The sequence below is a fragment of the Filimonas effusa genome, from assembly GCF_004118675.1.
Classification (GTDB): Bacteria; Bacteroidota; Bacteroidia; order Chitinophagales; family Chitinophagaceae; genus Filimonas; species Filimonas effusa.
In genome coordinates this window covers 346,028-403,698 of record NZ_SDHZ01000003.1, presented here as the reverse complement: position 1 = coordinate 403,698, position 57,671 = coordinate 346,028, and the positions used below count along the sequence as shown (strand labels likewise).

Annotated in this window: 45 protein-coding genes (2 of these 45 running past the window's edge); 19 read left to right on the top strand and 26 right to left on the bottom strand. The window is 45.6% G+C overall.

From position 1 onward, the window contains the following. Positions 1-694, bottom strand: the 5' portion of a protein-coding gene (locus tag ESB13_RS19570; RefSeq protein WP_181955314.1) for a TIGR00266 family protein. The gene continues 98 nt to the left of window position 1, outside the view; the window shows 694 of its 792 coding nt (coding positions 1-694); its start codon is at positions 692-694; its stop codon lies beyond the left edge, outside the window. 30 nt (positions 695-724) lie between these two features. Then, positions 725-1,117, bottom strand: coding sequence for a helix-turn-helix domain-containing protein (locus tag ESB13_RS19565; protein ID WP_129005374.1), 393 nt, complete (start codon positions 1,115-1,117; stop codon positions 725-727). A gap of 119 nt (positions 1,118-1,236) precedes the next feature. Here ESB13_RS19565 and ESB13_RS19560 point away from each other — a divergent pair, with 119 nt between their 5' ends. Further along, positions 1,237-1,530, top strand: a complete 294-nt coding sequence (locus tag ESB13_RS19560) for a hypothetical protein (protein WP_129005373.1) — start codon at positions 1,237-1,239, stop codon at positions 1,528-1,530. A gap of 35 nt (positions 1,531-1,565) precedes the next feature. Here ESB13_RS19560 and ESB13_RS19555 read toward each other — a convergent pair whose 3' ends face one another. From ESB13_RS19555 to ESB13_RS19525, 7 genes are all read right to left on the bottom strand, one after another. Further along, positions 1,566-3,569, bottom strand: coding sequence for a TonB-dependent receptor plug domain-containing protein (locus ESB13_RS19555; protein ID WP_129005372.1), 2,004 nt, complete (start codon positions 3,567-3,569; stop codon positions 1,566-1,568). 11 nt (positions 3,570-3,580) lie between these two features. Beyond that, positions 3,581-4,432 (bottom strand): hypothetical protein, encoded by an 852-nt coding sequence (locus ESB13_RS19550; protein WP_129005371.1) that lies wholly within the window; start codon positions 4,430-4,432, stop codon positions 3,581-3,583. A gap of 216 nt (positions 4,433-4,648) precedes the next feature. Further along, positions 4,649-4,999, bottom strand: a complete 351-nt coding sequence (locus ESB13_RS19545) for a hypothetical protein (protein WP_129005370.1) — start codon at positions 4,997-4,999, stop codon at positions 4,649-4,651. Between the two features lie 280 nt (positions 5,000-5,279). Next, positions 5,280-8,855, bottom strand: coding sequence for an efflux RND transporter permease subunit (locus ESB13_RS19540; protein ID WP_129005369.1), 3,576 nt, complete (start codon positions 8,853-8,855; stop codon positions 5,280-5,282). A 55-nt stretch (positions 8,856-8,910) separates the two neighbouring features. Continuing rightward, positions 8,911-10,056: an efflux RND transporter periplasmic adaptor subunit gene (locus ESB13_RS19535; protein ID WP_129005368.1), complete on the bottom strand. Its 1,146-nt coding sequence runs from the start codon at positions 10,054-10,056 to the stop codon at positions 8,911-8,913. Between the two features lie 22 nt (positions 10,057-10,078). Further along, positions 10,079-11,431: a TolC family protein gene (locus tag ESB13_RS19530; RefSeq protein WP_129005367.1), complete on the bottom strand. Its 1,353-nt coding sequence runs from the start codon at positions 11,429-11,431 to the stop codon at positions 10,079-10,081. A 4-nt stretch (positions 11,432-11,435) separates the two neighbouring features. Beyond that, positions 11,436-12,050 carry a TetR/AcrR family transcriptional regulator gene (locus tag ESB13_RS19525; protein WP_164974282.1) on the bottom strand — a complete coding sequence of 205 codons (615 nt, stop codon included), beginning with the start codon at positions 12,048-12,050 and terminating at the stop codon, positions 11,436-11,438. A 178-nt stretch (positions 12,051-12,228) separates the two neighbouring features. On the opposite strand from ESB13_RS19525, the gene ESB13_RS19520 reads away from it, so the two are divergent. From ESB13_RS19520 to ESB13_RS19500, 5 genes are all read left to right on the top strand, one after another. Next, positions 12,229-12,882 (top strand): DUF502 domain-containing protein, encoded by a 654-nt coding sequence (locus tag ESB13_RS19520; RefSeq protein ID WP_129005365.1) that lies wholly within the window; start codon positions 12,229-12,231, stop codon positions 12,880-12,882. Between the two features lie 104 nt (positions 12,883-12,986). Further along, positions 12,987-14,057: a 3-phosphoserine/phosphohydroxythreonine transaminase gene (gene serC / locus ESB13_RS19515; protein ID WP_129005364.1), complete on the top strand. Its 1,071-nt coding sequence runs from the start codon at positions 12,987-12,989 to the stop codon at positions 14,055-14,057. Positions 14,058-14,095: 38 nt separating this feature from the next. Then, positions 14,096-15,328, top strand: a complete 1,233-nt coding sequence (locus ESB13_RS19510; RefSeq protein WP_129005363.1) for a DUF1015 domain-containing protein — start codon at positions 14,096-14,098, stop codon at positions 15,326-15,328. A gap of 11 nt (positions 15,329-15,339) precedes the next feature. Continuing rightward, positions 15,340-16,359, top strand: coding sequence for a tetratricopeptide repeat protein (locus ESB13_RS19505; protein ID WP_129005362.1), 1,020 nt, complete (start codon positions 15,340-15,342; stop codon positions 16,357-16,359). Positions 16,360-16,470: 111 nt separating this feature from the next. Next, positions 16,471-18,264, top strand: coding sequence for an AMP-dependent synthetase/ligase (locus ESB13_RS19500; protein WP_129005361.1), 1,794 nt, complete (start codon positions 16,471-16,473; stop codon positions 18,262-18,264). Positions 18,265-18,373: 109 nt separating this feature from the next. Here ESB13_RS19500 and ESB13_RS19495 read toward each other — a convergent pair whose 3' ends face one another. The 3 genes from ESB13_RS19495 to ESB13_RS19485 form a co-directional block, all read right to left on the bottom strand. Continuing rightward, entirely contained in the window at positions 18,374-19,825 is a 1,452-nt protein-coding gene (locus tag ESB13_RS19495) for an NAD-dependent succinate-semialdehyde dehydrogenase (RefSeq protein WP_129005360.1), read from the bottom strand. A gap of 329 nt (positions 19,826-20,154) precedes the next feature. Next, positions 20,155-20,871, bottom strand: a complete 717-nt coding sequence (locus ESB13_RS19490) for a 3-ketoacyl-ACP reductase (protein ID WP_129005359.1) — start codon at positions 20,869-20,871, stop codon at positions 20,155-20,157. 23 nt (positions 20,872-20,894) lie between these two features. Continuing rightward, the gene (locus ESB13_RS19485; RefSeq protein ID WP_129005358.1) at positions 20,895-21,365 is read right to left on the bottom strand and encodes a GNAT family N-acetyltransferase; all 471 of its coding nucleotides are present in this window, start codon (positions 21,363-21,365) and stop codon (positions 20,895-20,897) included. 102 nt (positions 21,366-21,467) lie between these two features. Here ESB13_RS19485 and ESB13_RS19480 point away from each other — a divergent pair, with 102 nt between their 5' ends. Genes ESB13_RS19480 through ESB13_RS19465 form a run of 4 tightly spaced genes read left to right on the top strand, consistent with a single transcriptional unit; the run spans position 21,468 to position 25,948 of the window. After that, the gene (locus ESB13_RS19480; protein ID WP_129005357.1) at positions 21,468-22,787 is read left to right on the top strand and encodes an ATP-binding protein; all 1,320 of its coding nucleotides are present in this window, start codon (positions 21,468-21,470) and stop codon (positions 22,785-22,787) included. Between the two features lies 1 nt (position 22,788). After that, entirely contained in the window at positions 22,789-24,042 is a 1,254-nt protein-coding gene (locus ESB13_RS19475; RefSeq protein ID WP_129005356.1) for a tetratricopeptide repeat protein, read from the top strand. Between the two features lie 60 nt (positions 24,043-24,102). Next, positions 24,103-25,380 (top strand): LVIVD repeat-containing protein, encoded by a 1,278-nt coding sequence (locus ESB13_RS19470; protein ID WP_129005355.1) that lies wholly within the window; start codon positions 24,103-24,105, stop codon positions 25,378-25,380. 1 nt (position 25,381) lies between these two features. After that, positions 25,382-25,948 carry a hypothetical protein gene (locus tag ESB13_RS19465; RefSeq protein WP_129005354.1) on the top strand — a complete coding sequence of 189 codons (567 nt, stop codon included), beginning with the start codon at positions 25,382-25,384 and terminating at the stop codon, positions 25,946-25,948. Here ESB13_RS19465 and ESB13_RS19460 read toward each other — a convergent pair. From ESB13_RS19460 to ESB13_RS19445, 4 genes are all read right to left on the bottom strand, one after another. Then, a complete protein-coding gene (locus tag ESB13_RS19460) occupies positions 25,945-27,882 on the bottom strand; it encodes an ATP-binding protein (protein WP_129005353.1) in 1,938 nt (645 codons plus the stop codon). The two genes, ESB13_RS19465 and ESB13_RS19460, sit on opposite strands and share 4 nt — an antisense overlap. Before the next feature lie 3 nt (positions 27,883-27,885). After that, on the bottom strand, positions 27,886-28,479 hold the full coding sequence (locus ESB13_RS19455) for a TlpA family protein disulfide reductase (protein ID WP_129005352.1): 594 nt from the start codon (positions 28,477-28,479) through the stop codon (positions 27,886-27,888). A gap of 179 nt (positions 28,480-28,658) precedes the next feature. Further along, positions 28,659-28,988 (bottom strand): hypothetical protein, encoded by a 330-nt coding sequence (locus ESB13_RS19450; protein ID WP_129005351.1) that lies wholly within the window; start codon positions 28,986-28,988, stop codon positions 28,659-28,661. 51 nt (positions 28,989-29,039) lie between these two features. Further along, a complete protein-coding gene (locus ESB13_RS19445; protein WP_129005350.1) occupies positions 29,040-31,166 on the bottom strand; it encodes a type IA DNA topoisomerase in 2,127 nt (708 codons plus the stop codon). A 92-nt stretch (positions 31,167-31,258) separates the two neighbouring features. Here ESB13_RS19445 and ESB13_RS19440 point away from each other — a divergent pair, with 92 nt between their 5' ends. Then, the gene (locus ESB13_RS19440) at positions 31,259-32,137 is read left to right on the top strand and encodes an SH3 domain-containing protein (RefSeq protein WP_129005349.1); all 879 of its coding nucleotides are present in this window, start codon (positions 31,259-31,261) and stop codon (positions 32,135-32,137) included. Positions 32,138-32,141: 4 nt separating this feature from the next. On the opposite strand, the gene ESB13_RS19435 is transcribed toward ESB13_RS19440, so the two are convergent. The 4 genes from ESB13_RS19435 to ESB13_RS19420 all read right to left on the bottom strand — a co-directional run bounded on the left by ESB13_RS19435 (position 32,142) and on the right by ESB13_RS19420 (position 34,882). Further along, positions 32,142-32,537, bottom strand: a complete 396-nt coding sequence (locus ESB13_RS19435) for a DUF1634 domain-containing protein (protein WP_129005348.1) — start codon at positions 32,535-32,537, stop codon at positions 32,142-32,144. A 17-nt stretch (positions 32,538-32,554) separates the two neighbouring features. Then, positions 32,555-33,388: a sulfite exporter TauE/SafE family protein gene (locus tag ESB13_RS19430; RefSeq protein ID WP_129005347.1), complete on the bottom strand. Its 834-nt coding sequence runs from the start codon at positions 33,386-33,388 to the stop codon at positions 32,555-32,557. A gap of 7 nt (positions 33,389-33,395) precedes the next feature. Next, positions 33,396-34,040 carry a FadR/GntR family transcriptional regulator gene (locus ESB13_RS19425; protein ID WP_129005346.1) on the bottom strand — a complete coding sequence of 215 codons (645 nt, stop codon included), beginning with the start codon at positions 34,038-34,040 and terminating at the stop codon, positions 33,396-33,398. Between the two features lie 161 nt (positions 34,041-34,201). Continuing rightward, positions 34,202-34,882: a TIGR02117 family protein gene (locus ESB13_RS19420; RefSeq protein WP_129005345.1), complete on the bottom strand. Its 681-nt coding sequence runs from the start codon at positions 34,880-34,882 to the stop codon at positions 34,202-34,204. A gap of 77 nt (positions 34,883-34,959) precedes the next feature. On the opposite strand from ESB13_RS19420, the gene ESB13_RS19415 reads away from it, so the two are divergent. The 7 genes from ESB13_RS19415 to ESB13_RS19385 all read left to right on the top strand — a co-directional run bounded on the left by ESB13_RS19415 (position 34,960) and on the right by ESB13_RS19385 (position 40,746). After that, the gene (locus ESB13_RS19415; protein WP_129005344.1) at positions 34,960-35,835 is read left to right on the top strand and encodes a helix-turn-helix domain-containing protein; all 876 of its coding nucleotides are present in this window, start codon (positions 34,960-34,962) and stop codon (positions 35,833-35,835) included. A 57-nt stretch (positions 35,836-35,892) separates the two neighbouring features. After that, complete coding sequence (locus ESB13_RS19410) at positions 35,893-36,603, top strand: FAD-binding oxidoreductase (RefSeq protein ID WP_129005343.1); 711 nt, start codon at positions 35,893-35,895, stop codon at positions 36,601-36,603. Positions 36,604-36,687: 84 nt separating this feature from the next. Then, positions 36,688-37,533, top strand: coding sequence for a methylated-DNA--[protein]-cysteine S-methyltransferase (locus ESB13_RS19405; RefSeq protein ID WP_246022633.1), 846 nt, complete (start codon positions 36,688-36,690; stop codon positions 37,531-37,533). Between the two features lie 49 nt (positions 37,534-37,582). Continuing rightward, positions 37,583-38,191, top strand: coding sequence for an alpha-ketoglutarate-dependent dioxygenase AlkB family protein (locus ESB13_RS19400; protein ID WP_129005342.1), 609 nt, complete (start codon positions 37,583-37,585; stop codon positions 38,189-38,191). 174 nt (positions 38,192-38,365) lie between these two features. Next, on the top strand, positions 38,366-38,947 hold the full coding sequence (locus ESB13_RS19395) for a YceI family protein (protein ID WP_129005341.1): 582 nt from the start codon (positions 38,366-38,368) through the stop codon (positions 38,945-38,947). 289 nt (positions 38,948-39,236) lie between these two features. Then, positions 39,237-40,106 (top strand): DUF808 domain-containing protein, encoded by an 870-nt coding sequence (locus ESB13_RS19390; protein ID WP_129005340.1) that lies wholly within the window; start codon positions 39,237-39,239, stop codon positions 40,104-40,106. Between the two features lie 121 nt (positions 40,107-40,227). After that, entirely contained in the window at positions 40,228-40,746 is a 519-nt protein-coding gene (locus tag ESB13_RS19385) for a PPC domain-containing DNA-binding protein (RefSeq protein ID WP_220399723.1), read from the top strand. A 22-nt stretch (positions 40,747-40,768) separates the two neighbouring features. On the opposite strand, the gene ESB13_RS19380 is transcribed toward ESB13_RS19385, so the two are convergent. Next, positions 40,769-43,273 (bottom strand): glycosyl hydrolase 115 family protein, encoded by a 2,505-nt coding sequence (locus tag ESB13_RS19380; RefSeq protein WP_129005339.1) that lies wholly within the window; start codon positions 43,271-43,273, stop codon positions 40,769-40,771. Positions 43,274-43,561: 288 nt separating this feature from the next. On the opposite strand from ESB13_RS19380, the gene galB reads away from it, so the two are divergent. Next, positions 43,562-46,252, top strand: a complete 2,691-nt coding sequence (gene galB, locus ESB13_RS19375; protein ID WP_129005338.1) for a beta-galactosidase GalB — start codon at positions 43,562-43,564, stop codon at positions 46,250-46,252. Positions 46,253-46,988: 736 nt separating this feature from the next. On the opposite strand, the gene ESB13_RS19370 is transcribed toward galB, so the two are convergent. The 5 genes from ESB13_RS19370 to ESB13_RS19350 form a co-directional block, all read right to left on the bottom strand. After that, entirely contained in the window at positions 46,989-48,989 is a 2,001-nt protein-coding gene (locus tag ESB13_RS19370; protein ID WP_129005337.1) for a RagB/SusD family nutrient uptake outer membrane protein, read from the bottom strand. 11 nt (positions 48,990-49,000) lie between these two features. Continuing rightward, positions 49,001-52,141, bottom strand: a complete 3,141-nt coding sequence (locus ESB13_RS19365) for a SusC/RagA family TonB-linked outer membrane protein (protein WP_129005336.1) — start codon at positions 52,139-52,141, stop codon at positions 49,001-49,003. Between the two features lie 926 nt (positions 52,142-53,067). After that, positions 53,068-54,180, bottom strand: a complete 1,113-nt coding sequence (locus tag ESB13_RS19360; protein ID WP_129005335.1) for a TlpA family protein disulfide reductase — start codon at positions 54,178-54,180, stop codon at positions 53,068-53,070. A 23-nt stretch (positions 54,181-54,203) separates the two neighbouring features. Beyond that, complete coding sequence (locus tag ESB13_RS19355; RefSeq protein WP_129005334.1) at positions 54,204-55,730, bottom strand: RagB/SusD family nutrient uptake outer membrane protein; 1,527 nt, start codon at positions 55,728-55,730, stop codon at positions 54,204-54,206. Between the two features lie 11 nt (positions 55,731-55,741). Continuing rightward, positions 55,742-57,671: the 3' portion of a SusC/RagA family TonB-linked outer membrane protein gene (locus tag ESB13_RS19350; RefSeq protein WP_129005333.1), read on the bottom strand. 1,637 nt of this gene lie beyond the right edge of the window; the window shows 1,930 of its 3,567 coding nt (coding positions 1,638-3,567); the start codon falls outside the window, past its right edge; its stop codon occupies positions 55,742-55,744.

Sequence of the window (57,671 nt, the reverse complement as noted above, 5' to 3'; positions counted from 1 at the left end):
GACGACTGATAGGCAATGTCTGGATCCATACCTTACCCTCACCTCTCAGCGTTGCAAAGAATACACCCTCACCACCGAAAAAGGTATTACGGATCCCGCCGATAAATTCAATATTGTAGTCAACGCCATGCGTAAAACCAACAAGACAGCCAGTATCAATTTTCAGCAACTCACCTGGCTGCAACTGCTTCTCAATAACGTGTCCGCCGGCATGCATGAACGCCATACCATCTCCTTCAAGCTTCTGCATAATAAAACCCTCACCACCGAATAAGCCGGTGCCCAGCCTGCGCTGAAATTCTATACCTATGCTTACGCCCTTGGCTGCACACAAAAAAGCATCTTTCTGACAAATAACACGGCCGCCAAGTCGCAGAAGATCCAATGCTATGATCTTCCCCGGATAAGGAGAAGCAAAACTTACTTGCTTTTTACCATGCCCCACATTCGTAAATGCAGTCATGAATAAATTTTCACCAGTAAGCAAACGTTTCCCCGCACTAAATAATTTGCCCAAAAAACCGCCTGTTTGCTGGCTGCCATCTCCAAAAATGGTTTGCATCTGAATGCCATCGTCCATCATCATAAACGCGCCGGGTTCCGCTACCGCTGTTTCATTAGGGTCAAGCTCCACTTCTACATACTGCATTTCTTCGCCGAAAATGCGATAATCTATTTCATGATTGCTGATCATGTGGTTGTCTGTTTTTAATATACAGGAAAATTACAGCTTAGTATCTAAATACGTTCGCAAATCTGTCCGCATACCTTTAATTTCATCCAGCATCTCCTTTAAAATGCTATCGGCAGCCGGATGATCGCCACTACCTGCGCCCTGCCTTTTGGCAGCCGATTGGTAAGGACCCGGAGATTGTGCAACAATCGATTGGTGATTGCTAAGACTTACACGAAGAAGATCGTCAATATTTACTTCAAAGAATACAGCTATATCTATTAAGGTTTGTATCTGAGGCTCTGTTTTGCCGTTCTCATAATTAGACCACGTGCCTCCGGAAATACCCAATACAGCAAGCATCTCATCTTGCCTTAACTTGCGCTGCTTCCGTAGAAAATATAGATTTTCTGGTAGGTAATTCAAGGTTAATAAGATTTTCAATTAAAATTACTAATTTTTTCAATCTCAAAACGTTTAACTCCTTAATTTTACAACTTACTTAGAATTCTCTTTCTCTACTTGCTATCTCCCCAACATTTAAAATCTTAAATCATAGCGCAATGGATGATAGCACCAGTTGTATGTGGCCTGCACCGCCGCAGCAACAAAACCACCCCAATCTGGCTTTTCAGGAATTTACCGAAGCCTTTGATCTCTCCTTATCACGCGAGCAGCTTTGGATGCTTACAAAAGCGTTTATAGGCAGCGAAGAATGCGATGGCCTTTCGGCACACGATCGCAGCCGTTATATCTTCTTCTACGAAAAACTCGATGCGCTCATCGAAGCAGTATATCTTATGCAGCGGCAACCTGCTCCGGTTATTCCTATTCTGCCAACGCCGCCGGCTGCCTGAACATAAGTGCCGCTTATGTTCAGGCGCTGCGCGCTTTACAAACTATAAATAATATTGAAAAAGAAATTCCGCCCCATCCGGGGAATGCGGTTCCAATCAGCAAAACTGGTGTAACTTCTATCCAGTATATTTTCTGCACCACCCTTTAACTGTAACTGCTGCCGGCCAAAAGAAAATGTTTTTCCAAGCGAAGCATTTAGGATATGCCAGGCAGCTGCCGGCGTTTCACCATACGCCTTACTATAGTCGGAATAAGAGGCTGACCCTTGTACGCTTATCTCTGCCGATAAACTGCTCTTCACATAAGCTGCTCCCAGGTTATATTGAAATGGCTGCATCAGCGGAAGCTTTCCACCCGATTGATCACGGCCATATTTATACGAGATGCCCGATTTTAATTTCAATCCTGTAATAACCTGGTAGCCGGCATCAACTCCGGCACTTATAATATCCGCCGATGAAAGCGATTCATATGTTTTAACACCTGCCGCTCCAATGGTCATCGCCGAATAACCGGCATTAGCCCTGCCTATGATATAGTCAAGTATATGAAAGTAGTTGCCAAATATTTTTAAAGAAACACGCGGCGAACTGTAACTGCTCGATATACCCGCTTCCATCGACTTTTCATTTTCAAGAAAAGGATTACCAATATAATCAAAGCGGTCAAAACTGTTGAACAGGTAAAAGCCATAGGCTTCCGAAACAGAAGGAGCACGCTGCCCGTAACCAGCCCGCACCAGGTGCTTCCAGTTAGTGGTTTCACGGCTTAAAGCCACCGATAACGACGGCAGCACCCTGCTCTTGCTATCATGCAGCGAAGGATAAAATATCTTCAGACTGTTAAGCCCCAACGTACTGCTTACAGCATTGCGCTGATAACCCAGGCCAGCCGAAACAGTAGTATACCAGCCAGCAAGCCATCTTATTTTATCTTCTATGAAAACACTGCCGTACATAGTATTGATATCCGGCCAGGTAAGCATGAACATATCCCTCGTGTTGGCATCATTCGAAAACATGGTCATCTCCGCATATGAATTATTGAAGTGTGCAGAAAGATTTGCCATAAAATTATGAATGCCCGATCTGCCATTCATCCTCGAATAAAAACCTGCAGTCTTTGCCCGTCCGGGCATATCCATCCTTACAGGAACATCGGGGCGTTTGCTGTCATCCATGATATGCTTGACAGTGTTATAATAAACCTTGGTTTCCCAGTTCGAGACAACACCATTCAAAGGATGTACAAAATAAGACACAGAAGCAATTACAGCCCGTGCAAGCGATACATCCATCGGCAAAGCTGCATAGCCAACATCCGATGCCCTGTCAAAAATGAAGGCTGCTTCAACATGCTGCCGCTCATTAAGCTTATAACCTATCGACGAAGAAATATTGTACTTGGTGAACTGTGTATAGTTTATTTCTTTGCCGCCACCCGCTTTATAATTATCCGCATCCCGGTATATAAAACTAATATCGCCAAAGAACTTGTTCGTCGAACGGCTGAACGATCCTCCCAGGATTCTTTGCATATTCGAAGTCTCAAGACCGCTGAACACGGTGCCGGCAAAAGGAGCGCCTGAAAAGCCCGGTTTCTTTCTTTGCAGATCAATACTGCCGGCAATAGTAGAACCCTGACTTGCACCGGATTGCCCATGACTTACTTTGGCCTGCGCAAGATGGGTAATATCTACATACGAGGTAATAGGATCCATCCTGTCGGTACAGGCGCCGTAAATACGCATACCGTCAACGGTGATCACACTACGTTCTGTAGCCATGCCGTTAAGCATCGGCTCCCAGGCATAACCCCCTCTTTTGATCATGTTAATGCCTGCAGCTGCATCAAGATAAGTATCAAGGGATGCCAGCATTTTCATGGTGCGCGAAGAATCGTACGCCGTGCGGCCAATAACAATCACTTCTTCCAGCTGACGCGTCCCAACGCTGTCAGCTTCATGTTTATGATCCTGACTGTAGAGACAAGAGGCTGTCATCAGGATGGTGGCAGCCGGTAATAACAAGTATTTCATCTTTCGCGGACTTAGAATTCTATTTCAAAATAGATACTGCTGCTTTCATTGGCCTCTGTTACTTTTTCCCCTTTCAGAACATTGCCCGAAGCATCTTCCAGCTGCAGGTTTATTTTCCAGTAACCGGTCATGGTTAAGCTTAATAGGCCTTCATATAAACCACCGGCAGCTGCTTGCACAAGATCACGGTTGTTGGGAGAGGAGTGATTATTCATTCCGGGCATACGCGGATCTATCTTTACTTTGAAATTATTAACAACAGTATAGCCGCTCATACCTTCTGCCTTATACAGCACAGCAGACATCACATTCTGCGCTACCTGTGGTTTGGCCGGTGCAACAAGCGCCAGTATGTAGTTAACATTATCCGTTCCCCGGAAAACATTGATGGTACGTTTGGTGGCTTCTCTTACCATAATACGGCCCAACGCTGTATAAGGCTGGCCATCGATGGTGTAGGAAATAGCAAGCTCCCAATGCTCGGCATCGTTACTGGCCATCTGGAATATTATAGAACCTCCGTAAAGCGAGTGGGTATTCGACGTTTTGGCTACCGCCGAATAAGGACAGGAATGACGCATGCTCGCCATCTGCATGGTAGGGACCCAGGTTACTGAAGCATTGTTTACAAAAGACCCGTCTTTGTTTTTAATACGCAAAAATATCTCATTGTAGCCACTATAAAATGATCCGTTGGCGGTGTATAGCTCCAGTTCATGTGTATCGTTGCTGAGGGTGATCACTTGTTGCAGATCCGCTGTTTCGTTGGTGTCGGGGGTACTGCTATCCTTGCTGCAGGAGAGAGCGAACAGGCTAACAAACAGGGCGAGCAAGGGATAGGTTATTTTATTCTTTAATTGCATTGTAATAGTATTGAAAGAATGGCATTCCGGCCGGCAATGCCAGGTATAACAAGCTGTTGCATGGTTGCACAAATAGCTTGCATGATGTGTGAATAATGTTGATGAGATACACCGGGTCTTATTCAATCATACAGAACAGGCAGCCTGCGCATAGCATAACTGCTCATATTCATGAGACCGTGTATTCCTAATTCCGTAAAGATGGATAAAGAGTAATTATGCGTATCGGGGCGGATGAAAAATACCCTTAAGTAAAAGAAAACGATGCTTGGCCGTATTGGTAGTACTGTATTGTTGCACTTCGTCAACAAGATGAAAAGTGATTGCATCGGTAACAACAGGTAAATAAGGAACGAAGTATTCCATGCCGGCTTGCTGCGACTCGCTGTCCTGCTGCTTTTCCTGTTCCTCTGCCAGCTTCTTTTTTAAATGACAGTTGCCCTTGCATTTATTATTGGGGATATTCCTTTTAACGCAAAGGTTTTTAGCAATGTAATCGCGTTTGAGTTCAAAGCCCGCCATAACAAACAGTTTGCTGAACTGCTGAAGCAGCATTCCCGCGATCATTAATATGAGTAATGTTTGTTTCAAATCAGGTATTGAATTACTGCGCGAAGGTAAAGCATTATCTTATATCTGATGCAGTAGCAGTCAAAATATGGATTCTCTGTAAAATGCCATTTTGGCTTTGAAACGGCTTCGTATTTCGCGTAGAAAATACTGCCTGCCGGAATACAAAAGCAAGGGGAATTAGTAGGCTTCCTGTAATTGAAATGCTTTAGTGAATTATATAAATAAAATAGGGCGCCTTTAAAGCGCCCTATTCTTTTCTGCAACCATAGAAAGGCTAGAACCAGCTGCCAATAAAGGCTTCATTAACTTTCTTGCCTGCAAGCTTACGGCGGCGACGCTCTTTGTCAAAGCGATGCTTTATTAAAGTTACAGTCATTAACAGAAGAAAAATAACGGTCAGCGGAGGTATGCCAAGGAACGATATCCAGGTGCCTCCGTACATCCTGCGCATAGGCCTTCTCAATCTTTCCGCAATGAGATACATACTCGGCACTATGATCAGGGTCATAAAAAACGCAAAAATTAATCCGAAAATAATTGTCCAGCACAGCGGTTTCCAGAACACTACGTTATCTCCTCCGAAGAAAATATGCGGATTGAGATCGGAGAATAAGGTAATGAAGTTAATGTTGAAACCTACTGCTATCGGAATAAAGCCCAGGATGGCGGCTACTGCCGTCAGCAATACCGGTATAATACGTGTCTTGCCGGCCTGTATCACGGCCTCCCTGGTACGCAGCCCGCGCGAGCGCAACTCTTCCGTGAACTCTATCACCAGGATACCGTTCTTAATTACAATACCCGCTAATCCCAGGATACCCACACCTGTCATGACCACCGATACCTCCATTCCAAAGAGCGCGAACCCTAAGAGTACCCCTATGACACTGAAGATGATTTCAGTAAGGATAATGACCGCCTTACTCACAGAGTTGAACTGCAGTACCAGTATCAGCAATATAAGTAACAGCGCTACGATCAGTGCTCCAAAAAGGAAATTACCTGTTTCTGCCTGTTGCTCCCCTTCGCCGGTTTGCTTAATGGTAACCCCGTCTTCTTTTTCTTTAAAGTTTTCTATATGTGTTTTGATCACCTGGTTTACGCCCGTAGGGGTATAACCACTCAGCACATTCGAACGAACAGTGATCACACGCTTCTGGTTCTTCCTTTTCACACTGCCCAGCGTATTGGTAAGGTCTATTTTTACCAGGGCACTGATAGGAACACTTTTCGATTGTCCTGTAGCCATATCCCGGAAATAAATCTTCATATTCAACAGGTCGGGCAGGTTCTTACGCTGTAACTCCTGGTTGCGCAACTGTATCTTGTATTCTTCTTTACCTTCCTTTATTTTGGATAACTCACGTCCAAACAGGGCTGTTCTTATCTGTTGCCCTATCTGTGAAGAAGATACGCCTTCTATAAGTGCACGTTCCCTGTCCACCGTAAGTGTGATCTCCGGATTCTGAAGGTCTACATCCATCTTCAGCTCTTCTACGCCAGGCACCTGTATCGAATCAAGGTAGTTCTTAAGGGCTACAGATGTTTTGATGAGATTATCGAAATCCTCGCTCGCTACCTCTATGTTTACCGGTGGATCGGTAGGTGGACCGTTCTCCTCCTGGTCAACAGAGATCTCCGCACCAGGTATCCCTTTCATCACACTCCTGATGGAATCGAGAATGGGTTTGGTTCTAACACCTTCACGCTTCTCATATTCCACAAACGAAACCTGTATACGCCCCAGTTCCGAACGGGTGCTCCGGTCGCCGCTGCTCGGGTCGCTCGCGCCCACTGCTACGTTCGTGATCACACTTTCAACAACAGGATTCGCTTTGCCGTTTTCCATTCCCAGCACCTTGTAAACCCGTTTCTCCAGCATGTTCGTTATGGAGTCGGTATACGCTACATTCGTTCCTACCGGCAATTTAAGATATACATATATCTGGTTGGGGTCGCCTGATGGGAAGAACACTACCGGCACCTTGCGCGCTCCAAAGAACACGAAGGAAAATATCAGCAACCCGAAAGTCGCCAGCACCAGCCAGGCCGGACGCCACCCTTTTACCGCCCAGCGTAACAGGTTTTCATAATGGTTCATGATCCACGGCAACACCCTGTTCTGGAAGCTGTGAATGGCATCCAGTATCACATAACGGTTGATGATCGATAATATTACGATAAAGATCAGCAGGTTGCCCCAGAATGTAACGCCCGCAACATCAAGCAGGATACCAAGTATCAAGGCAGCCCACAGTCCTTTTTTCTTGAAGATCGCAGACTTGGGCTCCTTATGCTCTCCCTCGACATGGTTCATGAAATCTACTGCAAATACAGGGTTCATGATAAATGCTACTACCAATGATGCGGTCAATGTAAAGATGAGCATCGTAGGAAGATATATCATGAACTTACCGATGATGCCAGGCCAGAACAACAGCGGGAAGAAGGGCGCCAGTGTAGTCAGCGTTCCCGCAAGTACAGGCACAAATACCTCGCCGGCTGCAGCCATCGCCGAAGGTCGTATACCCACCTTGCCCTTGTTCTCCGTGAATATACGGTGTGTGTTTTCAATCACCACAATGGCGTCGTCTACAATAATGCCCAGGCCAAACAACAACGCGAACAACACGATGAAGTTGAGGGTAACATGCCCGCCTACGATCAGGTCTGCACCCGGCAGGAACATAAATGCGACGAACATACTTAATGGAACAGACAACGCCACAAAGAATGCGTTCACCACACCCATAAAGAACATCAGAATGATTAATACGAGTATGAAACCAATAACGATCGAGTTAACAAGCTCATTGAAAGAGCTCTTGGTCTTGATACTTAAATCACCTGTAATTACTACTTTCAGATCTTTGGGAAAAGAAGTTGCCTTCATTTCCTCTACCGCTGTTTTTACATCTTCAGAGGTCTCTATCAGGTTTTCACCCGAACGTTTGATGATGTTTAAAGTAACAACGTTTTTGCCATCAAGACGGGCATAGCTCTCCCGTTCTTTTATGGTGTCTTTGATAACGGCAATATCCTTCAGGTAAACAGGGTTGCCGGCAGTGTTTCTTAAAACTACTTTTTCAATATCAAAAGAAGTCTTGAACTGCCCTTTCAGCTGCAGGTTACGTTTCATGGTGCCTACGTCAAGTAAACCACCCGAAATGTCTGCGTTCTCACGCGCCACAGCGCTGGCAATATCATCAAACGTGATATTGGCGCTTTGCATACGGTAATTGTCGACATTGATCTGGAACTCCCGCTCAGGAGCGCCCACCAGGTCAACACGGTTGATCTGCGGAATGTCCTCCAGCCTGTCTTTCATATCATCGGCATACTTCTTTAACCTTTGCTGGTCATAGTCTCCGCTGATATTCACATACATTACCGGCTGGTCCGATATACTAACTTCCAATGCAGTAGGCTCCTGCGTTAGATCCGTAGGAAGATCCTGCTTGGCTTTGTCAATCGCATCCTTGACTTTCTGAATGGCGACATCCGTTTTTACATCTGTATCAAATTCTACCATGATGGCAGAATAATCCTGCTGGGAAGTGCTGGTGAACTTCTTGATCTTGGCCCCGGTAATGCCTTTGATTTGTTTCTCTATAGGACGCGTTACCAGGTTTTCCATATCCTTGGGAGAATTACCAACGTAAATCGTCGATACATAAATGGTAGGGATCACAATGTCCGGAAACTGCTCTTTAGGCAGCGTAACGAACTGGAAAACGCCTATCAGGCTCACGATGATCATGAGCAGATAGATAGAGGTCTTATTCTTAATGCTCCAGGAAGTAGGCTTGAACTCCTTAAACTTACCTGTGAAATTTTCTAATGCGCTCATTTGAGAATTAGTTGATTGTTGAGTGCTGCAAGGAAAAATGATCTCCGTTAACGCGTTAGTGGGTGGTTAACAGCTGTCCTTCGTACAAGCTCTGGTAACCATCAGTTACCACCTGGTCGCCAGGCTGCAGGCCGCTTTTTATTTCTATTTTATCGCCGTAAAGCTCGCCGGGCACTACAGTGCGCTTACGCGCACGCCATTGCTTGTTAGGCTCTTGTATCGCCAGCATAATAAACTTGCCTTTATCATCCGATTGCATGGTATTAACAGGAGCCGTAATAGCGTTGTTGACAGCATAATCCTGTAACTGTACCAATGCAACCTGGTTGGGTTTTAACTGCTGATCGCCCGGCAGTTTTGCCTCTATATAAAAAGAACGGGTGGTGGCGCCGATCGTTTTGCCTACTACGCTTACCTTAACGTTCAGCTTTTTATTGAGGTCGGGAAACGATACCAATACTGTGCTGCCTTCCTTAACACGGCCAATGTAATTTTCAGGAACATTGGCGCTAACCTTAAGGGTTCCCGTATTTACGATCTGGATACCTTTTACCGTTGCACCCGCCGCATTGAACGTTTCTCCAACTCTTATGCTTACTGTTTCAGCAACGCCATTCGAAGGGGCATATACATTATATTGCCCTACCGATACATTCACGGCGTCAATCTGCTTTTGAAGGTTCGATACAGCTGTCTTGGCTGAAATAAGTTCTACTTCAGCACCGATGCCCTGGTCCCAAAGGTTTTGTCTCCGGCGTAACATGTCCTTGGCGTTTTCAAGCTGAACCTCCAGAGGCCCCAGTTGAGTGCGTGCAGCTTCGTTATCAAGTTTTAATAATAACTGCCCCTTTTTTACATAATCTCCTTGCTTTACATAAATAGCTTTCACCTGTCCACCCTGGTTTTGAGGGGTAACCCAGGCTATATCATCAGAGGTAACTGTTCCCTGGAGATCTATATAATGGGTAAATGCTTCAGGCTTCACTACTTCCAATGCTACCAGTTTCGGCTTTTCAGGAAGCGCCGCAGGATCTATTTTAATGATCTCTGCTTCCAGCTTGCTAACCTTATCGTTCACTGAGATCTGCTCCTTTTTCAATTTCTCCAGCTCGGCTTTCTTCTCGTCCAGCGTCGTTTTCTTGCCGCAGGATATAGCTGCCAGCATACAGGCGAATAATGTTATGTGTACTAACTTCTGCATATACTTGAATTGTGTGGTCTGGTTATTTTAATTGCCCTGTGGCTTTGAGGTAATTTACACGGGCAATGACTGCGTCGTATAACGCGGAAATATAATTGCTCTGTGCAGTTCGTAAATCGGTTTGAGCGGTGGTGACGTCTGTTGTCGATGCTAAACCCGACTCAAATTTCTTCTTCGTTTGCTGATACGCCTTTTCTGCCAGCCCGGTATTGGCTTTTTGAAAATCAATGGTCAGTATAGCCGTCTTGAAATCGTTTCTTGCTTGTATCACCTCCTGGTCTATTGACAACTGCAGTGTTGCCATCTGGTTTTGCGTTTGCTGCAATGTCAGCTTGGCTTTTTGAATATTGGATGCCCTGCTGAAACCATCGAAGATGGGTACCGATAAGCTTAATCCTACATAAGATGTGGTAAACCATTCTCCCTTTCCAAAAAGATCGAAGCTGGTGCGCATTGCCATTTTGCTATACGTTGCATTAAGGTTGAGGCTGGGAATATAACTCATCTTATGCCGCTTGATATCGTATTCGTTAAGCCGCTCTGTGAGTTGCATCGCCTGGAACTCTTTCCTGTTGGTATATTTGTAAATGCCCGATTCCAGTGCGCCTGCTTTTATTTCATCTTCTGTGATCGGGTCGGTAAGTACAAGTGAGTCTTGAGCAGGCACGCCAATCAGCACTTTAAGCGCAAGATATCCGTTGGCAACACTGTTGAGGACTTTGCTTTTTTCCGTTTGAATGTTCGCCAGCTGAACATTTGCCCTGTTCGCATCCAGCTCCTCGGCAAAACCGTTTTCATGCATGATCCTGGTGTCATTCGCAAACTTTTGCAGCAACTCTATATTAGCGTCGATCTGCGCTATCTGTGTTTTACTCACTACCAGCTGGTAATAGATCTTGTATACATTGGCACGGATATTCTCTTCCGTAAGAGCGGCCTGGGTAGTAAGCAGGTCAATAGAGGTCTTCCTCGCCTGTAAACCAACAAACACCTGGCCGTCGAATAATACCTGGCGCAAATTCACAGCGCCGCTGGCATTGTGTTTGGTGCCAAACTGTACCGGGGCAAAGGTGCCGGGCGCACCACCAAAGAACTCGGCGGGAACAACGGTCACAGGTATCTTCAGATAATCGGTGTAAGATCCTTCGGCGCTGAGATTGGGAAGCGCCTGCGAGGTAATGCCACGGTTCGACTGCTTCTGTATCTGTACATCAAGCAGCGCATTTACCACCTGAACATTGTGCTGTTGCGCATAATCCGCCGCCTGCTGTAACGAGAAGCTATGGATCTGGGGCGTCCGAGCTTCCTGTGCACGAAGGCCCGGTAAGTAAAAAAGACAAAATAACCAGGCAGCCCCGGCTTTCAAATGCATCATATAACTATGCTTTTTTTTGTTCACGTTGTTGATTGTATTTCTGGATCAGCTTTATCCCCTTCGGAGAAGCAATGCCATACGCATATAACAACAGCAGGTGTTGCTCTACCTGTAACACATTGAATTTGTTATTGGGAAAAACGTCTACGTTCATCGAAATCATAGCTGTACCTATACGATACCGGCTGATGGTGTCTACATTGATCTCCGGCCGGTATAGCTCCTCCTTGATCCCCCACTCAAGATTGTCCTTTACAGCCTGTAAAAGAAAACCGTTCTTGAACTCCAGGAACTTGGCGAAAACCGCCGGATGATACCGCTCCAGGTCATATAATACATAAGGATTCATGGTTTTGAACAGATCCTCCATAAGGTCCATCGCCAGAAATAGTTCATGAACGGCATTGTCCGACTTGCTCCTGTCAACGATACAATCGTTTTTACTGTTGTTCAGCATTTCTTCAAACACCGCTGTAACCAGCTCGTCTTTGTCCGCAAACGACTGGTAAATAGTCTTTTTCGAAATGCCTAACTGGCTGGCTATCTCGTCCATGGTCACACTCCTGATGCCAAAACGCAAAAACAGTTCTGCCGCTTTTTCCTGTATTCTCTCCTTCATATTATCCGCATGTTTTTGGGAATAGGATAAAACTACGGAAACTTTTCTGTGAATTAGAGTTTCCGTGAAGCCTGAAATCCGCATTTTTGGATAGACGGTCATATACTGGGATAAGACTACCAGGCAGGCATTTTCCCCTATGTTGTAAATCTTGATTATTTTGCCCCAAATTAGACGGATGCCGAAGTGGAAAAGATTGATCGTGTTTCCTGGACGTAACCTGTTCCAGTATTTCTTTCAGGGCCTGGTAGTATTGGCGCCTATTGGCATTACTGTCTATGCCGTACTTTGGCTGTTTACCACGGTCGACAATATCCTGCCCAATATAATCGACAGAATTTTCCCCCATGCGCTCGAAAATAACGGCGCGGGTGAACTCGAAAGGGTACCAGGGTTGGGATTTGTAGTGGTTATCCTCATTGTGATCTTCGTAGGCTGGACCTCCTCCTCGTTTTTCTTCGGCCGCCTCGTACACGTCTTCGACAAAGTCCTGGAAAATACACCCGGCGTCAAGTTTATTTACTCCTCCGTAAAAGATTTTCTCGAAGCCTTTGCAGGAAATAAAAAGAAATTCGACAAACCAGTGCTCGTAAATGTCGACGGTGACGACGTCTGGCGTATTGGTTTCGTGACACACGAAGATGTCACCCATTTCGACCTCCCCGGCCATGCAGCCGTGTATGTGCCTCATTCCTACGCTATTTCCGGCGTTACCTACCTGGTTCCCAAACATAAGATCAGGCTTATTAAGAACACGCCGCCGGCCGAAGCCATGAAATTTGTCGTCTCGGGTGGCGTTACCGAGGTGGAAACTACTACCCCTGTTAACTAACAAGCCTTTGCTTCAAAACCCGTTAATTTGCAGTCCTAACGTCCCTGGGAGTAACCCGGAGCTTTTAAATAAGGTTTCCCCGGCCGGACCAAAACTATATACGGATGAAAATGTACAATTTTAATTCGGGCCCTTCGATCTTGCCGGAAGAAGTATATGCCCAGGCAGCCGATGCCATTCATAACTTTAATAATACAGGATTGTCGATCCTGGAGATCGGCCACCGTACTTCCTGGTTCGAAGAAGTGCTTCACGAAGCCCAGGCGAATGTAAAATCGCTGATGCAGATCGACGACAGCTACGAAGTGCTTTACCTCCATGGCGGCGCTACTACCCAATTCATGCAGGTGCCAATGAACCTGCTCGATACCAACGCACAGGCAGCCTACTGCGATAATGGTATCTGGGGTAAAAAAGCTATCGAAGAAGCCGGCTACTTCGGAAAGGTGGCCGTGGCTGCTTCCTCAAAAGATAAAGGACATACCTATATTAATAAAACCCTCAACGTCCCCGACGACGCTGTTTACCTGCATTATACCACCAACAATACCGTAGAAGGCACACAATGGCATCATATCCCCGACGTGTCTATGCCACTCATTGCCGACATGAGCAGTGATATCTTCTGTCGCCCTATGGACTTCAGTAAGTTCTCACTTATCTACGCAGGAGCGCAAAAGAATATGGGCGCAGCAGGTGTCACCCTAACCGTGGTGAAAAAAGACCTGCTCGGCAAAATAAACCGCCCTATTCCGCCCATTATGGACTACCGCAAACACATAGAAGCAGGCGCACTTTTAAATACGCCTCCTGTTTTCGCAGTATATGTAAGTATGCTCACCCTCCGCTGGATCATCGCCAACGGCGGCCTGGCGGCAATGGAACAAAGAGCAAAGGAAAGAGCAGACCTGCTATACAATACGCTCGACTCGTTACCGCTTTTTAAACCCACCGTCGCCAAAGAAGACCGCAGTCTTATGAATGCCGTATTCATCCTCGAAAACGGGGAACTCGAAAAACAATTCCTCGATGAATGTAAAAAGAACGGCATGATAGGTGTAAAAGGTCATCGCAGTGTAGGTGGCTTGCGTATTTCCATGTATAACGCATTACCGCTTAGCAGCGTACAGGCCGTTTGCGATCTCCTGAAAGACTTCGCTAACAGAAAAGGATAATTTTTATCAATCAATACTTGAGGTTATAATTACAACCAATGGCTATCATTAAAGCTTTTAAAGCACTTCGTCCGCAAGCCCAGTTTGCTAAGCAAATTGCAAGCAAACCCTATGATGTTCTCAACAGCCAGGAGGCTAAAGTTGAAACACAGGGAAACCCTAATTCTTTTCTCCATATCACTAAAAGTGAAATAGACCTGCCCGAATCTGTGGACATCCACGACCAGCAGGTATATGAGAAAGCCAAACAAAACCTCGAAGCCTTTATCAAAAGAGACCTGCTCTTCAGGGAAGAAAAAGACTGTTATTATATCTACCAGCTGGTAATGAACGGCAGAAGCCAGACCGGGCTGGTATGCGTAAGCAGTGTTGATGATTACGAAAACGATATCATCAAAAAGCACGAGTTCACCAGGCCCGAAAAAGAACAGGATCGTATCAACCATATTAAAACCTCCGGCGCACAAACAGGAAACGTATTCCTGGCATACCGCAACCACGCCGCAGTGGATGAACTGATTGAAAAATGGAAAGCTGCGAAAAACCCTGTCTACGATTTCACGGCCGACGATAACATCCAGCATACGATCTGGATCGTGAACGACGACACAGCTATCGCTAACATCACCAGCCTGTTCGCCGAAGAAATACCCTTCACCTATATTGCCGATGGCCATCACCGCGCAGCCTCTGCCGCCAAAGTGCGCAAAGCTTTAGGAAATAATTCACAGGAAGGTGCTAACTATTTCCTCACCACATTATTCCCGTCTAATCAGCTGTACATCATGGACTATAATAGGCTGGTAAAAGACCTTAATGGCCATGATGCCGCCGGTTTCCTGAAGCTGCTCGAAGAAAAATTCACCGTTCAGAAGGCGTCCGGTGCCGTTCAACCCGCTGCCTTACATGAATTTGGCATGTATTTGGACGGTGCGTGGTACAAATTAACCGCAAAACCAGGCACTTACTCCGATGATCCCATTGGTATCCTCGACGTAACCGTTCTGCAGAACAACGTGCTCGATAGCCTGCTGGGCATCCAGGATCCACGTACCGATAAACGTATCGACTTCGTAGGTGGTATCCGTGGTCTCGCAGAACTCGAAAAAAGGGTGAACAGCGGCGAAATGAAACTGGCATTTAGTCTTTACCCTGTAAGCATTGAACAGTTATTTGCCATTGCCGACAGCGGTAACGTAATGCCTCCCAAAAGCACTTGGTTCGAACCTAAGCTCAGGGATGGTTTATTAACGCACCTGATTTACGAATAACAATAATCTATATGATAATACGCACACTGCTGTTGTTGATGCTTTCCTATACCACCATAACCGCTATGGCCCAGGGTGGTAGTGATAATAAAAACCTTTACGAATCAGGCAAGGCCTTCATGTATAAAGGTGATTATGAGAATGCAGTGCTGGTGCTCAACCGCGCTTCAAAACAGGACCCCGGTAACATGGCCATCCAGGAAGATCTCGCTTATACCTATTACCTGAAAAAGGATTATGCCAATGCGATAGAAGCTTCTAAAAAACTGATCGGTCATAAAAATGCCGATGCCAGCAGCTACAAAATGCTGGGCATGTGTTACAAAGCCATAGCAGAATATAAAGAATGCGAAAAACTGTATAAGAAAGCACTGAAACAGTTCCCTAAAAGTGGCGTACTATATAACGAATTCGGTGAGCTGTATGCTATGCAGAGCAACCTCGACGAGGCTATCAGGTATTGGGAGAAAGGAATAGAGGTCGATCCCAACATCAGCACCAACTATTACAATGCTTCCCGCTATTACGATAACAAGAATAACCTGCTCTGGTCTGTGATCTATGGCGAGTTATTCCTGAACCTCGAAAGCCTGAGCGACAGAACGGTGATCATGAAGAATATTGTGACCGATAACTATAAGGCATTGCTGGCAAATCCAGGTATGTTGAAGGGTTATGAAACGCAGGGCAGCCCCTTTACAAAAGCGGTTGCCGGTGTACTGGCCAAACACCTCGATCTGCTGAGCGAAGGTATTACGCCTGAATCACTCACTACTGTTCGCACAAGGTTTGTGCTCGATTGGTTTAATCAATATGCGGCGCAATACCCCTTCAGGTTATTCGACCACCAGCGCCAGCTCTTGCAGGAAGGCCTGTTCGATGCATATAATCAATGGCTTTTCACTGCAGCAGCCAGCCCCGATGCTTATCAGACATGGGTAAGCGCACACTCCCAGGAAAATGAGAATTTCCTGAAACTGCAGCGTAGCCGTGTGTTTAAGGTGCCTGAAAATCAACACTACGAACATTAAGCGCATCCCTTGTTAGTAAAATCTCAAATAATACTGAAAGTTCCTTTCCCCGTGGAGGGAACTTTTTTATTTCATGGAATAAGATTATCTTAAGGTAGCTTAAAGTACCATATGAAAGAATGTAAACGACTATTCGACGCAGTTGCTTATCAGCTTGCGCATCATCCGAAAGATGATATGCTGGCAGCTAAAAAAGATGGGCAGTGGAAAAAATACAGCACCGTAGAAGTAGAGACGATAGTGAATCGTTTTAGTGCCGGATTGCTGAAACTGGGAGTGAGTGGAAATGACTTCACCGTTGAAAATGCCGATAAGATCGCTATCATCAGCAACAACAGGCCCGAATGGGTTTTTACTGATCTGGCAGTACAACAAACAGGCGCCATCCTCGTGCCGTTGTATCCAACAACCAATCCCAATGAACTTGAATTTATCCTAAACGATGCAGGCGTAAAATATCTTTTCGTTAGCAGCAAAGAGCTGATGGATAAAGTAAGCGCTATCCTCGGTAAGATCACCTCTCTCCAAAAGGTGTTTTCGTTCGACGAGGTCAACGGCGTAGAAAACTGGTCGTCAGTTCTGGTTCCGGAAAACGATCCCTTACTTGAAAAGGTGGAATCCATCAAGGCTTCCGTTCCCGAACATCACGTAGCAACCATCATCTATACCTCCGGCACTACAGGTACGCCCAAAGGTGTAATGCTTACCCACCGTAACATTATGCAGGATGCTTACCTCTCAAAGCTCAGCTTCCCTTTTGAAGATGCGCCCCATTTCAAAGTGCTTAGCTTCCTGCCGCTTAACCATATCTTCGAAAAAACCTGTACTTATATTTATCTCTTCAGCATCATCAGTATCTACTATGCCGAAAGCATGGATACCATTGGCGACAACCTGAAGGAAATAAAACCAAACGGCTTCACTACCGTACCACGCTTACTGGAAAAGGTTTTCGAAAAGATCATGAGCACCGGAAGCCAGTTAACAGGTATTAAACGTGCATTGTTCTTCTGGTCTGTTAGTCTTGCCGAAAAATATGATAACAATATCAGTGGTGGCTGGTGGTACAACCTCCAGATGTCCATCGCCGATAAGATCGTCTTCAAAAAATGGCGCGCCGCCCTCGGTGGCAATGTCTCTTTTATCGTTACCGGAGGCGCCGCCTGCCAGGAAAGATTACTGCGCATCTTTAATGGCGCCGGCATCCCCGTTTATGAAGGATATGGTCCCACCGAAAATAGCCCGGTTATCTCCGTTAACCGCAAAGCAAAAGGCCTCACCAAGTTTGGAACAGTAGGCCTTCCCCTCGATGGTCTCGAAATAAAACTCGCAGAAGACGGTGAAATATGTGTAAAAGGCGACACGGTAATGAAAGGCTATTACAAACGCCCCGATCTTACTGCCGAAACTGTGATAGATGGCTGGCTCCACACCGGCGATATCGGCGTTTGGGAAGACGGTAAATTCCTGCGTATCACCGACCGCAAAAAAGAACTCTTCAAAACCAGCGGCGGCAAATACGTAGCGCCTCAGCCCATCGAAAATAAATGCAAAAGCAACTCGTTCATAGAACAGATCATGGTAGTAGGCCCCGAGCGAAAATTCGTAGGCGCGCTTATCGTTCCTTCTTTTAACATGCTTAAAAAATGGATGCAGCATAAAGGCATCCCATTCACCAGTAACGAAGACGCTGTGAAGCTTCCCCAGGTGATCGATAAATACAACCGCATCATCGAAGGGTTAAACACGCAGTTCAACCACGTTGAACAAGTCAAGAAGTTTGAACTGTTACCCAAAGAATGGAGCATCGAAACAGGAGAAATGACGCCCAAACTAAGCCTCAAACGCAAAGTGATCATGGAAAAATACAAAGACCAGATCGAGAAGATCTACGAGAATACCTGATGATGTATTCACGGTGCATGATCGTTTGCGCATGTAGCTCCTGCATGCGCAAACGATCATTGTAATTTAATCCGGCTTCACTGCTGTTTTAAGTGATAATGAGTGGGTGCTACATATTGCCCAGGCAAACATACTTGGTAATAAGATATTCCTCTATCCCATAAAAGCTTCCTTCCTTACCGTAACCACTTTGCTTGATCCCTCCGAAAGGAACCTCTGCAAACGAAATGATCCCTTCATTAACGCCAATGATGCCGTACTCCAGCTTTTCCGCAACCCGCCATATCTTTTGTACGTCCTTTGAGAAGAAATAAGCCGCTAATCCATATTCTGTACTATTAGCTAATGTTATTGCTTCCTCCTCGGTATCAAAAAGATAAATAGCAGTCACCGGTCCGAATATTTCTTCATGGCTGAGTGTCATATCTGCCGTGCAATTACTGATGATCGTAGGCTCAAAGAACAAAGGCCCGGCGGAATGTAAATGGCCGCCCATAACCAGTTCTGCACCTTTGTTTAAGGCATCGGCAAGCAGCTCCTGTACCTTATCGATAGCCTTCTTATTAATAAGTGGTCCTATCTGAATACCGGGCGCTGTACCGTCTCCTGTTTTAAAGGCTGCTACAGCCTTGCTGTATGCCTCTAAAAAAGCAGGATAAACCGAACGCTGTACCAGCACCCTGTTTACACATACACAGGTTTGCCCCGCATTACGATACTTGCTGGCTAATGTTCCTTTAACGGCGATCTCGATATCCGCGTCGTCAAAAACAATGGAAGGTGCATTACCACCCAGCTCCAATGCCAGCTTTTTCAACGTAGAAGAGGATTGCTGCATCAGCAGTCGTCCTACCCCTGTTGAGCCGGTAAAAGATAATTTATGAATAGCCGGATGTGTACATAATATTTTGCCTACCTCTGCCGACTGCGTGCTGGGAATAATGTTCAGAACCCCATCCGGTAACCCTGCTTCCCGGGCCAGCTCCGCCAATGCCAATGCACTTAAAGGGGTATCTTCTGCAGGCTTCAGCACTACAGTGCAGCCTGCAGCAATGGCAGGTGCAATCTTACGCGTTATCATAGCCACGGGAAAGTTCCATGGCGTAATAGCTGCCACAACCCCTACAGGCTGTTTCAACGTCATAAAGCGGCGGTCTGCAACCGGGGCTGGTATTATTTCCCCATACACCCTGCGGCATTCCTCTGCAAACCATTCAATGAATGAAGCGCCATATTGTATCTCCCCTTTTGCCTCTTCCAGTGGTTTACCTTGTTCACTGGTAAGCAATAAAGCAAGATCATCGGTATGCGCAATAATAAGATCATACCATTTCCTGAGCAGCTTCGCACGCTCCTTTGCCGGCAAACCACTCCACGCGGGAAAAGCAGCTTCAGCCGCTGCTATCGCTTCCCCGGTTTCTTTTACACCCGCATCAGCTACCGTGGCAATCTCCGCTCCCGTAGCCGGATTCGTAACTGCAAAACGATTCTCACTGCATTGCTGCCAGTTGTTATTGATAAAATATCCCGTCTGTAATAAGGATCTATACACTAGTTGCATACAACACTGCTTTAATTTGAAATACTAAACTCCGAACTGATCTGAAAAAAACAATAAGCAGGAAGAAAGGTTGGCCTAAATAAAAAAGCATGCTGACAGGGCAACATGCTTTTTTCATTTGTAATACGACAAGTTGTGTGAACAACCTGGTAAATGGGCAACAATCGTTAGACGCAAAATATTTTTGCGGACACAAATATAACGGGGAATAGTTTACCTGAACAAATATTTGTTAAACAATTTTTAACAAACTGTGACAAACGGTATGTGTACTAAATACACGCATATCCCTTTGGTTATCATTGGTATAACATCAACCCGCTAAAAAGCTATGGGTTGGTAGACCATAATCCCGCTTCTTTTACAAAGGTGCGCCTGTTTAATTTCAGCTGCATTACTATCAATTCCGCAAAGTCTTCCGGCTGCATGACCTTCTCGGGATTGCCGTCGGTCAGGTTCAGATTCACCGCCATGTCGGTAGCAATAGTGCTGGGCGTTAATGTAGTGACCCTTATATTCGATTTCCGTACTTCAAGCATCAAAGACTCAGATAAACCAATAAGTCCGAATTTAGAGGCGCTATAAGCGCTGGTAACAGGGGCGCCTTTCTGGCCGGCTGTAGAAGATATGTTTACGATATCTCCCGTTTGCCTGCTCAACATTCCTGGTAACACAGCCCTTATCACATAATAAGCGCCAAACAAATTCACTTTTACTACTTCTTCCCACTGCTCAGGGCTAAGTTCCAGGAATTTACCAAACCTGCCGATGCCGGCGTTGTTGATCAGTATATCAATACTACCAAGTGCTTCTTCAAGTTGGCCAATTGCAGCTTCAGTTGCTATACGGTCTGCTACATCCGCTGTGGCATAAACAATTTTTACACCCGTACCGCACAGCTCTGCAGCTACCTCCTTAAGGTCTTTTTCGGTACGCGCCAGCAGGGCAAGATTTACACCTTCTGCCGCCAGTGCATGCGCTACTGCTTTTCCTATTCCTTTCCCGGCACCGGTGATCAGTGCATTTTTACCTTTTAATGATTCCATGACTGTTATGTTTAACTATCAGTTTATAATTGCTTTGTTAATACCAGCTGGTCTTTACAACGTTCCCCGTTCTCATAGATCGGTTCTGCATAGTTGAGCAGGTAATAATCTTCCTTCACATCCGTTATCTGAAACCCCTGCTGCTGATACAGGTATATCTGCGCAACACTTGAATTGGCGGTGCCAATGGTAACACTACGGTAGCCTTTGGCACGGGCGGTACTAACTGCATGCATCAAAAGCAGCTTCCCTATGCCCTGGCCCTGTAACGGGGCCTCTACTGCTATATTTTTTACTTCTGCCGCTTTACCTCCCAGCGGATACAATACATATTCTCCAATGATGCGGTCTTCCGACTGGGCCACGTAAATGGCCGAACCCGGCAGGTAGCCGTCTATCATTTCTTTCGATGGGTCTGCCAGTAATAAAAGCTCATAAGGTACCGGCTCATTCTTTGCCAGGGGACGGATAACAATATCTTGTAATAAATCCATGAACACAGGTTTTGCTTCGCACTAATTCGTTTGCAAATATATTACCTCTTCTTTCAACCCTTATTTTTTCCGTTCTTTACAACTAAATGTAATATCTGGGATATGACGCAAAGCACCGTGGATAGCCTGAGGGAGGCATTGAAATTTTCGCCCGATAATGTGCCACTGAGGCTGCATCTGGCCGAAACCTTGTTCCTGCTCAACAGGTTGGAAGAAGCCGAAAAGGAATATATGGATGCACTGGCTATCGAGACTAATGAAAAGGGACTGCTGGGACTCGCCAAAGTGTATTTTAAAAAAGAAGCATTCGCCACTTGTAACGTGATCCTCGAAGACCTTATCCGCAAAAGCGATACCAACTTTGAGGTACTGGTATTATACGCCAAATCATCTCTGAAAGAAAACGACTGGAACACAGCCCGCGATACTTATCAGAAGATCCTGGAACTGGATCCCGGTTTTTCTGATGAGGAGCTCGACAGCCAGCTGCGCATGCGTAACCAGCCCGATAACAACTGGGAGGATGATGACGATGATGATATAGAAGATTCTCTGTTCATCCAGCATCCCGGCATCAATTTCTCACAGGTAGGAGGGATGCAGCAGGTGAAAAAAGAGATTGAAGTAAAGATCATTCAACCCATGAAACACGCCGACCTCTATAAAGCCTATGGCAAAAAAGCGGGAGGCGGCATTTTGTTGTATGGTCCTCCCGGATGTGGCAAAACGATGATCGCAAGAGCTACCGCCGGCGAAATGAATGCCCGTTTCATTAACGTGGGATTGAACGATATTCTGGATATGTGGATCGGTAACAGCGAGAAAAACCTGCATCGCATTTTTGAATACGCAAGAAAGAATGCTCCCTGTGTTCTGTTTGTGGATGAAATCGACGCATTGGGCGCCAGCAGGGCGGATATGAAACAGTCTGCCGGCCGTCACCTCATTAACCAGTTCCTCCAGGAGCTCGACGGCGTAGCAGCATCCAATGAAGGCGTCCTTGTTCTTGGAGCTACCAATACGCCCTGGCATCTCGATCCTGCTTTCCGCAGACCAGGCCGGTTCGATCGTATTATTTTCGTTCCGCCGCCAGACCAGGAAGCCAGAACGGCCATCCTGCAACTGAAACTGCAGGGTAAGCCCACCGAAAATATTGACTTCGATACTATCAGCAAAAATACGCCGGACTTTTCAGGAGCCGATATAGAAGCAATGATCGATATCGCCATCGAAGAAAAACTGGAAGCCGCTTTCAAAGACGGCATACCAGTACCCATTAAAACAAAAGACCTGCTTAATGCTGCTAAAAAGCATAAAGCAAGTACCCGGGAATGGTTCTCCATAGCAAAGAACTTTGCACTCTATGCCAATGAATCGGGCTTATACGATGACATCCTTCAATTCCTGAAAATAAAAAAATAGCATGTCCGATCATCTGATCCAGCGCGCGGGCCTTCTGCTTCAGCAAAGAAAATTCCGTGAAGCTGAAAACATCTTAAGCGGCCTTTTTGCAGAAGATCCTGCCAACGTTCATGTGCTTGCTTTACTCTGCGAAGTAAAACTGCAGCAAAACATGCCCAAAGAAGCATTGGATCTGGTGAACAGCGCTATCGGGTTTGATCCGTCGTCAGATTACCTGTTCTATAAACGCGCCTGTGTTTATATTCAGCTAGATAAATATAACAATGCGGAAAAGGACCTGCAGCAGGCCATCAACCTGCAACCCTACGAATCCGCTTATTTCGCACTCTTTGCCCTGCTGAAGCTCGATAGAAAGGAGTTTGAAGAGGCGCGTATCCTCGCCGAAAAAGCCCTGGAGCTCGATCCTGCGAATATTTCTGCATTAAATGCACGCAGTACCGCTTTACTCAAATTAAACCGGAAAGAAGAATCTTTTAGTACGATCCAGGGCGCCCTGCGCGAAGATCCCGATAACGCTTATACACACGCCAATTATGGCTGGGGATTGCTGGAAAAAAGTTCTCATAAAGAAGCATTGAACCACTTTTCAATAGCCCTGCAAAAAGACCCGAACCTGAAACTCGCACAGGCCGGTATGGCCGAAGCCTTAAAAGCCAGGTACTTCCTGTACCGACTATTCCTGCGTTATGCTTTCTGGATGGGTAATATGAAGTCTAAACTTCAATGGATCTTTATCATAGGGATCTTCCTTGGCCGTTACCTGCTCGAAGCACTGGCCGAAATGTTCCCGCCATTGAATGGTTTAATTACGCCGTTGATTATTATCATCGCATTGTTTGCATTCTCTACCTGGGTAATGACGCCTCTGGCCAACCTGTTCCTGCGTTTCAATAAATATGGCAAACATCTGCTGAGCCCTGACGAAATGCGTTCTTCAAATTTTGTAGCGCTCAGTGTATTGACTGCACTTGCAGGCGCCATATTGCTGCCTGTAATGAATACGGAAGCTCCTCTGGCGATGATCGTATTCGGCCTTACTATGATGATCCCGCTCAGCGTCATGTTCCGGTCTGTAAAAAGCCGGAAAACCCTGGTTGCGTATACGGCTGTTCTGGCATTCCTTGGAGTGCTTGCGGTAACTATAGCGTTTGTTTCCAACCAGTTGCTTAATAATGTAAGTATGCTTTACCTGTTGGGTGTGTTTATTTTTCAATGGGTGGCCAATTATATTCTGTCCAGGGAAGCCAGCAAATAAATAAAAAAGGTGTGCAACGCTTTCGCGTCGCTGGTGGTCAACGATGGAAACAATGCTTATATGAAAAAGAAATCTGTCGTGTATGTGCTGCTGGCAATGACGATTGGTATTTTCTCCTTTAGTTGCACCAAAGACAAGATCACTGAAAGTTATAGCTTTTACAGGCCTGTTTACCAGGTTCCCGATGAGGTAAAAGCGAGCATTAAAAGCAGTACGCCCCGGTCTATAAAATCTACCGGAAAGCTTGCCGTCAGAGGCAATTTTATTTATCTCTCCGAGTTGAATAAAGGAGTACATATCATTGACTTCTCAAACCCATCGGCCCCCGCAAACATTGGCTTTGTAGCCATTCCGGGTTGTGTGGATCTTGCTGTGAGAGATCATTATTTGTATGCAGACTGTTATACCTCTCTGGTGGTAGTTGATATCGCAGATCCGCGTAACACAAAGCTTACGCAATTCATGGACAACGTATTTCCGGACAGGTATGCCGGATTGGCTTCCGGCTCAGGCAAGATCCTTGTTGACTGGGAAAAAGTAGATACCGTAGTTACCCGCCGCTTCGATACAGAGTTTGATAAAACGCTTAATGGTTCTGTTGTCCTCAACGACGCTTTCTTCAGCCTCACCAGCTCCAATTCTTCCAAATCTACTTCAGGTGGTAATAGTACAGGCGGTTCCATGGCCCGTTTTGCATTGAATGACGACAGGTTATATACCGTTGGCTATAGCGACATGAATGTGCTGAATGTGTCAAATGCAGCTGCCCCTTCTTTTGTTAAAAAGCAAAACATAGGAGGCCTGATAGAAACTATTTTCCCTTATAAAAATAATTTATTTATAGGCTCTCAGTTGGGTATGTATATCTATAGCCTTAGTAATAAAGACAATCCTGCACTGCTCTCACAATTGCTGCATGTGCAGGCATGGGATCCTGTTATCGCAGATGGAGACTTTGCATATGTTACCCTGCGCGGAGCGGTGAGGGCAACAGCTACAAACCCGTCCGGCAGCTGGCTCGAACTGGTGAATGTAAAAGACCTTACCAAACCCGTTCTAATAAAGCAATACAGTGGAATATTCAGCAATGCTCAGGGGCTGTCTAAAGATGAAAATGTGCTACTCGTTTGCGATGGTGTTTCTGGTCTCAAGGTTTTTGATGCAACAGACCCTGTAGATATGAAGCTAACAACTACCATAACAGGTTTTAATGCGCTGGATGTTATTGCGTTAAACGGCCTGGCCCTTGTAATGGCAGAAGATGGATTACACTTTATGGACTATACCAGTCCCGCCAACATAAAACAACTTTCCATTCTCACCTGGGCAAAGAATTAATATGTATAAAAAACTTCCTGCTTTCCTGCTCTTATTGATAGTTGTAACCGCATCTGCTCAAAAAAAAGACAGTACAGTTGGTTTATATATCAGCCCGGCGGTTACGTTGCTTAATGGCGACCATAATGTAAGCCAGGCAATTTCACTTGGCACGGGCCTGCGTTTACATCAGTGGCAGATAGGAGCAGGCGTAGCTATCGATTATTACAAGATAAGATCTCTGCCAATATATCTTGATCTGAAATACAAATGGAAAGGACAACTTGCACCCTTTCTCTTTTTCCAGGGAGGTTATAACGTAGCCTGGGCATTAGATCATCAGCATACGAACGCCGGTACAACGGGAAGAACAGTATACAACAATGGTACATATTTTAACGGCGGCGCCGGCATGTACGTATTCAGAAAAGGAAGAGAAGCCCTCTTCTTTTCTCTCGGCTATTCCGTTAAAAAGCTTACTGAATTATATCAGGTAGGTTCATGGATAAATAGCCGTGTCATCTATAACGATACAAAGCTGGATTATGCGTTGCGGCGTATTGCGCTAACGGTTGCTTACGAGTTCTAGTTATCTTCGGCAGTGTGCGACGCCCATTTTTCAAGCGTTGCCACCAATGCCTCCAGTCGGATGGGCTTACTTAAATAGTCGTTCATTCCAGCCTGGAGGCATTCTTCTTTGTCGCCTTCGATAGTATTTGCAGTAAGCGCTATGATCACAGGCTCTTTACCCAACTGACGGATGGTGCGTGTTGCATCAAGCCCACCCATTTCCGGCATTTGTATATCCATCAGAATAAGGTCGTAGGCGCCTTTGCTGATAGCATCTACCGCAGCAAGCCCTGTTTCTACAACCTCTGCTTCGTAACCCAGTCGGCTCAGTGCTTCTGTTATCACCAGTTGGTTCATCAGGTTGTCTTCGGCAACCAGTATGCGTAACGGATGACTTAACGCAAAACCTGCCGGAAGCACTTCTGTTTTGGAGAAATCATCAAGTGGAGAAGGGTGCTGTAATATACCGCTTGAAATATGCCTGGTTTGCGCATAAGGCGCCGCCTGGCACCGGATGGTGAAAAGGAACACCGATCCTGCTCCGGGTGTGCTTTGTACCCATATGCGCCCGCCCATGAGTTTTACCAGCTTTTCGGAGATCGCTAACCCAAGGCCGGTACCACCATATTTACGGGTAGTGGAAGAATCCAGTTGCGTAAATGCTTTGAATAACCGTTCCTGTTGTTCGCTGGGTATGCCAATGCCTGTATCGCACACCTGGAATAAGAGCTGAAGCTTTTCATCGGGCGAAGGCTGGTAAACATCTGCTGTTACCTTAATAGAGCCCGTTTGCGTGAATTTGAGCGCGTTGCCTACAAGGTTGGTGATCACCTGGCGTAATCTTAATCCATCACCGGTAATAGACGAGGGCACGTTCTTACCTATCTCATAATGTAGCAGTAGTTTCTTTTCTATCGCCCGGCTGCGGAAGATCTCCAGCACATCTTCAATACATAGCTGAAGGTCAAAGTCTTCTTTCTCCAGCTCCATATTCCCCGATTCAATCTTACTGAAATCGAGGATATCATTCAACAGGCTTAGCAGGCTTTCGCCGCAGCTTACTATGGTATTGGTGTAATCGCGTTGCTTTTGTGTAAGCGGTGTCTCTGCAAGTAATGCCGACATGCCCAGTACGCCATTCAGCGGTGTTCTTATTTCATGGCTCATAGTGGCGAGGAATATACTTTTCGCTTCATTGGCCATATTGGCATGTTCAGCCTGCATAAGCGCCCGCTCTGCGTTCAGATACGCTTTTTCAAGCGCCTGGTTCGATCTTAGCAACTCCTCATTGGCATGGCGTAATACTTCTTCATTTCGCTTGCGCTCCTGCAGCACCAATGTTTCCTTTTGCAAACGCTGCATGGCTATCAGCTGGTGTATCTGCCGTTGATTATACTCCTTCAACTGGTAAGCCCATAGTCCGCATATAAAGAAGATCCCGGCAGCCAGCAGTATATGAATGATAAAAGTGGGAACCTCAAAATAGCTTAGCTGGCTGAAGTAAATAGTTTCATAACCCGTATTCTGCAGGTAACTGAATATGGAATGATGCAGTAATACGATCAGCATGATCGGTATCTGCAGCTTCCAGTTCTGGTAAGTGATAAGAATGGCGCTGCCTATAAACGCAAAGAAGTGCATTTCAAACATGCCATGCATCTGGTAAATGAACTGGGCCATAAAAATTGCCAGTACGCTGCTCAATACATATTGATATAAGGTCGATTCCGGTAATGCTATTTTCGCAGAATAATAAGCCAGCAATGATAATCCTCCTACACCCATTGCTATAGTCCATGTATCATAAAAATTGGACAAAGCCAGGCCAATCATAAAAAAGCCGATCAGGAAAAAATGTATGATCCTGTCAGAACGTTCTTTTACGTTAAGATTAAAGGCGATGATATGCGCCTGCTCTTCCTCGGTAATATGGCTTATTGGCTCTCTATCCATAGACTATTGTGTGCAGGTGGGTAACTGGCAACCATATGCCTGTAGCGCATACTTGTCGAATTGTACATGCGGGCGCTGGTTAAGCAGCGCCTCCAGTGCTATCTCTGCATAATTGCTTTGGGTATCGGTACAATAACGGCTTTTGTTGTAGTTGCCTCTGTAATACAAATGATAGCTTGTGTCAATGATAACAGCTTGCGGCGTAGAATAAACCCCGCAGGTTCTTGCCAGTGATGTATCAAAAATAACGGGTAACGACAGGTCAAAACGGGACCGGATCTCTTCAGCTGTTATTGGCTTCTTGCTCATAGGTACAATAACAAACCGTGCAACATGTTCATACTTTTTCACCAGCTTCTTGAAATAGGTAGTATTAAACCGGGAGCAGGGACAATCAGGATTGAAGAAATGCAGGAATAAAGGCTGTTTGTTCTGCACCATTGGTTGTGCAGCTTTTATAACTGTTCCGGTAGCAACAGCCTGGTACGATTCGGGTACGGGTGTGGGCAGGCTGTATTTCCATTCATTATACCAGAACAGGGTAACGATACCTAAGAATAATAATGCAAGCCAGGCCAATACAATCTTCTTTCTCATGCACAATAAATTTCTCTTGCAAATAGTGTTTATTTAAGCCAAGAGGAACTTCCGTTAAACGCTTCGTTCATTCTTTGCATTATGCTGTGAACGAAAAGTTTAATGTACGTTTGGCAAATGGTTTTGTACAGGAAAAATTACTGAATTAACCTGGCTTTTTTATATATTTTTTTACTTTTTTATTCTTCGTCATCCTCGTCTTCTTCCCAGTTGAGCACTTCTGTCCAGTACTCCCACGCAGATTCCAGAACCTCGTGAATACGCTCCGACGATGGGCTCGCAGGCGATTCCATCGCTGTTGCGAGAGGTGTAAAGATCAGCTGGTACGATTCACTGTCACCATCTTCATTTTCATAAATAAAAATTTTATGAATAAACTCTTCACTGTCAATGGCCTCCTCGTCTTCCAGCGGAATAATTTTAATCAATGCGCCGGGATTACCCAGGTGCAGCAGGAATTCACCAACTTCCTCATCCAATGGATCATGGCAATACAAAAATTCACTCATAACATCGTTTTTACTTGTATCTCAAATGTAGGAATAAACCTAACATTTCACTCAGGCTTCGGGTTCTATCGCAAAATGTTCATTCAGGACCAATTTGGCGTCAATTGTTCCTTCCGGAAACTGCAATCCTTTGATCTTCCCGGTTTTACCCTTGGTAACAAGATCTGATATCTGTTTGTCCGACAGGATCTTTCCACCAACCTCAAACGGGATCTTAAACCCGCATACTGTAAACTGGGTGCAGCCGTAAGCTGTTTTCCCTTTCTTGAGCAGTGCTGTTTTGCATTTGGGACATTGCAGTTCTTCCACCACTACCGCTTTTTTAGGAGCCTTAGGTTTGGGGTCTTTCTTAGGCTTTTCTGCTTCAGGCATGGGCGCAGGGGCATCCGCTGCAATAGAAATAACGCGGTGCTGACTGGTTTTTACCTCATGGGTCAGATCCACTACCATTTGTATCAGCTCCTGTTTAAAGGTATCTATGGAATAGGCGCCCTTTTCTATCTGCCGGAGTTTCCGCTCCCATAAACCGGTTAACTCGGCGCTTTTCAACAACTCCGTTTGTATGGTATCTATGAGATCTATGCCTGTTTGTGTGGCAAAAAGGTTTTTCTTGCGTTTCTCTATATACTTCCTGCGGAACAGCGTCTCTATAATATTCGCGCGGGTAGACGGGCGCCCAATGCCGTTGTCTTTAAGCAATTCGCGCATCTCTTCGTCTTCCACCTGCTTGCCGGCCGTTTCCATGGCACGCAACAGCGATGCCTCTGTATAGGGTTTGGGTGGACTTGTCTTGCCATGATGTATTCTGGGCGTATGAGGTCCACTTTCACCCACCTCAAAAACCGGGATCAGTTTTTCGTCTTCTTCACCTTCTTTCTTGATGCTCGAATCATTGACATATACTTCTTTCCATCCCGGTTCCAGTATCTGTTTACCAGTAGCTTTAAACGGAACCTGTCCTGCCTTACCTAACACCGTTGTATTCGAGATCTTACATTCCGGGTAAAAAGCAGCAATAAAACGCCGGGCTATTAAGTCGTACACCCTCTTTTCTTCCTGTCCTATTCCTGAAGGATAGATGCCTGTAGGAATAATAGCGTGGTGATCGGTGACCTTGCTGTCGTCAAAAACAGTTTTAAGTTTTGGAATAGGATGCTCAAGTAATGGAGCCGTTAAGGCAGCATAAGGTGTCATATCCTGTAATATACCTGCTATTTTCGGGTACATATCTTCAGGCAGATAAGTGGTGTCAACCCTGGGATAGGTCACCAGCTTTTTCTCATACAGGCTCTGAATGTATTTAAGCGTGTCATCGGCACTGTAGGCATACTTTTTATTAGCTGCTACCTGTAATGCTGTAAGGTCAAACAGCCTGGGGTTGCCTTCCCGGCCTTCTTTTTTCTCGAATGACGTAATGGTAAATTCATGTTCCTTCAAATAGGCAAGTCCCTTTTCTGCCTTTTCCAGCGCGCGCAGGCGGTCGATGGTGGCAGTGAACTCCGTATCACGGTAAATAGTCTTCAACTCCCAGTATTCTTCCGATACAAAGGCGTTGATCTCTTTTTGCCGTTGAACGATCATAGCCAGGGTTGGCGTTTGTACCCGGCCTATAGACAGCAGCACCTTTTTGCCTGCTGCGAATTTCCTGGTAAAAAGCCGCGTGGCATTCATGCCCAGCAGCCAGTCGCCGATAGCCCTTCCACTGGCAGCAGCATAAAGGTTGTTGTATTGATCGCTGTCTTTCAGCTTTTCAAAACCTTCTCTTATGGCCTGTTCCGTAAGCGATGATATCCATAATCTTTTAACAGGTACTGCGCATCTTGCTTTTTGTAATACCCACCGCTGAATGAGCTCGCCTTCCTGGCCGGCGTCACCACAGTTGATCACCTCTTCACATTGCTGAACCAGTTGCTCTATAACTTTGAATTGTTTTTGTACGCCGTCGTTTTCTATCAGTTTAATGCCAAACGTGGCGGGTATAATAGGAAGGTCTTCCAGCCGCCAGAATTTCCATTGCTCATGATAGTCATGGGGTTCTTTCAGCGTGCAGAAATGCCCGAAAGTCCAGGTTACCTGGTAATCATTACCCTCATAGTAACCATCTCTGCGTTGCCTGGCGCCAAGCACTTCAGCAATATCCCGCGCCACACTTGGCTTTTCCGCAATGCAAACTTTCATACTTACAAATATAGGGCGGCAAAAATCGGGAAAACAAACTACCCTGCATGCAGTATACAGGATGATAAAGCATAATTTTTTAACTTGCCTCCATGAAAATAACACTCCATATCAGGCAGCTCTGCCTTTTGCTTACCTGTTTGTTTACACTGCAAACCTTGTCCGCACAGGACTATGATGCTCCGGGCTCTAATCTCTATGCTACAGAAAACAAAGCCGGCGATACATTAACCATTCTTGCCGATACCACCTTCCTGCGCGATCAACCCGCTGCATCGGGAAAAATATTGCAGCAGTTACCCAATGGCACCCAGGTAGTTTTTGTGAAGGAAGCCCACAGGCAACGTATGAAAGGCTTTTCTGCAAATTGGATCCGGGTTCGTGTTGCCGGCGATAGTAACCAGGAAGGTTTTATCTGGAAAGGACTCACTACGCTTGGCTGTTGTAACAACGGCAATACCCGTTTCCTCTATGGGCTTGACAGGGTGGTCAACGTAAAAAAAGATGACGTGGAAAGATGGGATTGTATGGTGAGATTGAAAGTCGTTAACAACGAAAACAAAAAGCTGGCAGATGTTTCCTGGCCATTGAAGAGCAGTGAAGCTACATCGTTTTCATCAGGTAAATTGCTGACAGGAAGCATGGGGTTGGAAGGGCTTACACATATCGTTCGTATTTATTTTTCAGGCGAAGCCTGTGGCATACCCGATGATTATTTTTACTTTGGCTGGACAGGTGCTGAGCTGTTACCATTACCCGGAAAAATGCATATTGCTGATGCCGGTGTGTATTATCATTCTGAAACATTGCTGTTCCCAAGCGAATCGGGCGGGAAACCAGGCCATATCATAAAACTCATTGAAGAGGAAGAAGCATTGGATGAAATGGATAAAGATGGTGAACCTAAAATGAAAAAGACCAGCTCCGGCGAACAGTATAAATGGGATGGCAGGAAAGCGGTAAAGCTTTGATCCCTTATATCTTCAATCCGCCGAACATGCTGCCGAGTATGATGCACAATACAATAGCAGTAATAAATACATAAAGTCTGTCTTTTTCAAGGATAAAGGAGATCAGGGAAAGAAAGATACGCAGAATGGGCGTGGCCAGTAATATGATGACGCCAGCCTGTATCACCTCCTTCGCGCTTCCGGTCTCGAGTCCTTTTATAATACCTGGTAAGCTGGTATAGCCGGCATCTTCGCCATGAAATACAGTATAGTCGGGCATTACTTCCATGCCATGGTTAACGAGATATAGAATGCCGCCAGCAATGGCTACGGCACAGGAACTAAGCACTCCCCAGCGGAGAAACCTGCCGATGAATATTTCTATGCCCCTGTCGTTTATTTTGGTATCACTAAGTTTCATGTTTCAGTAAATTATAATTAGAACTTATGTTGTAAGCCGTTATAGATCATTTGTAAGGCTACCAGTGTAATGGCGATGCTGAAAATAAGTCTAAGCTTTTTCGGGTTCAGCCGCATCAGCAGTTTGGTGCCTGTAAAGGCCCCTGCTAATACACCTATTATCACAGGCATGGCAATAGCGGGGTCAATATACCCTCTCTGTAAATACACTACTGCACTGGCGGCAGCCGTAACTCCTACCATGAAATTACTGGTAGTGGTACTAACTCTGAAGGGAATACGCATAGCAGTATCCATCGCCAGTACTTTTAAAGCGCCTGAACCAATCCCTAACAATCCCGACAAAATACCTGCCAGCGTCATAATGGAAAACCCGCCGCCTACATTACGAAGATTATAATGAACAACGCCGGATGGGGTAGGATAGGATCCATTGAGTTTGAGCTTTGCTGCTAAAGGACTGCCTTCTGTTTCTGCATGTTCATTCTTTTTACGCAATGTCATGGCGGCAGAGAATATAAGCGTAAGACCAAAGATGATGGCTACCAGGTTCACGGGTGTATACACAGCGATCATAGCGCCGGTGACTGCGCCAATAGTGGTGGCTATTTCCAGGAACATTCCCACGCGTATATTGGTGATGCCTTCTCTTACATAAGCGCTTGCTGAACCTGACGATGTAGCAATAGATGACACCAGTGCAGCTCCGATCGCATAACGCATGTCGATATGAAATACCAATGTCAGTAACGGGATGATCACAACACCGCCACCCAGTCCGGTTAAGGCTCCTGTTAAACCTGCCAGGTAGGCACCCAACAGCAATATCAATGTAAATGAAAGAATAAGCATCTGTCTTCTAATTATTGTTCTGTAATATTTCTTTTGTTATACTCGCCGCACGCTGTTGCTGTTTCCGGCTGATGGCCATGTAAAGCGCTTCGTGAAGCGGGTGACTGGCAGCAAACCACTTCACGCTGCCTGCATCCCGCTGCCTGAAAAAGTCCCTGATCACCACTGTGAAGCTTTTATACAACTCAGCCATCACTTTGTTCGATGCCGCATCGGCTATCGCAAGATGAAATTGTATATCTGCATCAACACATTCCTTTACCTGGCTTTGGCTGATTGCTTTTTCACGCTTATCCAGCCACTGCCGTATGCGTTGCAGGTCATCTTCGGTTCTGTGTAAAGCTGCACGCCTTACAATCTCTGTCTCCAGCAGCGTTCTTACTTCGTTAATTTCAACAGCATCGGAGCGACGCAATTGTTCACTCAGCGTCTCCCGCTGCGTTTTCTTATGCACATAAGTGCCATCTCCCTGTTGTACCCGCAGTACACCAGAAATAGCCAGCGTTTTAACAGCTTCACGTACTGTGGAACGGCCAACCTGGTAACGTTCCATCAGTTCCGGCTCGGGAGGTATTTTCTCCCCAACCTTAAAAGCACCCTGGCTGATATCCCGCTGCAAAGCAGCAATAACCCTGTCAGAAAGCTTGGCCATATAATGATGAGGATTTAAACATCTGATGTTTCAAAGGTAGGGAATTATTTAAACATCTGATGTTTGTGACTTGCAACCGTATAACCCGGCTGCTGAAAGCAGCCGTTTCCCGATCCGTCAATACAGGTAACAATGCCAGCAAGGGCCTGCTAAGAACATACCTAATGTTTCCTGTACTGGTAAAATATGCCGCTGTCAAAAGGTGTCCAGAGGCAGGCCTTTTGGCCGCTGGCTTTTAACGCGTTGTTAGTCCAGGTGTTGCAGGTATGAAAAAGGGTATAACTACCCCTGGCTTCGTAAAATGCGTCATTGGCGCCGTAGCGGGCTTCTGTTGGTATTACTATCGGAGCGCCATTGCTATTCTTTTGCAGGCCGTTATCTATGTAGGCAATGAGCCTTTGATATTGAGAGGGGCTGATGGTGGTCTTCACACATTCCGCACCTTCTGTAAGTTTTTTGTAGAAAGTAGCATGTACAGCCGAAGTGCTTAATCCAAAGGCTGCACGAAAGGCGGTGCGGGCTTTCAGATCCGCCCAGGTAGGCGTTTCCAGGTAAAACCCTTTATCGCCCCATCCGAATGCTATATAAGAAAGGCTGCTGTCGTTGCTGCGTGTGTTGCTATACAGTATAGTGCTGCTCCAGTCCCTGTATTCCGTTTTAACCGGCATAACTATATCGGTATGCACACCATTACTCAAAAGGTAGATCTCTACGGCAGGTTGGCCTGCTGTTTCCGCTTTTACGGGAATACGGGATAATACCCATGCACTTCCCAGATATAACAACACAAAAGCCACAATGCTTAACAGTGTAATACCGGTATATTTTAGTAGTAACTTCACAGCAACGCAATTTTGTGTTTATACCTTTTGTACTGAAAAGGTAACCTTTATATAACTTTCAGGCAGAACTGTTTGCTATGCGTAAAAAAGCATCTATTCCTGTTAAACCGCTGGGTGGTGAATTCCGGACAGGTATTGTCATTGGTAATGTTGTGTCAGGCGATGTGGCGATGCTCGATGAAGCAGATCATTCTCACAGGCATGACTATCATATTTTCGTATTTATAAAAGCCGGGAGTGGCGTCATGGAAATTGACTTCAGGAAATACAAGCTGAAGGGGCCTGTTATGCTTTATATGCATCCGAGCCAGGTACATCGTCTTCTGAATACATCGGGTTTAGAAGCTTTCATGCTGGGAGTGAAAGATGATAATATTTACGCGCACTATTTCCAGTTGCTGGAGCAAAAGATAACTCCGGCAAAGCCGTTGTGGCTGAAGCCTGATAAAGTTGTCACTTTTAACCAGGCTGCGAGCTTGTGCAATAGCGTATTTGAAAAGAAGTCAGATAATTTATATCTCCCTCTTTTAAGAGATTGCAGTAATGCTTTTATAGGATTGTTCGTTTCGTTATATCTTGAACGACAGGAGGCCGCTGAACCTTCTTCGCGTTTTAGTACCATTACAAGTGGTTTCAAACTATTGCTGGAGAATAGCTTCAGTACCATGAAGCGTCCATCCGAATACGCCGAAGCACTGCATGTGTCTTCTTCTTACCTGAACGAATGTGTAAGGGCCGCCACGGGCTACCCGGTTTCTTATCATATTCACCAGAGAGTAGTACTGGAGGCGAAACGTTTACTTTATCACTCCGGCAAAACAGTTAAGGAAATTGCTGCTGACCTGGGATACGAAGACTATGCCTATTTTTCCCGTCTCTTTACAAAAACAGCGGGTATGTCGGCTCTTGCTTTCAGGAACAAAAACCGCGATTTATCCAATAAACACATATAAAGCTCCATTGTTTCTGGTGGCAGCAACTTGTTACTTGCGGCATTAAATTGAAATAAAATGCCAAGAGCTGCAAAATGGTTTGGTGATGTTGTTGAAAGCCTGATGGCTTCTAAAATGCCTGTTTTAACGGTAACGGAAGCCTGTTATGTAAATCCACGAATGAAAAGGATCCGCCTGGAAGGTGATCTTAATGGTCTCGATTTTCAACTTGGCTATGCGATCTTTATCCGGGTAAGCGATACGGAATACAGGAATTATACGGCCTCCTTTGCAGATGTAAAAAATGGTATTCTGGAATTACTTGTATTCCTTCATAGCGATGCGCCTGGCTGCAGATTTATAAAGAAGCTGCATGCGGGCGATAAGGTTCGTATTGGCATGCCCAGAGGGATTAAACAGTATAATGCTGCTATACAAAGGCAGGTATTCTTCGGTGATGAAACTTCGTTGGCTTTGGCTTGCTCGTTTTATTCTTTTCTTAAAAAAAACGATCATATCTTCCGGTTCTATTTCGAACTCGATGCCTCTAGTGAAGATCTGCCGCGTTTACTGGGACTCGAAAATTTTATTATTTTTTCAAAAGAAAATTTGAAACGGGAACTTCCTGCTTTACCTTTTTTCCTCCAGCCGGAATGGCTGGACGCGAATTTTATACTTACAGGAAATGTACAGTCTGTTCAAACGTGTAAAAAGTTGTTGAAAAAGAATAATGTCAGGGGCAGGATCTTTGCGCAAGGCTACTGGATGGAAGGTAAAACAGGATTATAAGTTTTCCCCAGCACAGATTTTAGCAAGTTTCAGATTCCGGAACTGCCCGATATTAAGGAGCTTTGTTGCTGAATATGGAATGAAATGATAACAGTGCAGCAAAATATTAACTACAACAGGATTGCGGAAGCAATCCACTATATCAGGGCCAATTTTAAAGAGCAGCCCAATCTCGACGATATTGCCGGAAAGGTGCATCTCAGTCCCTTTCATTTTCAGCGCCTGTTCAGTGAATGGGCCGGCACTACTCCCAAGAAGTTTTTACAATACATTAGCCTGGAATATGCCAAAAAATTATTAAAGGAAAGTCAGGCCACCCTATTTGAAGCAGCGTTTGAGACAGGACTTTCCGGCACCAGCCGTTTGCATGATCTGTTTATTAAGCTGGAAGGGATGACGCCCGCAGAATATAAAAACGGTGGAGAATGCCTTTCTATTAATTATAGTTTCGCGGAAAGTCCTTTTGGCAATTTGCTGGTTGCTTCCACTCTGAAAGGCATATGTTATATGGCATTTTATGATGATGAAGCAGCTGCCCTGGTAAGCTTGCATGCTATGTTCCCCAGGGCCGCACACCATCAGCGCCTGGATCTTATACAGCAGAACGCCCTGTTTATTTTCCGGAACGACTGGACTAAGCTCAATGAAATTAAACTTCATTTAAAAGGCACAGATTTCCAGATAAAGGTTTGGGAAACCCTGCTGAAAATACCGATGGGCCGGCTTACCGCTTACAACAATATTGCAAGGCATATAAATAAACCGCAAGCCTCCAGGGCCGTGGGAACAGCCATTGGCAGCAACCCGGTCGCCTTTCTTATCCCCTGCCACCGCGTAATTCAGTCTACCGGTGAAATCGGAGGATATATGTGGGGGCCAAACAGGAAGGCTGCCATTATAGGTTGGGAAGCTGCTATCACAGAATTATAATTGAAATAAATAGAAAGGCTTATGCCTTGCTGCTAATAATACAAGCAAAATGGATCTATTCAGCGACATAAGAGATACTTCTGCCAACCTGCTTCCTCAGGATGGTATCGTTAACTATTACGGCAAGATCTTATTGCCTGCTGAAGCGGATAGTTACTATTCCATACTCCTGTCTTCTATAGAATGGCGAAACGACGAGGCTATTATTTTTGGAAAGAAGATCATCACCAAACGAAAAGTAGCCTGGTATGGCGATCGTGATTATGAATACACTTACTCCAATATTACAAAGCGTGCGCTTCCCTGGACAAAAGAACTGCTTGATTTGAAGAACAGGATAGAAGGGGCAACAGGAGAGCAGTTCAATTCCTGCCTGCTCAATCTGTACCATAATGGCGAAGAGGGCATGGCCTGGCATAGCGATGCAGAAAAAGACCTTAAAAAGGATGGCGCTATTGGTTCCCTGAGTTTGGGCGCCCAACGGAAGTTCTGCTTTAAGCATAAGGCCGGCGCACAGGTTGTTTCGGTTGCGCTGGAGCATGGCAGCCTGCTTGTTATGAAAGGAGCAACCCAAACTTATTGGTTGCACCGTTTGCCCCCTTCAAAAGCGGTGACGAGGCCCAGGATTAACCTTACCTTCAGGACAATCGTCGGCTGAGGGCGGAGACAAAATTGCTGTTTCCGGCTTCTATCCCCCATGCCGGAAATGCGACCCTGAATAGGCTGATTTCTTAAAATCACAACTGGTTTTCCGCTAACTGCTACTAACTTTCAATTCTTCTGCGGAACTTTGTGTCATCAAACAAACAGTAAGCATTTAAAAAGAATAAAAATGAAAAAGACAGCAGGCTTTTTGATGGCAGCTATTGCCTTTACCGTATTCGCAGCATTTACTGCATTCCAGACACCATGGAAAAACGACAAGGCACACTCTCAATTGATCTTCACTGTAACGCACCTTGGTGTATCTGATGTATCCGGATCATTCAATGATTTTGATGTAACTGTACAAGCTTCCAAAAGCGATTTCAGTGATGCCGTTTTTGAACTCTCAGCTAAAACAGCTTCTATCGATACCCGTGTAGAAGCCCGTAACAACCACCTGAAAAGTGCTGATTTCTTCGATGCTGAAAAGTATCCTGAACTTCATTTCAAAAGCACTGCTATCAAGAGCGCAGGCAAAAACAAGTTTAAGCTCACCGGCGACCTTACCTTACACGGTATCACAAAACCTGTAACACTTGACCTGGTGTACAGGGGCCAGACTGAAAACCCGATGTCTAAAAAGGCAACCGCCGGCTTCCAGGTTTCAGGCGTGATCAAACGTTCTGATTTCAAATTCGGCGAAAAATTCCCTGCTCCAATGATCAGCGACGAAGTGACCATCAAAGCTGACGGCGAGTTTGCACAATAAGCAGATCATCATATAATAAGAGAGGCAGCTCAAAAGGCTGCCTCTCTTATTATACGGCTATGATCACTATATCCCGCGGGAGTTTATTGCACCGGTTTGGCGGGTACTTTTTATGATGACAAGCGCATGTTCCTTCCAGGTTTTAATGGTAAAAGAGAACAAAGAGGTCTGAATTAAAGCACCATGATGGATGGCACGGTTTTATGGCTCCTTCTTAATCGTAACATTATGATGATCAACAGAACCGAATTAAATTATATTTTTACCCTTCTACAAGTAAAATAAGAACATGGCATCAGGCATTTTTGCGGTTTTAGATGATATCGCTTCTTTAATGGACGACGTTGCATTGGCAAGTAAAATAGCTACCAAGAAAACCGCCGGAATATTGGGGGATGATCTGGCAGTTAATGCCGAAAAAGCAACAGGTTTTTTGTCTTCGCGTGAATTGCCTGTGCTATGGGCCATTACCAAAGGCTCCTTGCTCAACAAACTCATCATTGTACCTATCGCCCTGTTACTGAATGCTTTTTTTCCTATAGCTATAAAAGCGGCCCTGGTCATCGGAGGCTTTTACCTGGCCTATGAAGGTGTTGAAAAGATCATCGAATATCTTTTCCATCGTTCACATCCTGCTCCCAAAGAAGTTGAAAAGAATGAAGACAGCGATAATTCAGCAGAAAAGACTAAGGTAAAATCTGCGATCACTACCGATTTCATCCTTTCTGTTGAAATCGTAATTATAGCTTTGGGGACCGTTTTGGATAAAAGTCTGCCAACGCAAATCATTACGGTAGCCATAGTTGCCCTGCTGGCAACCATCGGAGTGTATGGTATTGTTGCGCTTATTGTAAGAATGGATGATGCAGGATTTAAACTTATAAAACACTCTCATGACAAGGGCTTCTTATCGCGTCTTGGCCATTTACTGGTTAAAGCGTTACCTGTTGTCATCAAATTCCTGGGTTTTGTTGGCACCATAGCCCTGATCCTGGTTTCCGGGGGCATTTTCATTCACAACATCGAATATTTACACCATCTTCTTCCCGGGTTGCCCTCGATGGTTAAAGAGGTGATGATGGGACTTATTGCCGGCCTGCTCGTAGTTGGTGTGCTTACGGCGGGTAAAACACTGGTTTCGGTTTTTAAGCGTCGCTAGAAAACTTCCTGGCTTCTGAGCTTATATCGGGGATATGGCTTTATAATTGATGTCTTCAGCATGACAGTTGATCCGGAATGGCCGGCAAACGCAATTTATTTATCTTAAAATAACTGGTGGCATGTTAAAAGCAATAGGGATGTTGCTGCTTGGAGGCTTGTTGATAAAAAGCGCCAGCGCACAAAGCGATACCTGTAAACAGCGGTATGTTAAAACGCCCACAGGCTACCTGATGGTTCTTCGTGAGGGCGACAATGTATTTGCTGAAATTGAAAAGCTGGCCGTTCGTGAAAAGGTGCCGGCTGCCAGTTTCTTTGGATTGGGATTTGCCGGAAGCGCCATCTTTGGCTTTTACGACTTTAACAAGAAAAAGTTTAATCCGAAAGAGTTTAAGCGCGTCGAAATGGGCAGTCTTACCGGATCGATAGCATGGAGCGAAGGGCGTCCTTCACTTCATATGCATGGTGTGGCTACTGATGAAAAGTTCCAGGCTTTTGGCGGGCACCTGCTTTCGCTTGCCGTAGGCACCGGTTCCATGGAAATTACCGTGATGGTTCACGATCAGAAACGGGAGCGTAAAGTAGAGCAGCCGTTAAATGCCAATGTGCTGCAACTGCCTTCCTGTGAAGGTGCACGTTAAACAGGTGTTGTGAACGCCGATGCTATTCCGGCTTATTAACATCTATCTCCAGCTTCTGAAGTATTACACCCGGATCTATCATCCAATACCTGATCGTGTGTTTTCCGGGCAGGCCAAAAAACTGCCTGCTTGTTTTAACGATGTTATTATTGGCAACCCAAAGATCCCAGGCATGCGTATTCTCTTCCTGGTTCAGGCTTATTACCTGTGGCGTTCCGTTGTCTACAGATACGGCAAAACGGAGGCCACCTGGTGAATGAAGGAAATTAAGCGTTGGAGAAAAGAAGGCAGTAATACGTAAACTGTCACCCGCGGTTGTATGAACCTCGTATTCCAGGCAGGGACTTCCTTTCGAAAGCGGAACAGAAGCTGTTACCGGGAAGCTGGTCATGCCGCTTCCGTTTTTGCCTATGTCAGGAATTGGTTTCCAGCGTATCCCGGATGTATGGATCGCTTTGGTATATGCCGAAGCCGGTAAGGAGAGCTTATCTTTAGCGGGAAGGGAAGTTGCAGTTTTGTCCGTTGTTATACCGGCATCGGGTAAGGGTGAATTGCCGGCAGCTACAGGCTTGTTTAAATAAGTTACTTCGGGCATCCTGTTTTGTTTGGGTTCCTGCCAGTATTTATAGCCTATATGCGTTTGATCCATCATGTGATTCCATTTGCCATTAGCCAGCTCTTTATTGTATTTAATGGAAAGCAATGAGTCGGCTATGTAATACTGCAACGCCTTGTCGGCCCATTGATTGGCGGAAGTATTGTTCTGCGTTGCCAAAAGCCTGTTCTGTGCTACTGCATAATACAACTGGTGAAGATTTTCAAATGCCTGAATAGGATGCAGTACAAGCTGGAAATAGGCGTCTTTCATATTTGACGGAATTGTCTTTTCCACCTGTTCTGCCTGTTGCCTCAGTTGTATCCATTCTTCCACGATCTTGTCAAATTCACCATTGGCACCTATGCGATAGGTCTTTTCATTTAACAATTCCGGTTTCTTTCTGGAGGCGTAAACAGAATACTTCTGTAATAAGGTTGCTATCGCTGCGGCATGGTCTGCCCCGAATTGTTGCGTTGCCCATTCGGTGAAGAAACCGGTAATATTATCTTCATTCCATTTACGGGTGTTGTAGGCGTAGTCGAGAAAAAATGAAATGGGCAGCTCCATAGGTTTCAGATCCCCCACGTTCACAATCCATATTTTATCGGCGCCATATGCGTGGGCAAGATGCATTTGCTCCCATATTCTGCTGATGTTGTTTGTGTTGATCCATTTGTAATTCCGTGGGCCACCCACATAGTCAAAATGATAATAAATGCCGTAACCTCCTTTCCTTGGTTTATCGGCAGGATTGGGTAAACGCCGGATATTGCCCCAGTTATCGTCGCAAAGTAAAAGCGTTACATCGTCCGGCACACGCATACCCTTATCATAATAATCCTGTACTTCTTTGTACAAAGCCCATAGCTGCGGCGTTTGTGATGCTGGTTTCCCGGTTACTTTCTCAATGATCTGCCGCTGATCTGCTACAATTCTTTCGAGCAATGCTGTAGCAGTACCGTCGGTCATGGGTTCATCGCCATCGCCGCGCATGCCTACTGTAATAATACTTTCATGTGTACCCATGTTACGAATACCATTGGTCCAGAACGTTTTTAGCCCGCTTTCATTTTTGGTATAATCCCAGGCTCCTTTTCCATAACGTTTCCATTCGGTTTGCGCACGCAACATGGGTTCATGATGCGAAGTGCCCATAACAATTCCCCATTTGTTTGCCAGTATGGGATTAAGCGTGTCGTCGTCGTTAAACGCATTGCCCCACATGGCAGGCCACAGATAGTTGGCTTTCAGTCGTAACAATAATTCAAATACTTTTTCATACACCAGGTGGTTAATCCCTCCGAACTTTTCTTTTGTCCAGCCAGAGAATGCAGGAGCTTCGTCGTTAATAAAAATGCCCCTGTATTTAACGGAAGGAGAAGGGTAGCTGTAAACTCCTTTTTTTATATAAACTGCTGATTGCTGCCGGGCAGGCACATCGGCCCACCAGTACCAGGGTGAAACGCCCAGCTGCGCTGATAATTCAAATACACCGTAAGCAGCTCCCCGCTTATCATTGCCGCAGATGACCAATGTGTTGCTTTGGGCGGATGAACGCGTATCTATTGTCTGTATCTGAAAAGCTTCCCATTGGCCTTTTATGCTGCCAACGTTCATCTGTTTTTGTGCAATAAGTTTACGGATGGCAGCACAGCCCTGGATTGTGCCGATAATAATTGTTTTTTGCCCTGCAGCTGGTAATTGAGAGAGCAACGTTGGTTTGCTTCCGGTAACCAACGCTATATCATGCTGCAGCAAGGTGGCAGCCTTCATGCAAAGCCAGTCGTCCTGGGGATCTGCATAAATAGCGGGCAGATCGGATGCAGTAATGCTGAATGCCTTTTGCTGCTTCGTTTGCGAAACAAATTGCTGACAGAAAACCGGAACCGCGTTAAGGATGATGGCAAAGGCAAAAAGTGCTTTTTTCATATATAACAATCTGTATGATAAGTGACATAACCTGTTATGGACAGGTGGCGGCGAGTCGCCGGATTATAACACAAAATATCTAATTTAGTGCAATCGTTTACATAATGTAATTGACGCCTAAAAATAGCTATTTTTTTGTTTTGTATTGAAAACGATTACAGTTATCCTGAAATGATAAAACAATTAACAATGCAAAAACTTTCGATTGAACATCTTGCCTGCATGCGAAGAGCCTTTTTTTATTGCAACGTGCAACCTTCCAAAGGAGTTGTTTTAGCCCTTGTTTTTATGGGGTTAATACATATGATTGCTTACTGCCAGCGCAACGATGCAGATGCTTCTAATACTTCAAGGCAGCGCATCAATATCAATGCCGGCTGGAAATTTATGCGTTATACCGGTGAGCCGGATTCCTTATTCTATGATGTGAGACCGGTGGTAGGGAGCCGTAATGATGCCATTGTAGCCGATACAAGGGCAACGGATGCCGGTAGATCAACAGCTACGGAAAATGCATTGAAGCCCTGGATACTGCCAACGGCTAACGACTTTATTAAAGATCCTGCTAAACACCATAAGAGACCAGCCGGTAACCCCGGAAGCGATTTTGCTTTTGTAAAGCCGGGTTTTGATGACAGCCGCTGGGAGACGATAACATTACCGCATGACTGGGCAGCTAAGGGTGAATTTTACAGCGATACCAATGCGATAGTGGGCGGCTCTATGGGGCGGTTGCCTATACAGGGAGTGGTATGGTACCGGAAGAAGATCGCTGTTGAAAAAGCCGATCTGGGCAAATACATTTTCCTGGATATTGACGGTGCTATGTCTTACGCTATGGTATGGCTGAACGGCAACCTTGTAGGAGGCTGGCCTTATGGTTATAATTCCTTCCGCCTGAACCTGACGCCGTTTTTGAAAGAAGGTAACAATAACCAGCTGGCTATAAGGTTAGATAATCCTAATCATTCTTCCAGGTGGTACCCGGGCAGCGGCATCTACAGGAATGTTTGGCTAACCAAGGTTAACCCCGTGCATGTTGCGCAATGGGGCACTACTGTTCAAACCAGTAATATCTCGGAAGCATCCGCTACTGTTCATCTTAAGGTGCAGCTGCAAAATCAGTCGGCGTCTGCTGAAGCTGTACAGCTTGTTTCCGATGTATATATCCTTGACAATAACGGGCGTCCCGGGAACAAAGTAGCTGGTTTTCCGCCCCGGGTAACGACTGTGGAAGCGGGAAGCAAAACCACGGTTTCCAATACGCTTGTAATAAAGCAGCCTTTGCTATGGGGGCCTCCTCCTGCACAAAGTCCCCATTTATATGTGGCTGTAACAAACGTATATAAAAAGGGGAAGCTGATTGATGTGTATCAGACAAGGTTTGGTATTCGTTCCCTGGTGTTTGATCCTGTAAAGGGTATTGTTGTTAACAGCAAGCCGGTTCGCATACAGGGTGTTAACCAGCACCACGATCTGGGTGCATTGGGCGCTGCATTTAATGTAAGGGCTGCAGAGCGGCAACTGGAGGTGTTAAAAGAAATGGGATGTAATGCCATCCGGCTGGCGCATAATCCGCCTGCACCAGAGTTGCTGGATCTAACGGATAGCATGGGGTTCCTTGTAGTGAATGAGATCTATGACTGCTGGGAAAGAGGAAAGTCGCCTCTCGATACGCACCTGATCTTTCCCGACTGGTATGAAGCCGATCTCAGGTCTTTTATCCGCAGGGATAAAAACCATCCTTCTGTAATAGAATGGAGCTTTGGCAATGAGGTTGGTGAACAATATACTGCTGAGGAAGGCGCCAGGCTCGCAAAAAAATTAAAGGACATTGTAGCAGAAGAGGATAGTACAAGACCAGCTACAGCATCGATGAACTATGCCAAGCCGGATATGCCTTTCCCGGGTGTAATGGATGTGCTTAGCCTGAACTACCAGGGCGAAGGCATTCGCGACGCAGCTGCTTATGCTCATTTGAAGGGTATCAGAACTTCGCCATTGTACCCGGCTTTTCAAAAGCAGTTTCCCGGTAAGCTTATTCAAAGCAGTGAAACTGCATCGGCTTTAAGTACCCGCGGTACTTATCTTTTCCCGGTCACGCAGGAGATCAGTGCTCCCGTAAGCGATAGTACCGGAGGAGACCCGGAGCGTAAGTTTGTGAGCGCTTATGATTTATATACGGCGGCATTCGGCGCTTCTCCGGATAAGGTGTTCTATGCACAGGATCATAATAGCTTTGTGGCAGGAGAGTTTGTATGGTCGGGATGGGATTATCTTGGTGAACCTACTCCTTATTATACTGCCAGGAGCGCTTATTCGGGTATGATAGACCTGGCAGGCTTTAAAAAGGACAGGTTTTATCTGTACCAGTCGCGCTGGCGTCCCGATATGCCTATGGCGCATATCCTGCCACACTGGACATGGCCGGAACGCATCGGAAAAATTACTCCTGTTCATGTGTACACTTCCGGCGACGAAGCAGAATTGTTCCTGAACAATATTTCCCTGGGCAGGAAAAAGAAGGGGGCTTATGAATACAGGTTGCGTTGGGACAGTGTTGTTTATCAGCCCGGAGAGCTGAAAGTTGTTACTTATAAAAACGGGAAACCCTGGGCCTCGGATCTTGTAAAAACCAGCGGAAAGCCAGTGGCGCTCAAACTTACAGCCGATCGCAATACAATCAGCAGTGATGGCAAGGATCTGGCATTTATTACTGTAAGTGTTGTAGATAAAGATGGTAATCTTGTTCCGGATGCTGCCAACAGAATAAAATTTACTGTAAGTAACGGGGCTGAGATCGTAGCAACCGATAATGGCGATCCCGGAGATTTTGATTCATTTACTTCTCCCGAACGAAACGCGTTCAGTGGCCTGGCCCTTGCCATAGTAAGAGGTAAAAATAAAGCCGGCGTCATCAAAGTTTCCGCAACTGCCGGTGGATTAAAGGACACCCAGGTCGTCATAACGTTGAAATAGAAGCTCCGCTGTAGTCTTTCTATTTGCAGGCGGGGCTGATCATCAATTGGGGTCTGCCTCGCCTGTTTTTAGCAAAGCCTGTTACAGATTTCCCCAAGGGCTATTACAGCTTCTTTTATGCACCGCGGATTTTCTGGTGCTATTTAAGGTAAAGCAGCGGTATACCTTAAGTATACTAAAAGTATACTAAAAACGCACTTGCATCGCACATGTATCGCAGTTGTATCGCACTTGCATCGCACTTGCTCCCCCCGCGCCTTCGGCCACCCCGGAACGCCACATTCGTTTTTTCCATTGTTTACAAATAACCACTTATACTTCTACTCATTGTTCCTGAATAAGTTGTATGGCGAAATACTGTTTTGCGTTCCTCAGAAGAACGAATCTGACTATTTCCAGATGAATTGGGCGCAGAAATGCTGTTTTAAAGTCCTCATAAAAGAATGAATCTGGCTATTTCAGATAAGCAGGAATGTGGTGTAAAAGCTGCTTTGCCATCGCCGGAGCAAATTTGTAAGGATGGCAGGCGTTGCTTTGCAGGTTTTAGAGACATGAAGAAGGCTGAAAATAGTTTGATGGCGCGAACGCTTTATAAACCATGCTGCAGATAGCCCGAAAAGAAGAGCCTGTATCAAAATCCGATACAGGCTCTTCTTTTTTCCAGGCGTCTTAAGGGAGCCTGATTTGATTGAAGTGATTGCCGGTGCTCTTGGTTCGCCGGCATCCGATTATTGTATTAATGATAACCGGGGTTCTGATAGGCGGCTTTTTCTGCGTCGGTCATTTCTACGGCATCGAGTTGTGAAGTCCGTGGAATGGGGCGAAGGTAGTTGGTGTTTACAATTGTTCTTGTAAACGTACCAATTGTATGATCCTTCCAGTCGTTGGCATTGGTTTTACCTGCTATTTCAAACGAGCTGCTTAACTCCACCCATTTTTGCGTACGAACCAGGTCGAGCCAGCGATAACCTTCCCCGAAGAATTCACGGGAGCGTTCTGCAAGAATATAGTTGATGGTTATAGTTGCCGGAGTAGCTGCAATCATTGCGGCGCTATTGTCCTGAACTTTCGCAACATTACCGCCATTATCCCAGCGCCATTTTCCTGCGCGGGCGCGAACTACATTGATCAGGCCTCTTGCTGTACCGTCATTGGCGTAAGTGCCGGATACTGCTTTGGTAGCAGCGCCTTTTACTGCAGCTTCGGCAGCAATGAAGAACAGTTCGGAGAATTTGGCGATAGGGAATGGACGCGTAACGCTACCGTTGGGCTGACCTAACCCGGTGCCGTTATCGGTGCGGTAGGGGCCTAATTTCCAGTTGCCTGGATAGCAGATCCTGCTGAAGGCTTTAGGTTCTACCACAAAATCGGCTCTGCCAGGTAATACGCCGGCTCCTATGCCACTGTTATAGGTTGTGTTGTCGTAATTAACACCTGTTGCGTCCTGGCCGAGGAAGGTAAGAATGGCGCCGCCATTGGCTACAGGCAGGTAGTTGGCATTGTAAACATACTGGGGAGTACTGCCATTTACTTTAAGGCCTGCTTCAACAAAGTTTGCCCGGTATACGGTTACAAAAGTGCCATCGAAGCGGGAATCGTTTGTTTTGTCGGCAAAAGTATTGGTGAATACGCCGTGGGGTGGTGCCAGCATGGTCCATGGGCGGCCCAGTGATTGTGTTGCTGCACGCTGAACGGTGCTGATGGCATTCCATGCTGTGGCGGAGCTGCTGCTTCTTACGTTGGTATAGTTGAACTGTTCGAACCAATGTGCGAAGTTGTCGGTACCGAAACCGCCGGTACTATAGCTGAGGTCACCGCCATTGTAATAGCTGCTTTTCTCTGTATGATCGGCATACAATATTACTTCATTGTTGCGGTCGTTGGTGCCTACGTTTACGTCGTAGAAGGTAGGTTGTAATCCAAAGGAGCCAGGGCTGGCAATAGCTGTTGTAGCGATATCGTAAGCCTGTTGATAATACCACGCTGCATTATGTCCGCCAGGATCGGTTCTTGCTGCTTCGGGGTAGGTTGGGATATTGTTTGGATTTTCGAGCCACCATCCGTAGGTTAAATAAGCTTTAGCCAGGAAAAGGCGGGCGGCTGTTTTGGTTACGCCACCGGTAACGCGTCCTGCATCGGGCAAATCAGTGATAGCGGAAAGCAGGTCGGGGAAAATGGCCTTTGTATATACCTCCGGTACAGTATTCCTTTTGGATGTTCTTGTTGTTGACGAGTTGAATTTCAATTCACCTGCGCCTAAATCCAGTGGCACGCCGCCAAAGGTTTGTACCAGTAAGAAATAGTCGAAAGCACGGAAGAACCTGGCTTCTGCAATTAAAGGAGTTGCAACGCCGGCTGCTACGCCGTTTTCGATAACGCCATTCGCTGTGTTGATGCTTGGGAAGGCTGCACCCCACAATACGCCTGTATTGCTGGTAGCCGCATCTATATCGCCTACTCCTGAGAAGTCGAGGTTTTTAACGTTTCCATCTGAGTTTTGTCCCCAGGTAGACTCGTCGGTACTGATCTGGTTGGCGTTAATGAAATAGCCGTTGCCATACATTAAACGAAGGTGCGCATAACAGGAGGTGATGCCTGCTTTTACACCCGACTCGGTTTTAAAGTATTCCGGAGTGAACGTTCCCCGCGGGTTCTCATCCAGTATTTTGGAGCAACCGGCTATAGACAATGCCGTTAGTATTACCCCTACAGATGCTTTTATATTAAGATGTTTCATTGCAAATCGTTTTAGAATGTTACATTAAGGCCAACCAGGTAATTGCGGGTTACAGGTGTGTTATAACCAACTGTCAGCAAACGCCTTTGACCATATTCATATGGAACGGCCATGTTGGCTGCATCATTTGCATAAGAGTTGGTTTCGGGGTCCATGCCTGATTGTTTATGATACGGAGAAAACAGTACAAACGGATTTTGAGCAGTAACATAAATACGCATTCTTTCCATGCCAATGCGCTTCATCCACTGGTAGTTGAGGTTGTAACCGAGTGATATTGTTCTGATCTTCATGAATGATCCGCTGAAATAGCCCAGTGTGGAACCGTATTTGGGGTTGTTGCTGTTTTTAGGTCCGTTTGGATCAGGGAACCTTGCTCCCGTGTTGTTTTCTGTCCAGTAGTCTACTTTGATCTGACCTCTGCGGCCGTCTTCCAGGTTCAGGTAACCATTGGAGCCGTAAAGTGTACTGTTGAGGATACCGCCATTCTGATAGGTACCTACGATGCTAAGGTCTACTCCTTTGTAAGCCACCCGTGTGTTGAAGCCTCCCATGAAGTTAGGATCGGCATTCAGTACTTGCCTGTCGTCGGAACCGATGATCCTGGTAGGATCGCCATTGGCGTTGTAAGGGCCTGCGTATTTTACTTTTATCATGCCAACTTTGCCTGCATTACCTTCAAACTTTTTAACAGCATCTGCTTCGGATGCTTGCCAGATGCCGATTTTTTCGAAGTCGTAGATCACATTCAACGGCTGTCCAACAAACAGCCAGTTGGCTTCGTCGCGTGATTGTCCGGAGGCAAGTGCAACAACTTTGTTCCTGTTCTTGTACAGGTTAATGCCCGCTTCCCATGTCCAGCCATTTTGGTTATCGAGGATCACGCCATTCAGGGCAATTTCCCATCCTTTGTTTTGTGTAGAGCCTACGTTACCGGTGTAGCTGCTAACACCTGAAGTGGCAGGTAAGGTTACGCCCAGCAGCAGGTCTTTTGTATCGGTAACATAATATTCGATACTACCACTGAGGCGGTTTTTCAGGAATCCGAAGTCAACACCCAGGTTTTTGGTTTTTGAATATTCCCAGCCAAGTGCGGAGTTAGGCAGCATGGAAACGTAGTTGCCTATGGCGTTGATGGCTCCGAAATTGTAGGGCCTTGTGCTGAGTGTGCCGAGTGTTGCATAAGGTGCTACCGCCTGGTTGGAGGTTTGGCCATAACCAACACGCAGTTTAAGGGCGTCTACCCAGTTTACTTTTTGCATGAATGATTCTTTCTGAATGTTCCAGCCGGCGGAGATGGCAGGATAGCTGTTCCATTTATGGCCGGGTGCGAGTCTTGATGATGCATCGGTACGAACTGTAACACTTAACATGTAACGGTTATCGTAAGAATACATGATCCTTCCCATTGCCGACATCAGGCCGCTAACCCAGTAACCCTGGTTATCGGGGTTGATGGTGATATCGTCGTTGTTGCCGGTTGGCGTTTGGCCCAGGTTGAAGTATTGGAAGTTGTCGCCTGCAATATTCCTCCTGGAAATAGAAGAGCTGTTGAAACGGGTTTGCTCTGCGGAATACAGTGCTACTGCATTTATTTTATGTTTTTGTGCAAAGGTTCTGTCATATGTGAGGAGGTTCTCAACAGTCCATTGTGTGGTAAGAGCATTGCCAATGGTAGCGGTGTTGGGGTTGGCAATATCGGCGCTGAAAACACCGATGCCGGTGTAGCTGCCGCTGTTGCTTGTACGAACGTTGCCACCAACATTAACACGTGCTTTCAGTCCTTCTACTCCGGGGATCTTGAGTTCGGCGTATACAGAGTTATAAGAGCTGAATGCTTTAGTTCTGTCGATCCATTTATCGCCCAGGGATTCTATTGTGTTTTTGGTATACACCCATTGGTTATCCTGGGGCATGCTAACCACTCGCTTAGTAGAGCCATCGGCATTAAAAGGATTAACGAGCGGAGACATACTTAAAACGCCATACATACCTAAGCTGGCGCCATCGGTGATGCTGTAGTTATTGTTGGTAGTAAAGCCTACGCGGAAATGGCTTCCTACTTCCTGGTCCAGTGCTCCGCGGATGGTAAAGCGATTGTATTGTGAACCTGGCAGAGGCGCTTCGTCTCTGAAATAGTTAACGCCGAATTTATAGCTGCCTTTTGCTGAGCCGCCGGTGATGGCGAGGTCATGGCTTTGAATGATGGCTGTGCGGTAGAAGAGATCCTGCCAGTCGGTGTTTACAGCGCCTGTGGTGTCTTCGTCAAGTCCGGGTGTTTTGTTAAGTCCTGCTCTTCTGCGAAGTGCAAGATATTCGGATGTTTCCATCATCGGGTATTTGATAACGTCTTTTACGCCGAAGAATGAGTTGTAGGAAACCTGTCCTTTTTGTCCTTTGTTACCTTTATTGGTAGTGATAAGGATAACGCCGTTTGCGCCCCTGGAGCCATAGATAGCGGTAGCGGAGGCGTCTTTAAGGATATCGATGCTTTTAATATCGTCAGTACCAATATCTGCTATTGATCCCAAGAATGGTATACCGTCGAGTACGATGAGCGGATCGTTTTCGGCATTGATGGAGCGTGTGCCGCGGATGCGGATCTGCATGGTGGCGCCGGGTTTGCTTGATGTTTGTGTCATTTGCACGCCGGCAACACGACCTTGTAATGCCTGTGATATGTTGGCAGCAGGTACTTCGCGTACGATATCGCCTTTTACGGAAGCTACGGAACCGGTAACCGCTTCTTTACGCTGGGTACCATAACCCACTACAATTACCTGTTCCAGGCTTTCTCCGCCCTGGCTTGCAAGTGTAATATTGTAGGTGGCGGCTGCTGTAACGGGTACTTCTTTGGTTTGATAGTTTAAAGAAGTTACAATCAATACCTCGCCTGCGGAGGCGCTGATACTGAAGGCGCCTGCGTCAGTGGCGCTTACGCCCCTGTTGGTTCCTTTTATCATAATAGTGGCGCCGGAAATGGCTTCACCTTTATCGTTGGTGATAGTGCCACTGATCCTTTTTTGCTGAGCTTGTGCATTTAGAAAGAAGGTTGCCTGTAATAGCACCATTACGGCAATCGTTATTTTCCTGTGCCATCCGGAAGAAAAGGCACCGGCTTTTTTTTCTCTTAGTAACTGAGTTGATTTCATAATCGTTTTAATTAGTGGTTTTTTCCTACTGAAGGAAATTGGTTCATATGGCGGTATTACCCTCCTTTGAATATTCATGGTGGGTGGTGGCACATGTAGAACTGTGAAGATCTTGTCATGGCAGTAGCATTAAGGCTGGAAAAATTGAGGTTTTATTTTAATTATTAACTAAGTAGTATGGCGGGACTGGCGTATGCTACCGGTGCTTTTACATACGGCAGATACCGGCAAGCCAGGTTATAGCCGCGTTTCAAACGCAGTAATAAAGACCTTAGATAAGATGCACCCGATTGTGTCTTTGCGGGCATAAAGCAGGCTGACGCTGAAATAGTAACTGTTATGTTCATACGGGATCAATTAAAGCAATCAGTAATTCCGTTAAATGGCAAATAGAGATCAATCTGTAGGCAAGATCGGAATTAAATTCTAAAAATGTAATCGATTACATATTATTTTAAAAAAATAAGGTAATTAATTTGTTTTTTTATTTTAACAAATTGATTATCAATGTTCTTAAAAAGAAACCGATTTCTAAAATGCTGCTGTTTTTAGTTAAGACAATGAAAATAAACGTTTTACAGAGGAGATATGCAAGGCCTTGGTATTTGCGCAGACTGCTTGCTTCAGGCCCGTTAAATGGTCATACGGGCGCCTGGCGCTATCGTGGAAGGGAAGTGTAGCCGTTGCCTGTGCTTGTTGCCGGGGGAGTTTTTGAAGCCACAGGCAGGTAGTTGTACATTAACGGGGTATTGGCAGGTAGTTCTGCGGCGGACAGGGGAAAGGATACAGACATAAGCTTTTTATGGGGCTGATCCTGAAGAAGATCAGCCCTCTGTACATCTTGGATAAGGCAGGTCTTATGTAACCTTATTTAAGCTTCGGTTTTGTTTTTAAAGTAATGTGCCTGGATTTGCCGGAGCTGCCGTTTATTTATCGAACAGGGCTTTTAGTTTCTTCTCTATTTCTCCCTCGCCGTTTTTATCGAAGCCAATTTCTTTCATGATTATTTTGCCGTCCGGACCTATCAGGTAGCCCGTGGGAACACCTGTTATGGCGAAATTTGTTACATAGATCTTTTTGGTATCGAGCACCTGCGGCCAGGGAAGTTGTTGTTTCCCCAGTTCTTTCAGCCAGGCGGATTTGTCTTCATCGATAGAAATGCCAAGTATTTCAAATTGATCGCCACCATACTTTTTATAAACATCCTTCATATGCGGGAAAGATGCCTTGCATGGACCGCACCAGCTTGACCAGAAATCGACGAGTACATATTTCCCCTTCAGGCTGCTGAATGTAATAATACTGTCGTTTGGAGCAGGCAATGAGAAGTCTTCTACCTGGTTGCCGATCGCGGCACGCTTTAGTCCTGAGAGGTGATCTTGTACGGCTTTTGCTGCTTCTGAATTCTTCAGGGAGGGAGATAGCTTATTGAAAAGCATTTCCAGGTCCTGGGATGGCAGTGCATTGAGATAACGATTCAGGATGTAGGCTCCTGCATAGGAATCTGAATGAGTTTTCACGAATCCGATAATATAGGGAATGAGCTTTTGAGTTCTCAATTCCCTGTACGCTTTGTTCCATGCTGCGTCTCCTTTTGTTTTTCCGGGAAAACGTTTATCAACTGCGGACATCAGTTGTTCCTCCATTTCCCTTACGCCTTCTGTAAAAGCCTGAAAAGTGGCTGCTGAATTATTGCCATTGATCTTAGCCGATATGAGACCTTTTCTAATATCACTTACCTGCATATAGATGGTGCCTGGCCCATCCGGCGCTATCGGAAATGCTGTGGGTCCCGATGTTGTTTCGGCATCATATTCACTATATACAAAAGGTATCAGCTCTTTTTTCCAGGGGATAGTAATAGTGAAAGCTCCTTTTTTGATTGCTACGGAATCCATTTTCAGATGGTCGCCGAAAAAATAGATCTTGTTGAATCCTTTGGTATCACCCTTAATAGTTCCTTTAATGATCAGTCTGGATTGTGCCGATAAGTTTGTTGCTAGTCCTGCCAGCACGAAAACAGAAAATATATGCCGCATAGGATGGTTATTTTATTGGATGATTAAAATGGACGAGTTTCAAGTGGTATACCCCAAACCGGATTGAATCGCAGTACTACATTGGTGATGGGTACAATAAAATCCCTGGAGTCTATAACACCTGTATAACTTTTACCGTCAATTGTGTGCGTGATCTGGCTTTTTGACCAGGGTTTGCCATCGTCAAGTGTAAAGCGCTTCAGATCGAGAAATCTTTTGAGGCCGCCAATCGGCAACTCCCTTCTTCTTTCTTCCAGTACCTGATTAATTACCTGGTCCTGCGTTCCGGGAGTAAGCGCAGGGGTGCCTGTTTTAAACCTGAACTTTCGAAGTGTATTGAGGTCAGCAATTGCAAGGTCGAGTTTATTGGTTCTGGCATATGCTTCTGCACGCATCAACAATATTTCGGGATAAGAGAAGCCTTCCGTCATTTTCATCTTGCGGAAACGATAATTACTGATACGGGTGCCATCATTATATCCGCCTCCTTGTGTTGTTTTGTACCCGGGAGAGTTAATATAGAAATATTTGAACCGGAGATCGTTTGCCTGGTCGTATAAAGCGATCAACCCGGCAGCCGGATACGATAGCGAAGGGCCTATGCCTGCTGTATTGTCGGTACCCCTGTAAAACAACATTTCCCTATTGTTCACAGCAGTGAGATAAGTATCCTGGGGTGATAGTATAAGGCTGGTGACGAGGTTTGAAGGATTTGCCCATGAGAATTGATTGTAATCGTACAACACATTTGCAGCGTTGCCGGAAGCTGCCTCAGTCCAGGCAAGGTTGGCATAATAGGCAACACTGTCGAATTTGCGTGTGAACAAGTGGCAATAGGCCAGCATCGCCTGTCCGGTAGCTTTGTTAGCCCGTGAAGGCCAGTTCGATTTTACAGGAAGACCGGGTAGTGCTTCGTAAATATCTTTCATCACTTTTTTGACAACCTCTGCTGAAGTGGATAAATCGGGAAGCGGTGTATTGATGTCGGGACTTACTACGTATGGTATTGTTTTGGTGCTGTTATCCTGCCCTGGTTTGTATACGGGTCCGTATACCAGGTTGGCGTGGAAATAGCACCAGGCTCTTGCCACCAGTGCCTGTGCAACAGCTCTTTTGCCTAGTATTTCGTCTTCTGCCGATTGCCCGTCAAGGCCGTGGATACCTTCAATTACATTATTGAAATAGGAGATCTGTGGGTAGATACCTAATATTGTTGAACTCCAGAAATAGTCCTGGCTATTGGGGTCTTTGTAGGGCTGCCTGAAAACATAGGAATAATAGCGTTCCAGGTTAGGGTGGCTGTTGAGAATGAAGCCTACTTTGGCCTGTCCTTCGGTCATCTCCAGGTTGTCGCCCAGGTAAGAGAGCATAGAGCCTTTGTTTTGATCCTGGAAGTTAGCCTCCATTGTATTGGGATTATCCAACAAATGATCGTAATCTGCTGCTGTTGCGGGAATGAGCCTGCCTTTGGGTTTTACATCCAGGTATTTCTGGCAGGAGGCAGTAATTAAAGCGGCTGCTATGAAAAGATAGATAGATCGATTGCGCATAATAATTGGTTTTACAGGTTTACGGAAAGTCCGATGTAGAATTCGGGCATCATGGGAAGCGTTCTGTCAACTGTTGCATTCAAGCCTTGTTGAATAGCTTCAGGATCTATTCCTGCTTTATTGGCTTTAACAGTCCAGAGGTTACGACCCTGGAAGTAAAGTCTGGCATTGTTAAGCCCTGAATTGCCCCATAGTTTATTGTCGAGCCTGTAGGAAAGGGTTACGTCTCTCAGCTTCATGAAATCAGCTTTTTCTATCAGTATATCCGAATAGGGGAAATACCAGGCATCGGAACTGAACGCTACAAGACGCGGATAAATGGTGTGGTCTTCATCGCCGGGTTTACGCCAGCGCTGGCCTACGTCTTTATGATCGATATTATTGCCATTAAATGCATCTCTGCGGAATACTGCTCCCAGTTGAGAAATCAGCATGAAAGAAAGGTCGAATCGCTGGTAACTAAAAGTGTTGGTTAGACTGAGTATAAATTTCGGACGTGCTGTTCCTGAATAAACCATGTCCCGTACAGCCACGTCGTTACCATATACTTTGTTTTTCGTTGCGTTATAATATTGAGGCGTGCCGGTATTATCGAGGCCTGCGAACCGGTAGCTGAACAATGCATCCAGGGGATAGCTTGTTTCAAGTACAGCTCCCGCATTGCTGCCCAATGTGCTGGATATGGCACTGTAAGTAAGTAAACCGGTGCTGGGGTATTCATAGTTGAACTGAAGTACTTTGCTTTTGTTATAGCTGCCATTGAAGTAAATATTCCAGCCAAAGTTTTTGTTTCTCATCACATCCGATTCCAGTGATAATTCAATGCCGGTATTCCTTGCAACGCCTGCATTTCTGGTAACCGAAAACCTGCCATAGGTAGGATCTATAAAGTCCGGTGCCAGCAGGTCTTTGCTGAGCTTATTGTAATAATCAATGGTAAGGTTGAGTTTTCCTTTAAACAGACTTATATCCGTGCCTATATTTGAGATTACCGTACGCTCCCAGCGAAGGTCTTTATTGGGCAGGGATGATATCGTGTAAGAGATAGCCCCGGATACAGTGGAGAAAGTTCCCGGAGCCACCAGCAGGTAAGGACCCTGGTTGAGGGAAATATTTCCATTGATGCCATAGGAACCGCGAATATTCAGTTTGTCTATCCAGGGTACATGAAAGAATTTCTCCTGGCCAAGCTTGTAGGTGCCACCAACGGACCAGTTTGGCTTATACCTGTACTTAGGGTTGGAACCGAAAAGATTCGCCTGGTCGATACGGATACTGCTGCTGAGGATGAAACGGTTGTTATATTCATAAGAGCCGTTGGCATAAACGGAGACAAACCTGTTGTCGCGTAAAGAATAATTACCGTTGCTTACCGTTGCCATTCCATCGGGGAAAAGGAAGTCTGCGGAGTAGGCATAGCTGTTAAAGTCGAGGTAGTTAAAAGGGGAAAAAGTACCTGCCTGGTCATTATACCCTACTCTTGTTGGCGCTGTATTGTTATCAATCACGTCTTTATTCACCTCGCCACCGGCAATAGCAGAGAGCTTATGAACACTACGGAAGGTTTTATTGTAGTTGGCCTGCGCCCTGAAGGTATAGGATTCATTCTGGTTGCGTGCTTCATTTATGATTGCGCCGTCGGGAAGGTAGTGTTTCCCGGGACTGGAGATAGAAGCGGAAGCATTGTATAAAGATTTTACATAAAATGAGTTGGCATCCTGCAGCCTGCGTATCATGGAACTGCCCCTGGTCCAGGCACCTCCCAGCTCGGCGCTTAATCCATCAGCAATATTTACGGAAATGCTGGCTCCCAGTCTGGCAAGATAGCTCTGGTTCTTTGTAGTAGCCAAGCCAAGATCGTTCAGGGGGTTATAATCCATAGATTTCAAACCACCATAAGCGGCATATTGCTCAATAAGCTCAGGCCTTACCGCTGGAATA

Bases quoted from the DNA above. Each gene is read 5' to 3' on its own strand.
- ESB13_RS19560 (WP_129005373.1), top strand. From the start codon at position 1,237: ATGGATGATAGCACCAGTTGTATGTGGCCTGCACCGCCGCAGCAACAA.
- ESB13_RS19555 (WP_129005372.1), bottom strand. From the start codon at position 3,569: ATGAAATACTTGTTATTACCGGCTGCCACCATCCTGATGACAGCCTCT.
- ESB13_RS19550 (WP_129005371.1), bottom strand. From the start codon at position 4,432: ATGCAATTAAAGAATAAAATAACCTATCCCTTGCTCGCCCTGTTTGTT.
- ESB13_RS19545 (WP_129005370.1), bottom strand. From the start codon at position 4,999: ATGATCGCGGGAATGCTGCTTCAGCAGTTCAGCAAACTGTTTGTTATG.
- ESB13_RS19540 (WP_129005369.1), bottom strand. From the start codon at position 8,855: ATGAGCGCATTAGAAAATTTCACAGGTAAGTTTAAGGAGTTCAAGCCT.
- ESB13_RS19535 (WP_129005368.1), bottom strand. From the start codon at position 10,056: ATGCAGAAGTTAGTACACATAACATTATTCGCCTGTATGCTGGCAGCT.
- ESB13_RS19530 (WP_129005367.1), bottom strand. From the start codon at position 11,431: ATGATGCATTTGAAAGCCGGGGCTGCCTGGTTATTTTGTCTTTTTTAC.
- ESB13_RS19525 (WP_164974282.1), bottom strand. From the start codon at position 12,050: ATGAAGGAGAGAATACAGGAAAAAGCGGCAGAACTGTTTTTGCGTTTT.
- ESB13_RS19520 (WP_129005365.1), top strand. From the start codon at position 12,229: ATGCCGAAGTGGAAAAGATTGATCGTGTTTCCTGGACGTAACCTGTTC.
- serC (WP_129005364.1), top strand. From the start codon at position 12,987: ATGAAAATGTACAATTTTAATTCGGGCCCTTCGATCTTGCCGGAAGAA.
- ESB13_RS19510 (WP_129005363.1), top strand. From the start codon at position 14,096: ATGGCTATCATTAAAGCTTTTAAAGCACTTCGTCCGCAAGCCCAGTTT.
- ESB13_RS19505 (WP_129005362.1), top strand. From the start codon at position 15,340: ATGATAATACGCACACTGCTGTTGTTGATGCTTTCCTATACCACCATA.
- ESB13_RS19500 (WP_129005361.1), top strand. From the start codon at position 16,471: ATGAAAGAATGTAAACGACTATTCGACGCAGTTGCTTATCAGCTTGCG.
- ESB13_RS19495 (WP_129005360.1), bottom strand. From the start codon at position 19,825: ATGCAACTAGTGTATAGATCCTTATTACAGACGGGATATTTTATCAAT.
- ESB13_RS19490 (WP_129005359.1), bottom strand. From the start codon at position 20,871: ATGGAATCATTAAAAGGTAAAAATGCACTGATCACCGGTGCCGGGAAA.
- ESB13_RS19485 (WP_129005358.1), bottom strand. From the start codon at position 21,365: ATGGATTTATTACAAGATATTGTTATCCGTCCCCTGGCAAAGAATGAG.
- ESB13_RS19480 (WP_129005357.1), top strand. From the start codon at position 21,468: ATGACGCAAAGCACCGTGGATAGCCTGAGGGAGGCATTGAAATTTTCG.
- ESB13_RS19475 (WP_129005356.1), top strand. From the start codon at position 22,789: ATGTCCGATCATCTGATCCAGCGCGCGGGCCTTCTGCTTCAGCAAAGA.
- ESB13_RS19470 (WP_129005355.1), top strand. From the start codon at position 24,103: ATGAAAAAGAAATCTGTCGTGTATGTGCTGCTGGCAATGACGATTGGT.
- ESB13_RS19465 (WP_129005354.1), top strand. From the start codon at position 25,382: ATGTATAAAAAACTTCCTGCTTTCCTGCTCTTATTGATAGTTGTAACC.
- ESB13_RS19460 (WP_129005353.1), bottom strand. From the start codon at position 27,882: ATGGATAGAGAGCCAATAAGCCATATTACCGAGGAAGAGCAGGCGCAT.
- ESB13_RS19455 (WP_129005352.1), bottom strand. From the start codon at position 28,479: ATGAGAAAGAAGATTGTATTGGCCTGGCTTGCATTATTATTCTTAGGT.
- ESB13_RS19450 (WP_129005351.1), bottom strand. From the start codon at position 28,988: ATGAGTGAATTTTTGTATTGCCATGATCCATTGGATGAGGAAGTTGGT.
- ESB13_RS19445 (WP_129005350.1), bottom strand. From the start codon at position 31,166: ATGAAAGTTTGCATTGCGGAAAAGCCAAGTGTGGCGCGGGATATTGCT.
- ESB13_RS19440 (WP_129005349.1), top strand. From the start codon at position 31,259: ATGAAAATAACACTCCATATCAGGCAGCTCTGCCTTTTGCTTACCTGT.
- ESB13_RS19435 (WP_129005348.1), bottom strand. From the start codon at position 32,537: ATGAAACTTAGTGATACCAAAATAAACGACAGGGGCATAGAAATATTC.
- ESB13_RS19430 (WP_129005347.1), bottom strand. From the start codon at position 33,388: ATGCTTATTCTTTCATTTACATTGATATTGCTGTTGGGTGCCTACCTG.
- ESB13_RS19425 (WP_129005346.1), bottom strand. From the start codon at position 34,040: ATGGCCAAGCTTTCTGACAGGGTTATTGCTGCTTTGCAGCGGGATATC.
- ESB13_RS19415 (WP_129005344.1), top strand. From the start codon at position 34,960: ATGCGTAAAAAAGCATCTATTCCTGTTAAACCGCTGGGTGGTGAATTC.
- ESB13_RS19410 (WP_129005343.1), top strand. From the start codon at position 35,893: ATGCCAAGAGCTGCAAAATGGTTTGGTGATGTTGTTGAAAGCCTGATG.
- ESB13_RS19405 (WP_246022633.1), top strand. From the start codon at position 36,688: ATGATAACAGTGCAGCAAAATATTAACTACAACAGGATTGCGGAAGCA.
- ESB13_RS19400 (WP_129005342.1), top strand. From the start codon at position 37,583: ATGGATCTATTCAGCGACATAAGAGATACTTCTGCCAACCTGCTTCCT.
- ESB13_RS19395 (WP_129005341.1), top strand. From the start codon at position 38,366: ATGAAAAAGACAGCAGGCTTTTTGATGGCAGCTATTGCCTTTACCGTA.
- ESB13_RS19390 (WP_129005340.1), top strand. From the start codon at position 39,237: ATGGCATCAGGCATTTTTGCGGTTTTAGATGATATCGCTTCTTTAATG.
- ESB13_RS19385 (WP_220399723.1), top strand. From the start codon at position 40,228: ATGTTAAAAGCAATAGGGATGTTGCTGCTTGGAGGCTTGTTGATAAAA.
- ESB13_RS19380 (WP_129005339.1), bottom strand. From the start codon at position 43,273: ATGAAAAAAGCACTTTTTGCCTTTGCCATCATCCTTAACGCGGTTCCG.
- galB (WP_129005338.1), top strand. From the start codon at position 43,562: ATGGGGTTAATACATATGATTGCTTACTGCCAGCGCAACGATGCAGAT.
- ESB13_RS19370 (WP_129005337.1), bottom strand. From the start codon at position 48,989: ATGAAACATCTTAATATAAAAGCATCTGTAGGGGTAATACTAACGGCA.
- ESB13_RS19365 (WP_129005336.1), bottom strand. From the start codon at position 52,141: ATGAAATCAACTCAGTTACTAAGAGAAAAAAAAGCCGGTGCCTTTTCT.
- ESB13_RS19360 (WP_129005335.1), bottom strand. From the start codon at position 54,180: ATGCGGCATATATTTTCTGTTTTCGTGCTGGCAGGACTAGCAACAAAC.
- ESB13_RS19355 (WP_129005334.1), bottom strand. From the start codon at position 55,730: ATGCGCAATCGATCTATCTATCTTTTCATAGCAGCCGCTTTAATTACT.